Source organism: Clostridium sp. YIM B02500 (assembly GCF_022324665.1).
In the GTDB taxonomy this organism is placed as follows: Bacteria; Bacillota; Clostridia; order Clostridiales; family Clostridiaceae; genus Clostridium; species Clostridium beijerinckii.
Genome location: NZ_JAKGTE010000004.1, coordinates 1 through 57,671, shown reverse-complemented (window position 1 = coordinate 57,671; position 57,671 = coordinate 1). Strand labels below are relative to the sequence as shown.

Genomic DNA, 57,671 nt, shown 5'->3' with positions numbered 1-57,671 from the left:
ATCAATATAATTATAATACATAATTTACTAAATAAAAAGCTTTTTATTTCATTTACCATAATATTATTGGTAAAATAATTTAGGAATATTCATATTATTTTTTATGTAAATATAAAACTGACTTATATGGTTTAATTAGATCAAAAGTCAAACTTACATAACATAATTTATTTGTTTAATTTATACAATTCTTCTTAACATATTAGCCGATATAATCTTTTATATAAATTCCATTAGAGATTTACTCAAAATGATACTAATGCCATAAAATTTATAAGTGTTTTACTTAAAACTCATTACATAAATATTCATTTTGAGTTATCTTCTCCTATATCTTTATATATTTAATCATCATCTAATATCGATAAATTTTTTGCCCCACAATATCTTCTAAATTTTAATTCCCATGATGCAGCTTTCTTTGCGTCTATTTTCTTTATACATTCAAAAAATTCATCCAATACACCAACTTTGCATAATCCCTTCATTAAGTGTCTTGGATAATCAACCTTTCTACTGTACGCCTTTTTAGGATCTATTATCATAAGTTTTTCATCCTCTGAGACATAAACATCTTTACATCTGATATCTAATTTTTTAAATTTAAGTCTCTTGAATTCTAATAATAATTCATATATGTTTCTAACTAATCTTTCACTTAACCCATTCTCCTTTATATGCTTATCAAGCCTTATTCCATCCACAAGATCCCTTATCACATAGAATTTTCCTCTCTTATACATATAGGGAAAGTATTTCGACCCATTAGTTTTAGCAAGAATACTGCCCTCATCATTACATACCTTTTTCCTCAGAAATATTTTGATAGCTTTTTTATTTGGCAACTCATAAACCACACCATTGTTTCCCTCACCTAGATACTTAGCCTCTCTAAATAATTTTTCTGTATACTCATCAAAATCAGCAGAATATGCAAAATTCTTTTTCATATTATCAATCCTAAATCTTTTTTACTAATATATTAATTTTATGCTTATTTTATGCAATTCTGAGTAAATCCTTCTTTAAAATCTTATTTTTCTTCCCTTATTTAAGTAGATTTGTACTTAGTCATATATATGTTTAAATTCACAATTACTGATAAAATTCTTGAAACATTTTCAGAATTATCATAAAGAATTATTTTTGCAATATATATAATAAGTTTTAATTAATGAAGTTTATAATTTAGTGTATATAACATTGGCTTTTTTTAATTACAACTCAAATTTTAATAAAGAAACTTTAATAAATTATATTTTTTCTAAAATAAAAAACTGCCTGAAATAATTTAAAAATTATTTCAAGCAGCTTTTTTATTAATTAAAATTACTTGTTTACTATTAGATTTTCTCCAGTCATTTCTGTAGGAACTTCAAGTCCTAATTGAACTAACATTGTTGGAGCAATATCAGCAAGTTTTCCGTTGCTTAATTTCTTACCTTCAGTATCATTTGCAACCCAAACAAATGGTACTTCATGTGTAGTATGCGCTGTATATGGGTTTCCTGTTGAAAAATCTATCATAGTTTCAGCATTACCATGATCCGCAGTGATAAATAAGCATCCATTCTTTTCTAAAATTTTATCTGCAATCTTTCCTACACATTCGTCAACTGCTTCGATTGCTTTAACTGCAGCCTCAACAACTCCTGTATGACCTACCATATCTGGATTAGCAAAATTTAGAATTACCATATCATACTTATCGCTATCTAATCTATCTATTAATTCATCTGTTACTTCATATGCACTCATTTCTGGTTTTAAATCATAAGTTGCAACCTTTGGTGAAGGTATAACTTTTCTGTCTTCACCTGGATTTTCTTTCTCTACTCCACCGTTAAAGAAGAAAGTAACGTGAGCATATTTCTCAGTTTCTGCTATTCTTAATTGATTTAAGCCCTTATTACTTACATATTCTCCAAGAGTATTACTTAAAGTTTGAGGAGTATATGCAACATTTACTCTTTCTAGAGTCTTATCATATTGAGTCATTGTTACAAAAGTAAGATCTAGAGTTTCTCTCTTGAATCCTGCAAATTCTCTATCATTAATAGCTCTAGTTATTTCTCTTGCTCTATCTGGTCTAAAGTTAAAGAATATAACTGAATCTCCATTTTTAATATTTGCAGTTGGATTACCATTTTCAGTTACAACTGTTGGTAATACAAATTCATCAGTTTTATTATCATGATATGATTTTTCTATAGCTTCAGTTGCACTACTTGCAGTTTCACCTTTTCCTAAAACTAAAGCATTATATGCAAGCTCAACTCTTTCCCATCTATTATCTCTATCCATTGCATAGTATCTACCACTTACAGTTGCAATCTTACCTACCCCTACTTCGGCCATCATCTTTTCAGTTTTTTCAATGAATTCTTGTCCTGATGAAGGTGGAACATCTCTTCCATCCATAAATGCATGAACATAAACATTTTGAACTTCTTCTTTCTTAGCAAATTCTAAAAGACCTCTTAAATGTTCTATATGTGAATGAACTCCACCATCTGATAATAACCCCATTAAATGTAAAGACGATCCTGTCTTTTTAGCATTAGTCATAGCTAATTTTAATGATTCGTTCTCAAAAAAATCTCCATCTGCTATTGCTTTTGTAATTCTTGTTAATTCTTGGTATACTATTCTACCAGATCCAATATTTAAGTGACCAACTTCTGAATTACCCATTTGACCTTCTGGTAATCCAACAGCTAAACCACTAGCTTGTAATTGTGAAGTAGGGTATTTTTCGAATAGTTTATCTAAATTTGGCTTTTTCGCTAAAGTTACAGCATTTCCTTCTGATTTTGGCGCAATCCCAAAACCATCTAATATCATTAACATAACAGGTTTTTTTGACATTTCCTATCCCTCCAAATATTTTCACAAAATATACTATAAAATTCTTAGATTTCTTTATTAAATTAATATCTGTAAGTTAACTAAATAAATTTATTTGTTAGAAATATATAATATTAAATATTATCATTTATTATGTTTTACATACTATTAATATCTTAAATTATATTATTTTTTTACACTTAATGCAACTTTATAAAGATTTAAAGTAAATTTATGTTATTATAATATAAATGTTTTATGAATTACTTTAATATCAAATTATTATTTACTTAAAAAAAGCTGTCTTAGTGCGATTTTCGTCATTCTAAGACAGCTTAAAAAATTTAATACTAATAATTAACTATTGCAGCGAAATCAGCTGGAACTAAGCTAGCTCCACCAACTAATGCTCCGTCTATATCAGACATTTCCATTTGTGCTTTTATTGTATTTGGTTTAACTGATCCACCGTATTGAATTCTTGTTTTTTCAGCCGATTCTGATCCATACATTTCAGCAACCATAGCTCTTATAGCCTTGATTGTTTCATTTGCTTGTTCATCAGTAGCAGTTTTTCCTGTTCCAATTGCCCAGATTGGTTCGTAAGCAATAACAAGTTTTTCTACTTGTTCATTAGTTAATCCAGCTATATCAGCTTTTATTTGAGCTTCAATAACTTTATTAGTAGTTCCGTTTTCTCTTTGTTCTAAAGATTCTCCACAACAAAGTATTGGAGTAATATTATGTTCGAAAGCTTTCTTAACTTTTTTGTTTAATGCTTCATCAGTTTCATTGAAGTATTCTCTTCTTTCACTATGACCTAAAACAACATAATCTATTCCCATAGCTTCAAGCATTCCTGGAGCAACTTCTCCTGTGAAAGCTCCACTTTCTTCAAAATGCATGTTTTGTGCAGCAACCTTTATATTTGAACCAGCTACAGCCTTTTTAACAGCATCTAAACATACAAATGTAGGACATACAACTACATCACATGTAGCATCTTTAACTAATAGCTTTAATTCTTCTACCATTTTAACTGCTTCATCAATAGTTTTATTCATTTTCCAGTTTCCTGCGATAATTGCTTTTCTCATTCCACTCACCTCATAATTTTTTTATTAATGAAACTTATAAATTGTCTTAATTATATTATGAATCTATATAAGCTTAAGGAAAGTGATCAAATTTCCTTAAGCTTATTATATATCTACAAAAATTACAAACTAAATATTTAAGAATGGCTCCTTGGCCTTGGACCCACCAAATCCCGTCGAATTTGCTTCCTAAAAAATAGCTTATTACTTTTTTTGAATATATATTCCCTAACTATTCAAATATCTTACTTAACCATCTAGCATCTTCAAAAATCTATTACTTAAATATAAGAGATATGTTTACACTCTTGTGGATAAGTTCAACTTAAATTCATTAGGGGGCAATCACTACCTATCAAGTTTCACTATATAATCTAACTAAACTTATAAACTTCTTTTGAAAATATTATTTATTCAAAACCAATTATTTAAAATTAGTCGTTTAATGCAGCGATTCCTGGTAATACTTTACCTTCTAAGAATTCTAATGATGCTCCACCACCTGTTGAAATGTGAGTCATCTTATCTCCAAATCCTAAAATATTAACAGCAGCAGCTGAATCTCCACCACCAATTATAGTAGTAGCATCTGCATCAGCCATAGCCTTAGCTACTGCAATTGTTCCTTTATTATAGTTTTCGAATTCAAATACACCCATTGGTCCATTCCAAATTACAGTCTTAGCATCTTTAATTGCATCAGCATATAAAGTTTCTGTCTTTGGTCCAATATCTAATCCCATGTTTCCTACTGGAATATTTTGATCTTCAGTAATTGTAGCTTCTACATCTTTAAATTCTGCAGCAACTCTGTGATCTACTGGTAATAAGAATTTAACTCCTTTTTCAGCAGCCTTAGCAACCATTTCTTTAGCATATTCAAGTCTATCTTCTTCAACTAATGAAGTTCCGATTTCATATCCTTGAGCTTTTAAGAATGTATAAGCCATTCCTCCACCGATAATAATTGTGTTAACTTTATCTAAAAGATTGTTTATAACAGCGATTTTATCAGAAACTTTAGCTCCACCTAAGATAGCAACGAATGGTCTTACTGGACTTTCAACTGCATTTCCTAAGAATTTTAATTCTTTTTGGATTAAGTATCCACATACAGCTGTATCTAAGTAATCAGTTACACCAACAGTTGAACAGTGAGCTCTATGAGCTGTTCCAAATGCGTCATTAACAAATACATCAGCTAATGAAGCTAATTCTTTAGAGAATTCTGGAATGTTCTTAGTTTCTTCTTTTCTGCATCTTGTGTTTTCTAATAAAACGATGTCTCCATCTTTCATTTCTGAAACTGCTTTTTTAGCGTTTTCGCCAACAACTTCTTCATCTCTAGCAAAAATAACTTCTTTCCCTAGCATTTCGCTTAATCTTGTAGCTACTGGTGCTAATGATTTTGAAGCATCTTTTCCTAAATGTGAACAAAGAATAACCTTTGCACCTTTTTCTACTAAATATTTAATAGTTGGAAGAGCTCCTACCAATCTATTTTCATCAGTTATAACTCCATCTTTAAGTGGTACGTTAAAGTCACATCTTACTAGTACTTTTTTTCCACTCACTTCAATATCTTCAATTGTTTTCTTATTGAAATTCATTTATTTTCACCTCTGATATTTATTTTATTGATTATTCCTTCATTTTAAAATAGTCTGGCTTTATAGCCTTATACTACAAAACCAGACTTATTTACTTTAACATAAATTTGCGCTCTTTATGTTCTAAGATATAATTCAAATTACTTTAAGTTAGCGAAGTATCCTAAAGTTCTGATTAATTGGTTAGTGTATGACATTTCGTTATCGTACCAAGCAGCTACTTTAACTAATTGTTCTCCATTAACTTCCATAACTTTAGTTTGAGTACCATCGAATAATGAACCGAAGCTGCTTCCGATTATATCGCAAGAAACTATTTCATCTTCAGTGTATCCGAAAGATTCAGTTGCAGCAGCTTTCATAGCAGCGTTAACTTCATCTACAGTAACTTTCTTAGATAAAGTACAAACTAATTCAGTTAATGAACCAGTGATTGTTGGAACTCTTTGAGCACCACCATCTAATTTTCCAGCTAATTCTGGAATAACTAATCCGATTGCTTTAGCAGCACCAGTTGAGTTAGGAATGATAGAAGCTGCAGCAGCTCTAGCTCTTCTTAAATCACCTTTTCTGTGTGGAGCATCTAAAGTATTTTGATCGTTAGTGTATGAGTGAATTGTAGTCATGAAACCTTTTGTTAATCCAAAATCATCACTTAATACTTTAGCCATTGGAGCTAAACAGTTAGTAGTACATGAAGCACCTGAAATAACTGTATCTTCTGCCTTTAAGATGTCGTGGTTTACATTGTAAACTACTGTTGGTAGATCATTTCCTGCAGGAGCTGAAATAACAACTTTCTTAGCACCAGCTGCGATATGAGCTGAAGCTGATTTCTTTGATGCAAAGAATCCAGTACATTCTAAAACGATATCTACGTTTAATTCTCCCCATGGTAAGTTTTCAGGCTTAGCATCAGCAGTAACCTTAATTTCTTTTCCATTAACTACGAAAGCTCCTTCTTTAACTTCGATTTCTCCATCGAATCTTCCTTGAGCTGAATCATATTTAAATAAATGAGCTAACATTTTAGCATCTGTTAAGTCGTTGATTGCAACCACATTAAATTCAGGGTTGTTAATCATTAATCTTAAAGCTAATCTTCCTATTCTTCCAAAACCATTAATTGCTACGTTTACCATTACAATTACCTCCTAATAATGCTTTTCTTTTTTATAAAAATAAATTTTACAAACTAATTTAATAACTGAATTTAACTATTTAGTTTACTTAATATTCCTTTGGCTGCTGCCTCATCTGTAACTAAAACACCATCATTGTCGTTATATTCAGTTGCAATAATTGACTCTACTTTATTTTTCCCACCTGCTACTGCAATATGTGTTTTTATTTTTCTTGCTTCATTAATTTTAATTCCAATTGCGGTAGTTTCTGAGATTATTTTCGAATCTTTATTAAAATAACATCCAAATGCTTCTCCAACAGCTCCATTATTAATCAAATTATCAATTTCTTGCTGTGGTACACCTCTTTTTCGAGCCATTTGCACCGCGTTACCTATACCATAAATTAGTACATCTGCCTTATGTATAGTATCTATAACAACTTTTACTGCCTCTTCTTTAAGCAAGGTGCCTATTATATCTAGACTCAAATTTTCTGAGATGTGAAGCATCTTATAAGTACCATTTAATTTTTTTGCCAAAGTGGCTGCTAACGTATTGGCCTGGGTTTCAACCTTTTTCCCCATTCCACCTCTAGCTGGTACTACTTGTATCTGAGATAAATTTGTTACTCTTGGAAAAGCTTCTACAACTTCTTTTAAAGTGCTCCCGCCTGTTAATGCTATAATAGAATTATCTTTTAGCACATCTTTAACATAATTAGCACATGCTTTTCCTAAATCCTTTAAAACTAAAGGATTTTCTTCTACATCTCCTGGGACTATGATTACTTTTTTTAAGTTAAGAGAAGATTGTATTTTCTTTTCAACTTCTGAAAGACCTTTTATTTCATGAATGAAATCATTTAGTTTGTGTATAATCTCTACGCCTTCACTTGTAACTGTCATTCCAGAAGTATTTATCTCAATTAAACCTTGTTCTTTTAAAAAACCTATTTCTGTTCTAACTGTTCTTTCACCAACATTTAACATATCAGCGAGTACTCTTCGTCCTATAGGTTGATTATGAAAGATTGTTCTGAGTACGTTATACCTTTTCTCCAATGTATTTACAAGCTCAGGAACTATCTTCTTTTGTAATTCTAATATTTCCTGCAACTCAAACACTCCTTTGGTCACTACGTGTCCCATATCATTTCATTACGTCCCACATCTATTATTATAAAACACCTTTTTGAAATTTTAAAGTCTTTAGGAAAACTTTTTTTATAATATTTCAAAAAAAACAAAAAAAACCTAACAAAATAAATTATTAGCAAACTTTTTTCTAGTTTTATACAGCGTTTCATATTTAATATTATTACGCTTAATAATAGCTATGTGAAATAGTATTTTTGAATTCAAGAACCATTTTATCAACTGTCAATATTAATTACAGAAAAAGTAATCATGAACTTTATATATTACTATACTCAAAGTTAACATATTCTTAAAACGTAATTGAATATTGACAATTGAATTTTTAACATTAAAATTTTAAAGTAATTATTTTATGGAATTTTTATAATCTCTTCCTTGCAGAAGATGATTTAATACCTAATTCCTCTCTATATTTTGCGACAGTTCTTCTAGATATATTCATATTTTTTTCTACTAACATAGAACTTATTAGTTGATCTGACAAAGGCTTACTTTTATTCTCTTCTTCTATTATTTTCTTTATTTCATTTTTTATTTTTGAAGTTGCCATATCTTCATTATTATTTGAGGATAACCCACTTGCGAATAAATCTTTTATTTTAACTGTTCCATAACTTGTTAAAACATATTTATCTTTAATTGCTCTACTTACAGTAGATTCATGAAGATTGATTATTTCTGCAACTTCTTTTAATGTCAAAGGTTTTATATACTGTCTTCCAAACTTAAAGAAATCATTTTGCTTTTCAACAACACATTCTAACACCTTATATAATGTATTTTTCCTTTGCTCTATTGACTTAATTAAGAAAAGTGCTTGATTAATTTTTTCCTTAACGTAAGTGTTTGTTTCTGAATCTTGATTATTTCTTAAAACATCTCTATATGTTTTATTTATCATAAGTCTTGGCAAAACACTTTCATTCATCAAAATGAAAAATTCACCATCAACATTCTTTATTTCAGCATCAGGAATTATATAATTAACCTCTTCTCCTGTATAAAATCCTCTTGATGGTTTAGGTTCCAGCTTTTTTATTAAATCACCATATCTTTGAGCTTCTCTTGGATTTATATTAAGGTCCTTTGCCACAGTTTCATATTTATTTTCTGCAATATTTTCTAAATGATTTAAAATTATCTTTTCTATTACATCATCTAAAATATTTAATTTTAAGCTCTGGATAAGCAGACATTCCTTGATATTCCTAGCACCTATTCCATATGGTTCCAACGCCTGTACCACTTCTAATGCCTTATTAACTATCTCTTCAGGTATATTCAATTCTTCTGCAAGTTCTCCTGTTGATATTTCCAAATAGCCTCTATAATCCAATGATTCAACAATATAATTACATATATCTAACATATATTGATCTATGTCGGCTTCAATCAACTGCTCTTGTAAATATTCTTTTAGTGATACTTTTTTCTCAATGAAATTTAATGGCGAAACTTCTTCATTAGAATAATTTGTTTCTGATCTATCCTTGTAATTATCAGAATATAATTCTTCAACTAATTTTTTATGATCGTATTTGTCTTCTATATTAACGTCTCTGTTTATCTGTTCATCATCATATGAGCTTATTTCCTCATTAACCTCTAACACTGGATTTTCCGAATATTCATTGTCAATATATTCTCTCAAATCATGAAGAGACATTTGTAAAAGCTTTATGGATTGTTGCATATTTTGAGTGAGTACTAATCTCTGTTCCTGGGTCATCTTCATGTTATAATCCAAATTCATAAGTTTCCTCCTTATAATTTATATAAATTATTTTTAATTAAACGTATTCATTAAATTTATTGAAGTGATCTCTCTTTCTATTAGTATACCTCCTATTCTGTAAATATTGCAAGTCCACTATATGTAACTATGAAAATTAGGTCTGGTAAAATAAATATAAAAACATGCTTATATACTACTTATATCAACTATGTTTAAATATAAATTGTAGCTAAAAGCATGTTTTTTATTTATTAATTAAATTTATTTATTTAAAAAGACTAATCCACAGCAGCCAGGTCCAGAATGTATACATACAGTTGATCCAACTGGACATTCAATAAAGTTAACACCATTGTCCTTCATATATGTTCTAAGTGCTTCCTTTACTTCAATATTATTTACGTCAATCAATATTACAGGTACTTCATCATCTAACGTCGCGTTTTCTAAATCACTAATAATTTTCTTAATCGCCTTTTTATTTCCTCTAATTTTATCTTTAACTGACATTATACCATCTTTTATTTCAAGTATTAATTTTATTCCAAGCATTCCACCAACCATGCCAGCAGTTTTTGAAATTCTTCCGCCTCTCACGAGGTATTCTAAAGAATCAAAGTAAACTGAAAGCTTAACTTTATTTCTAATGCTATTTAATTTTTCTTCAACTTCTGAAATATTATAACCATTTTCTCTGAGCTTAACAGCTTTTAATACAAGTATTCCTAAAGCGGCTGTTACATTCTGAGAATCAACAACTATTATATCTTGGCTTTCTAGCATTTCCTTAGCAATACATGCCGATTGGTATGTTCCACTCATCACAGAAGACATATGAATTGATATAATTTTATATCCTTCCGCTAAGTACTTCTTATATATTTCAACAAATCTATTCGGAGTAACTTGAGCTGTAGTTGGAAGTATATTTTCATTTCTAATTCTTTCAAAAACTTCATCCGTATTTATCTCAACGCCATCTAGATAACTTTCTTCACCAAAGTTTATCAATAATGGCAAAACTTCTATATCGTATTTCTCATATATATCTTTTGGCAGATCAGCAGTGCTATCTGTTATAATTTTTATCTTTTCCATATATCTTCATTCCTCTTCAATTATTTCATATTAGGAAATCCTATCTGCCTTAAAGCTTCATAAGCCACTATAGCTACTGTATTAGATAAATTTAAACTTCTAGTACTTGATTTTATCATTGGAACCCTAAATCCAATATGTCTATTATGCACTTCTTCAGGAACTCCACTAGATTCTCTTCCAAACATTATAAAATCCCCTTCTTTGAAGGAAATTTCATCAAAATGCGTTTCTCCATGTGTAGTGGATAAATATATTGTTTTATTACCATATTTTTTCAAGAATTCTTCATAGCTATCATGTATTTCTAGATCCAAATCTTTCCAATAATCTAAACCTGCTCTTCTCACTTGCTTTTCATTTATTTCGAACCCAAGAGGTTTTATTAAATGCAGCTTGCTGCCTGTTAAAACGCAAGTTCTTGCAATATTTCCAGTATTCTGAGGTATCTCAGGTTCATATAATACTATATTTAAATTCAAAACGTCACCTTCTCCTATTTTGTACAAAAATTATTTCACTTTAATTTAAAATTATACTATATGGTTCATAACAAGTCAAAAATAATAATTATATAGTCATGGAAGAATCTTTCAATATTAAATGTATATTATTACATATTCTAATTAGTAAATTATTCAATATATTAAAGTTATCTTGTCCTTGAATAAAACTTAAGCATACTTTCTTTAATTCATCTTAATAATTCCTAAAGAAAATATGCTTTGAGTTTTTTGTAAATATTAAATTTTTACCTATTGTGTTGGTTGAGCTACAGGTGGTTCTGCTGTTGGCTGAGCTGCTGGCGGCTCTGCTGTTGTTTCTGGCTGTTGAGTCGCATCTACGGGTTGAGTTCCTTTTTTGACTACTATTCCTACACTTGCATAAGTATCTGTTGATACTACTTCTCTATTCACTTCAGAACCATTTTCATAAGTTATCTGATATGCTCTTGCTCTATAACCAGTCATTCCAGCTCCCTCTGTTACTTCTTGTCCCACTGGTAAACTGCTATCATCTACCACTTTTGTTTCTGGTGGTATTGTTTCAAGAATTTCACTTGCCATATCATATGTTCTTCCATTTAAAGCACTAGGATCTCCATATATACTGTAAGTCACTACTTTACCTGACGTATTCCCTTGAATATATATAGGAAAATCATATGTGTTTTTAAACTTATAATCTAAATATCCATATGAAACAGTGGCATCAAGCCCAGGTTGTGCATAACCAACAGCCATGGAATGATTTGTTCTTTCAATAGACCTTAGGTTTGCTTTCATAGCAGCTCTATAAATAGTGGTCGATACTTGACATATTCCACCACCAATTCCGGGTTCTATTTTATTTCCAACATATGTTCCAGCTTCCTTATAACCTCTTTCAGCTGTTCTAGGTCCTACAACATCATTAAAACTAAATATTTCTCCTGGCATAACTATTGTTCCGTTTATTGCTGAAGTAGCTATTTCTATGTTATTACATCTTCCTTCCGGCGATGTGGAATAATTTGATGAAAAAGTACCCATTACTCCTTTTATCTTGGATAGATCTTCTTGAGTTATTTTAGGTTTTGTTACTTCTAAATCAATTGATACTGAATTATCAGAATTAATATCTCCATTTATATTTTCTTTCAACTTCTGATCTAGTGTATCTAAATTAACTGTCTTTCCTTCTGTCTCTGGTTTAATCACAATATTATTCTTTTGTATGCTAACTGCTGCATCTTTAGCAGGTTGATTAACAGCTATCTGAAGTTTTTCCTCGTATTCCTTCAAATTTTCTTCATTATAAGAAAATTTGATTGGAACCTCCTTGCTCTTACTATTATTACTCTTTATGCTTATATATCTGCTTAAGACCCCATCTTTTTTTCCAAGTTTATAAGCCTCTTCAACAGTTGCATCTATATCATATTTAGGATTAATATCAGAGTAAATAAGTTCATATTGTTTGTCCTCTATTTTAATAGATAACTTTTTATTTTCTATAGATGTTACAAATGTTTCGGTAAGCTTATTCTTAGCTTCTTCTTTAGTCATTCCTCCAATATTTACTTCTTGTACAGTTACTCCCGGATATATTTTATCATCCCACTCCTTAACTATACCTTTTATAGCTATTGAGTATGCAATTAGTGCAGCAGCTCCTGCTATAATTAATGTAAATATTGCGAGCATAATTTTCTTCTTTTTATTATAATTGTTTTTAGAAGCGTTTGCTCTTTTGCCGGTGCGTTTTTCCACTCCCTTATTCTCCTTTCAAGGAATTAAATATCATACATCTTCTATGTTTAATATTTATTTTGAGTACATTTATCGATGATAATTTACATATTTTTCAAATTGTCATCAATGTTTTCATTATATCATATTCCAACTATCAATAGAAATATGATTATATTCCCATATAAGCTGAAATACGATACTATTTATTATAGATTTACTTTTGCACGAGTTTTTGAAGTTTCTCCATCATAATCAAAAGCTTCAATTGATACTTCTACTGGTGCATTCTTCTGAGTATTTACCTTATTACTAGTTATTAAATAACTTGTAGCATTTTCATCAACAGTTCCAACCCATTCTCTATTTACAAAAATGTTATATCCCAATAAATCTACATCAGGATTTCTATTCCAAGAAACATTTATGTTCCTATTCTGGTACGCTGCCTTTAATCCAGTAACAACACGAGGCTGCCTTAATAAATCTACATTATCCGGTCCCCAATTTGCATCAACAGGATTCCCAATTCCTTGTACAGTTTGGCTTTCACTATATTGCCATATCCTCCATCTGGTCCAGCCTCCAACATTAGGAGGGAATTCAGGATTAATAGGGATACTTGTATACATTGCAATCCATAGTGGCATATTTTTTAGTGGATAGCCACGTCCAGGAATATAAAAATTATCATAAAGCTCTATAAAATTTGTTCCTGTGTAAATCATAAGCCTTCTTCTAGTTTTTCTTTCAAATCTTTTTCTAAATCTATCAATCCAATCAATTAATGTTCTTGTACTTATTGATTTATCCAAAGGTGCCTCTACATCTATTACAGGAAACAAATCCCCATAATCATTGTTTCCGAACCCCTGCTGCAGTGTATTTATAAAGTCATCACATTGTCTATCCGCATCTGTTAGATCATAAGATGGCATAGAAAAATGATATGCTCCAACTGGGATTCCATAATTCCTACTATTCTTCGCATAATCTACAAACTTTCTATCAACCCTAAACCTTCCTGTTGCAGATCCTGACGCTCTCAAGTACAAAAAATCTACTTTTGTTGCCAATACGTTAAACTGAACACTTGTTGTATATTCATTTATGTCTACTCCAAAACGACTGTTAGGATTTTTGTTTTGCATATTTCCTCCACATAAAAATACTTCTCTAATATAAATATTAATTTACAACAGAAAAAGTACCTATAATTTAGTAATTAATTATAGGTTTAGTTGTACATAAAAACTTATATTATTTCCTACTGATTCAGCCCATATTTTGCCGTCATGCAATTCTACTATATTCTTAGAAATAGCTAACCCAAGACCTGATCCTCCTGTATTAGTATTTCTAGATTCATCTAGTCTATAAAATCTATCAAATAATTTTTCACTTTTTTCTTTTGATAAATGGTCTCCTTTATTTCTAAAAACTACAATGGCTTTACCATCCTTCTCATATAATCCTATTAATATTTCTCCTGGTTTATACGAATATTTTATTGCATTTGTTATTATATTTTCAAAAACTCTAAGCATCTTTAATGTATCTATAGAAACTGAGATTTTTTCAGATTCGAATTTTTTATATATCGTTAATTTATTTTCATCAAGTAACGGTGTCAATTCTTCTATTAATTGTGATAGAAATTCTGCTAGATTAACTTTAGTCTTTGTTAGTGTTATTCCGCTGTTATTTAGCTTAGTATACTCGAATAAATCATCAATTAGTAGCTTTAATCTTTCAGCTTTATTGAATGCTATGTTTAAGTATTCCTCCATTTCTTTTTCATCTTTATACCTGTTTTGAATAACAAGCCCTATGTATCCCATCACAGATGTTAGTGGCGTCCTTAAATCATGAGAAACATTCGTTATCAAATCTGCTTTTGTTTTTTCTGCATCTCTCTCAGCACTAATTTTCTCTCCAATTTCTTTAGCCATTTGATTTATATTATAAGCTATATTTTTAATTTCATCTGTACCCTTCTCTTCTATCCTATAATTCAAGTTACCACTTGCTATTATCTTAAGACCGACTGCAATCTCATCTAAATATTTCATCTTATTATTAGTTATTACAACAAATAAAACTATAAAAACTATAACTGTAAGAATTAGTGCTAAAGATGAATTTGACGTGCTAATTGTATTGTATGTTATCCTTGCTTCTGGAATCTTTGAATAGATTAAATACACCCTATCAGTTCCTATCTTTAGAGGCATTATATAACTTTTTTCTCTTGGTTCACCAATCTCTTCACTATTTACATTTGTCATTGCACTTTTTAGTGCACTATAAATATCTATATTTTCCTCTGCAACATTTTTAGTTTTATATAACACCTTTCCATCTAAATCTGTTATATAACTTTCCTCTCCATCAGATACATTTTCTAAAATATCATTAATCTTATCGTTATCTTCTAATTTCAAATTTTCTTGAGACTCTATTTGTTTAGCCAAATCATTTGCAGACCTCTCAATAGAATCATAATCATATTTTATCTGCGGCTCAGTATGCTCTCTCTTAAAAAGATTATTAGAAAAACTATAAAAGATAAATGCTACTAAAAAGCATATTCCTATAACCATCATAAGTTCAAATCTTATATTCTTCTCAATTCTCTTTTTTATACTTCGTATTAATTTTTCAGTATACTGTAGTAATTTTGAATTTGGAATGTCATTGCTAAAAGTTCTATGCCTTCCAACATCTTTATTTCTCAACTTTATATCCTACCCCCCAAACAGTCTTTATAAATCGAGGATTTCTTGGATTTTCTTCTATTTTCTCTCTTATTTTTCTTATATGAACCATAACGGTGTTATCAGAAGTCATGAATTCCTGATTCCAAACACTCTCATAAATATTTTCTATTGAAAATACTTTACCTCGGCTTTGAGCTAACAATGATAATATATCAAATTCTGTTGGAGTAAGTTTCACTATATTATCGCCTAACAATACTTCATGTGTTTCTAACTTTATTTTAAGATCTTCTATTTGTATTATATTTTCTTCTTCTACTTCTAACATATTTGTGTTCTTACCAAACATATGAAATCTTCTAAGTTGTGACTTGACTCTTGCAACTAACTCTAATGGATTGAATGGTTTCGTTAAATAATCATCTGCTCCCATATTAAGTCCTAATATCTTGTCAATATCTTCACTTTTCGCAGATAACATTATTATAGGCATTTCTTTAATCTCTCTAATCTTTAAACAAGTCTCTATTCCATTTAAGTTAGGCATCATAACATCTAATATAATTAAATCTATATCATTATCTCTAACTAAATTAATAGCTTCCAAACCATCACATGCATTTATAGTATTAAATCCATCACTCTTAAGATATATATCAACTAAATCTCTTATTTCCTTTTCATCATCCACAATTAGAATAGTTCCTTTTTCCAAACATTCCATCTCCAATCTAAAAATTTTATATCTGAATTCTATTATAATTTCATTCTAACCTAAATATCTTAAAAAAAATTACTAGTAGTTCTTAATATTTTATAAAATATGTTCATGCATATTTTTATGTCTGACTATCAAAATAATTAAAATATTCTCTATATGTGCATATAATACACATATAATTTCCTGATAAAAGGCATGCATTGTCATAGTTTATGAAACCTAATAAACTGTAATTAAGTTCACATTTGCACCATACACAAAACATGCCTTTATTTATAATGTTAATAGTCTTTCTCCCAGTTTTCTCTTTATAACTTGTTAGTCTATCTCACATTAAACTAACTAGAAAGCTCTTCCCATTTTTCATATAATTTTTCAATAGTTTCTTGAAGATTCTTAATTTCCTTATTTACTCTCTCACTTTCAGATGGATTAGAATAAACTTCTTCTTTACAAAGTTCCTCCTGTAACTTTTCAAGAGCTTCTTCATTTTGAGTTATATTAGTTTCTATATTCTTAATTTCATTTTGCTTAGCCTTAGCTTCTTTCTCTAGAGCCTTTTTCTTTTTCTTTTCTTCATTTAATTGAGTTTTTGTCTTTCCAGATGCTAGCCCCTCATATGTTTCAAATCTCTGTGGATTCTTCTTTTTTTCAGTATAGTAGCTATAATTCCCAAGATATTCATTGACTCCATGCTCTTCTAATTCCAATATTCTATTAATTACTTTATTTAAAAAATATCTATCATGGGAAATTACAATTAATGTACCATCATAGCTTAAAATTGCTTCTTCAAGAGCCTCTCTCGAAGGAATATCCAAATGATTTGTAGGTTCATCTAATAGAAGTAAGTTTGATTTAGATAACATTAATTTTAGGAGATTTATTCTACATCTTTCTCCTCCGCTCAACTTGTTTATTTCTTTAAATACATCATCGCCTCTAAAAAGAAATGATCCAAGAAATCCTCTAAGTTCACTTGTAGTTAACTCTGGAAAGTCATCCCATACTTCATTTAATATTGTCTTATTAGGATCAAGATTAGATTGTTCCTGATCATAGTATCCTACATTAACATTTACTCCTAAAACCTTAACTCCTGAATCACTTTTAACTTTATCCATTATTATATTAAAAAGTGTGGTTTTCCCCCGGCCATTTTCACCTATTAACGCAATCTTTTCTCCTCTTTTTAAATCAAAAGATAAATTATCGAATAATTTCTTTTCTCCATAGCTTTTAGCCAACTTTTCCACATGAAGCACATCATATCCACTTTTAACGGAAGCCTCAAATTTAATCTTAGATGCGGTTTTTTCTTTATCAGGAGCGTCTACAATTTCCATTTTATCAAGTGCCTTTTCTCTACTTTCAGCTGCTTTTATACTTTTCTCTCTATTGAATGACCTAAATTTTTCTATTATTGCTTCTTGTCTTTTTATTTCCGTCTGTTGTAAATTATAAGCTTTTAATTTAGCCTCATAATCTTTCTTCATAAGTTCTAAAGATTTTGTATATGGAGCATTATAACAATTCACATGACCATTTATAACCTGAAATGTCGCTGTCGTTACAGAATCCAAGAAAAATCTATCATGGGAAATTACAATTACAGTTCCTTTATAAGTTTTTAAATATTCTTCAAGCCATTCAATTGCTTCCAAATCCAAATGATTTGTAGGCTCATCAAGCAATAATATATCAGGATTTAAAAGTAATAGCTTACAAAGTGCGACTCTAGTTTTCTGCCCTCCACTTAAAGTTGAAATTAGTTTATCAAAGTCACCTTCAGTAAATCCCAATCCCTTAAGAACTCTAGATATTTCTCCCTTATATGTATATCCACCTCTGTTTTGATACAGATCTTGGGCAGTTCCATAGTCTTTTATAATTTTCTCATGATATGAAGCATTATTTTCATCATACGTTTCATTCATCTTAGCTTCTAACTCTGTAATCTTCCGTTCTAACCTTTGAAGATCTTCAAAAACAATGAGCATTTCATCATAAATCGTTTTGCATGAATCTAATGCTAAATGTTGAGCAAGATAACCCAAAGATTTATTTTTATCTATAAAGACTTCTCCATCATCTTGCGTAATTTCTTTTGATAATATCTTAAATAAGGTCGTTTTTCCTTCTCCATTTGATCCAATTATACCAACCTTATCTCCTTCATTTATTGAAAATGTTACATCTTTTAAAATAGTATTTATACCATAACTTTTACATATATTTTTACAACTTAATACAATCATTTTTTATCCTCCAGTATTTCATACGAAAATCCAGAATTTAAACTATAAAGGTTTAATTTAATATTAAAACGTAAATCCTATATATAATGGATTAATAGTTTAACTAAATTTTCTCTACTAAATTATACTATCTTATCGGTGTTATATCAATTTAACTATATTAAGAGTTAATTGATAATTTTTTATTATCTCTACGTAAAATTTGGATTATTATTTAATTTGCTTTATAATAAGTTAAACACGTAATTTGGAGGCAAAATATGACTTTAAAGAATAACAACAAATCTCTTACCCAGAATAAAAAACAATTAAAAGAGGAAGAGTTATTTTTAGCGGCATATGATTTATTTCTTAAAAATGGCATAGAAAAAACTTCGATCGATGATATAACTAAGAATGCAAAAGTAGCAAAAGGAACTTTTTATCTGTATTTCAGTGATAAATACGATATTTTAAATAAATTAATTCTTCAAAAAAGTAATGAAATAATACGAGAAGGATTAGCTAAAACAAATGCTTTTGGAAGCAAAGATTTTAAAGAACGTACACTATTCTTTATTGATTATATAATAAATTATTTAAAAGATAATGTTTCTCTGTTGAAGCTAATTAATAAGAATATTTCATGGGGACTTTATAGAAAGGCAATAATGAAACCAGAAGCATATAATGATGTAAAGAAAGTTCTAGATATTTTTGTAAAAAACCTAACTAAATCAGGAATGAACGAAGAAGAAGCTGAAATGACATTATTTATGATTTTTGAATTAGTTGGCAGCATATGTTTTACTACTATAATATTGAAAGAACCAACAGATATCGAAAGTATAAAACCAATACTTTTTAAAAAAATTTTAGCTATGATAAGCGTGTAACTCATATATATTGAAACCTATTTTTAAAAGCTATGTAAAGAAATATCTTAAAGATTTTACATTATAGTAGTTGTAAATCTTCAAGATATTTTTGTATGTTAAACTGGTTATTAATAGTTATTATTTTTATCGCAATATGATAATGTAAGTTTTATCAACCTTTTTATAATTACTCTAACTATCGGACGAGGAATTCTATATGAATAAAGAGTCGCGAATATTCCTGGATGTCTTCTTTCAATTCTAGCATAAATTTTATTCACATCATTATCAGAATTATTTCTTTCAAGATCTTCTTCATTTAAATTTAAATCAAGACCTCTTAGTGCATCAAAAGTAGTAGGTATTTCATTATTAGCTATGTTATTAAAATTGAGACCACTACTAATTCCCTCATTTTGATTATCGGAATAATAACATAATTCAGGCATGCCTGTTTCGGAAGGAAATAAATCTAAATTACGATTATTATCATCAATACCAAACGAAGCTTTTTCGTAGATATTTGTACTCATAAATGCTGGTGGAACAAATCTAATATCGTTATCACTCGAGCTGACTTGAGACATATACTTCTTATCAGGGTTCATTTTAAACTACCTCCTATAAATAAATAATATTTGCTTCTCTTAATTAATATGCATAACAATTATATATAGTACAAAATGGAAAGAAAAAGATATGAATTTTACAGCCCTCTTAAGCGAACAATAAATATATTATAGGAATAATATATATATTGGAGGAGATGCATATGAAGATAGAAAATAAGGAAAACATTAAAGACTTATTTGTTGGATTAGATGAAAAAGTGTGTGATTCAGATGGAAACTGTATAGATGGAATAAATTTTGATAATGCAGCTACAACTCCGCCTATTAAGTCAAGTATTGAATATATAAAACAATTGAGCAATACTTATGCTTCTATAGGACGAGGAACAGGTCAAAAAGCTGAAATAACCACCAATTTATATAAAGAATCTAAAAATTTTTTATTGGATTTTTTCAATGTAAAAGATAAAGATAAATATGTTGTAATATACGTTAGTAATACAACTGAAGGTATAAACAAACTAGCAAAAACTCTTACTAAAACTCCAGACGAAATAGTATTAACCTCTAGAATGGAGCATCATTCAAATGATTTGCCTTGGCGAAAAAGAGGTAACGTTGATTATATCGAAGTAGATCAACAAGGCAGACTTAAACTTGAAGAGTTGGAAGAGAAACTAAAGAAAAGCAATGGTAAAATAAAATATGTATCTCTTACTGGAGCTTCTAATGTAACTGGTTATATAAATCATATTCATTTTATAGCAAAACTGGTTCATAAATATGGTGCCAAATTGATTGTAGATGGTGCACAACTTGTACCGCACACAAGAGTTAATATTAGCGGGGACACAGATGATGATCAAATTGATTTCTTGGTATTTTCGTCGCACAAAATTTATTCTCCCTTTGGTATAGGAGTCATAATAGGATTAAAAGAGGATTTCATGGATGCAGATCCAGATTATTTAGGTGGTGGAACCGTTGAATTAGTAATGGATAGAGAGGTTAAGTTTCTTACACCACCAGAGAAGAATGAAGCAGGAACACCAAATTTTTTGGGTGTAATGAGCTTAGTTAATTCATTACGAGTTATTAATACCATTGGATACGACTATATAGAAAAACATGAAAGACTTCTTTTAGAGCATACTATAGAAGGACTTAAGAAAATCCCTAAAATTATGAACTATGGAGATACTGAAAACATCAGTGATAGGCTTGGAATTGCTACCTTTAATATAGAGGATATGTATCATCATGATGTAGCTGATATCTTGGCTAAAAAGAAAGGAATTTCTGTAAGGCATGGCTGGTTTTGTTCCCATCCATATTGTAGAAGGCTCATGAACGTAAGTGAAGATGAAGCTAAAGAATTCCTTGATAATCCAGATAAAAAAATGTTAGGAATGATACGAGTAAGTTTTGCATTATATAATTCAATTGAAGAAGTTGATACCTTTTTAAATGTATTAGAAGATATCTCTTTACGAAAAATAAAATAACAAATTTTCTTGATTTAGAACTAAAAATAAATAGTATAATAAAATTTATTATACTATTGAAAATTCTATTAATTTATAGGATGTATAAATGAAATTCTTCATATATACATCCTTCTATTAGTTAAATATTAAAACATCTAAGCTTATGATTTTATACTTATTATCTATTGATTAAATACCTTATATTTTGGAAGATTTCTCTCAAAAGCTAAATTAGGAGAATCTTTGATTAATGGCTCAAAATATGAGCACGCTTCAGGTGTTACAAAATTACCTTCTTTATTAATCCATTCTATAGGGAAATACTTAACATTATTTGCTACATCTTCTGCATTAACTAATGGGTAATTCACTTCATAAGGCTCATTAGATAACCTGTTAATGCTAACCATTTTCCCTGATTCTCCTTGTGAAGCATATTGTAAAGCCATCTTTCCAGCATTATACGCTTCTGTTAAATCAGTGTCTGAAGCACAATGCATTGCACAACGTTGAAGAACCCCAAGTTGCAGTGCTTTTACTCTTGTTGTAAATCCAGCATCAAGAATTATCCTTCTTAAGTATTCAGATACACCTCCTAATTGAACGTGTCCAAATTTATCTTGAGAAACACAATCAAATTCAGAAATGAATCTTCCATCTTTATCTCTTATTCCTTCTGATACAATTATATACACTTTATTTTGTTCTTCAAATCTTTGCCTAACATCATTTAAAAATTTAATTTTATCAAAAGCTGCTTCAGGAAGATATATAAAATCTGCAATTGGTTTTCCATCAAGCTTTGCAATACATGCAGAAGCTGCAAGCCATCCTGTATCCCTTCCCATTGTTTCTAAAATAAATATACCGTTGTTTATGTAAACTGATGCATCTAAATATGTCTCAAGCGCTGTTGTTCCAATGAATTTTGCTGCGCTGCCAAAGCCAGGAGTATGATCAGTGAATTTTAAATCATTATCAATAGTTTTAGGTATACCTATAAAACTTATTCCAATATCATTTTGTTTTGCATATCGTGAAAGCTTTGCTATGGTATCCATAGAATCATTCCCACCAACATAAAAGAATGACGTTATATCATATTCTCTAAGTATTTCTATTAAACTTTCATATTCTTCACTACAAGAATCTAAATCTTTTAATTTATACCTACAAGATCCAAGTCCTGAAGATGGAGTAAATCTAAAATTATCTATTTCATTTTCTGAAACTGATGACAAATCAATTATATTTCTATTTAATATACCCTCAATACCATTTAGGCCTCCATAAACTTTTTCAAAAGTTTTTAGTTCTTTATTAGCATTTAAAAGTCCTACTACACTTGAATTAATTACTGCTGTTGGCCCCCCAGATTGAGCTATTATACAATTTGACATGAAATTTCCTCCTTGTTTGCTATACTAATTTGGTTAAATATGCTATACTATTTAGCCAATAGTAATACACTATTTATTAATATACAACAAAAAAAAGATTTAATAAAGACTTTTTTTAAAATTTTTGCATATATTAAAAAAACTTTAATTATTATAGAGTAAGTCTAATTTTAAAGGAGGAAGAGAAAATGAATTTGTACGACATTATAATAATAGGAATTGCACTGGCCATGGATGCTTTTGGCGTAACATTAGGAATCGGTCTAAATCCTAGAATTAATAGAATCCATAAAATAAAGTTTTTATTATCATTTGCATTCTTTCAGTTTTTATTTACATATGTAGGTGGAAGTTTAGGATATTTATTTGATACTTATATTACATGCATCCCTTCCATTGCTGGTGGAATAATTATGGCAATCGTAGGAATTCTTATAATAATAGATGGCTTTAAGGAAAAAGAAACTGAAATCTTAATAAAAAATAGTACTTGTTTAATACTTGGAATATCCGTTAGTATAGATGCACTAGTTATAGGATTCACTGCATTTCATGAGATTTCATACAATCTACTACTTTGTGTTGATTCAATTTTGATTGGATTAATCACTTTATTTACATGTACAGTAGGTTTTTTTATGTGCAGATACATTAAAAAGATAAAATTTGTTACAACGTATGCTAATTTTTTTGGCGGGATAGCTCTTATATTTTTTGGTTTTAAGATGATATTTTTTTAAGATATTAAATATATGTGATATAATATATTTAATATTTAGCTGTTAGGGGATATGAAAATGGAACCAAAGGAAATTCTTAAAAATAAAGGAATTAAAATAACTAAAGGAAGAACAGAAATCCTAAGTATATTAAAAAATTCTGAAAACAGTTTGTCAGCTGAAAAAATATATCAGATTTATAAAAGCAACAATATAAATATAAATTTGAGCACGGTTTATAGAACTTTAGAATTATTTGAAGAAAAAGAAATTATTGAAAAAATAACTCTAAATGATGGAGTCTTTTCATATAAGCTAAAAGGAAAAACTCATAGGCATCATTTGGAATGTGATATCTGTCACAAAGAAGTTGAAATCCCTTGCCCTATGCTTCAAATTCAGGAATTAGTTCAAAATGCGACTGGCTTCACTTTAACAGATCATGACTTGGTTATGAAGGGCGTATGTAAAGATTGCAAGAAGAAACAATAACTAAGTTGTCTTAATATAAGTTATATTTTCTAAAAGGTTTTACAGGAAGATTTGCAGATTGTTTTCAACAGAAATTATGATAAAAACTACTTGTCTAAGGTATTCTTAAACAAGTAGTTTTTCAATTTTAATGTTATAAATATTCAAAAAGTTTTATAATTCATATACTATCTTCTTATTTTCAATGAATCCTGTATAATCATATCTATCAGTTCTGAAAATCCTATATTCAAAGCTGCTGCACTTTTAGGAATTAGGCTATTTTTAGTCATTCCTGGAAGAGTATTTATTTCTAAAATGTATGGTACACCTTCCTCTGTAACTATCATATCAACTCTAGAATACACTTCGCATTTAAGTGCCTTATAAGTTTCTAACGCCATCTTTTCTACTTCCTTGTGTAACTCTGCTTCTAGCTCAACCACTATTTCTTCTGCTCCTCCATCTTGATATTTAGATGTAAAGTCAAAGAATTCAGCCTTAGGCTTAATTGCAATTACTGGAAGCATTTTATTATTATATACAGGACAAGTTATTTCATCACCTTTTATAAATTTTTCTATCATAACTTCGCTATCCCATTTAAAAGCTTCTGAAACACAGTTTTCAATTTTCTTCTCTTCTTTAACTATGAATGTTGCAACACTTGATCCACCATGAGTAGGTTTTACTACAACTGGATATCCTAATTCATTTATTTTATTGAAATCTATATTATCACCTTTTCTTAAGTTAATCCAAGGAGCAGTTCTAATCCCATTTGCCTCTAAAACGGATTTTGATACATCTTTATCCATGCACATAGCACTACTTAAAGGCCCACACCCTGAATATGGTATACCTAATGTTTGAAGCACGGATTGAACTGTTCCATCCTCTCCAAATTGGCCATGTAAAGCTAAAAGTGCGAAATCTATCCCTTTAGATTTATTTATTATATCTTCTTTTTTATCTATTACAATTGGTAGCACTTCATACTTTTCCTTGTTTATATTTTCAATTATAGATTTTCCACTTTGCAATGATATCTCTCTTTCTGATGATATACCACCCATTATAACTCCAATTTTCATAGATTACCTCCAAAATACTTATTAATATTTCCTGTTAATTAAATTTATTCATTCTAACTTATCTTTATTTTATTAAATTAACGGCACAATTAAAAGAACCACTTTGACTATAAATTGTCTTAATTGTGGTTCATGAAAATTTTATAAATATTCTTTTATCTGTTAGTTTTATTATCATAACTACATAAATCCTTTATTGGACATTCCCCACACTTAGGATTTCTAGCACTACAACATCTTCTTCCATGAAATATAAGTAGATGATGCATAAGAGTCCACTCTTTCTTTGGTAGTTCTTTTTGTAATTGTTTTTCAACCTCTAAAACATTTTCCGAATCTGCAAGTTTTAATCTATTTGATACTCTAAAAACATGTGTATCTACAGCAATAGATGGTACATTAAAGGCATTTGATAAAACTACATTAGCTGTTTTTCTTCCCGCTCCAGCAAGTGAAGTTATTTCCTCCATTGTCTTTGGAACTTCTCCGTTAAATTTTTCCTTAAGTTGATTGAACATAAGTATTAAATTTTTAGATTTATTTCTATATAGACCTATCTGTTTTATCCTTTTTTCAAGTTCCTCGTTTGTTAATGTTAAAAGAGAATCTAAATCTGGATAATCCTTAAATAAATCTTTCGTTACCTCGTTTACTTTTTTATCTGTTGTTTGAGCAGACAATATTGTAGCTATAAGCAATTGTAGTGGTGTTCCATAATTCAATTCACATTTTGCATCTGGATATGTCTCTTTTAATATATCTACAATTTTTTTTGTCCTTGCTTTCATATCTTTTGTAATCTCCTTACTTATAAATTCCTCTATAACTTTCAGGTAAAAGACTAGCTATACTCCTCATTAGGATATCCATACATTTATTATCATATTCATGTTTGTCTTCATCCTTTTCTTTAGCAGGAAATACAATTTTTTCACCTATGTTTATAGTAACATCAGCATGCTGCCATTTCTCTGCCCCCATATCGCCACTTTTACTTATAGGTAATAACTTATCTGTTCCAGACATACCAATTGGAATTATTTCTGCTTTCGCCATCCTTGCAAATAACAGAATTCCCTTTTTACCTTCTATCATAGCACCTGTCCTACTCCTAGTACCTTCAGGAAATATTAAAATATCATTTCCCTCTTTAAGAGTTTTAACAACTCTTGTAATAGCTTCCTTATCAGCAGAATTGGGCTTTATTGGTATGTTCTTCACTATCTGAGTTCCTAATTTCGTTATTGGATCTTCTGACAATTTTATTCCCATTACAAAATGTGGATCACTTTTCTCTTTTAGCATTTTTGATAAAACTAATCCATCCGAATTACTCAAGTGATTACATACAAATATTCTTGGTTTTTTTACTTTATCTATATTATCTGCTCCATTAACAGTTATATTAGCATATTTTCTTATATAATTATCTACTATTTTTTTTGCTATTTTTATAATTATCCCTTCTGGCATCATTCTTATTAATTTTATTGCAACTGGTGATAACATTTTTCTCCAACCTTTCTTAATAATCACATTTTATATTATACTACTAATTACATTTTATTACAATTATTCAATTCTATACAAGTATTACATGCATAATATATTATTGATCATTATTTATATACATTATATATGCTTTCATATGTCTATGCAATTACCAAAAATATTAAGGTTATTGTAAGATTTAACACCAATTATACTAATATCTTCTTTTATTATTATAACTTATTTGCAAAAAGCATTTTAATTATGACCAAGATAAATTAATATAATTTATTTAGCTTTAGCAGAATCTCCATATAAAAAAATCGCAGGTGACTGTGGTTAAGTTCCGTATTGTGCTTCGCACTCTTTTCATATGTGTAGATTTTTTTCACGCATCTGCCTTTTCAAACGCATGTGAGAAAAATTTGGCAGGCGAATAAGATTTCTTTTTTATTCTTTTTAAAATACCAAAACTATTCAAGCAACCTTTTTTAAGTTATCCACAGATTTTACTGGAATATAAATTCCTCAAGAATAAAAAAATACATTAACTAAACTTTCTCGCTCTAAAGTTTAATTAATGCATCTCTTAACTTTTAGATTATAATACATTTCTTAATAAAATAATTAATAAAGAAATGTTGTATTTTAATATTTAGTAAAACATCTTAACTTAGTAAAATTCCTATAAATAAATGCTACTGAACTATACAATATACAAGTTTATATTAATTGTACTTCATATACTTCCATATTCTAAAGCATTAAATAACCATATCGTTAAATATTTTCTTTTTGCGTCCTTTTAAATCACTAATTTCAATTATTGCTGCACTTGCACTATTTCTAACAATGTTTTTAGCTTGAACTCCTATTGCAGTTGCCATTGCTGGCACATTCTTTACAACTACAGCATTAGCTCCTATCTTGGCACCCTTCCCCACAGTTATAGGTCCAAGTACCTTTGCACCTGTGCCTATTAAAACGTCATCTTCGATAGTTGGATGCCTTTTCCCTACATCCTTACCTGTACCACCTAGAGTTACACCATGGTAAAGCGTCACATTGTCTCCGACTTCTGCAGTCTCACCTATAACTACTCCCATTCCGTGGTCTATAAACAGGCCTTTTCCTATCTTAGCTCCCGGATGAATTTCTATACCTGTTAAAAACCTAGATAATTGGGAAATTAATCTCGCCAAGAAAAACCATTTCTTTAAATATAGAGCATGTGCAATTCTATATGATATTAATGCATGAATACATGGGTACAATAATAATACTTCTAGTTTACCTTTAGCTGCTGGATCTTCATTTAAAACTCTTTCTAGATCGTAATTCAATTTTTTAAACACAGCCTATTCTCCTTTCTATAGTTTTCAGTAGAGCTTTTCACATATACAATTATTAATAGAACTTCATTGGCATCTTAAGTTAAATCAATCGTTTCACTGTTAATTTCTGATTATTAATAAAACTTTTATAGTTAAATTAATTAATCATATAATCCCATAGATATATACTTTTCTCCCCCATCTGGAGCAATAGCCAATACCTTTTTACCTTTTCCAAGTCTTTTTGCAACCTGTATTGCTGCATATACAGCTGCACCTGAAGATATTCCAATCAATACCCCTTCATTTTCAGCAAATGCTTTTGCTGTTTTAAATGCATCTTCATCTCTTACTTGTAGTATTTCATCTACATATTCCTTATCATAAACTCCTGGAACAAATCCTGCCCCTATACCTTGAATTTTATGACCACCTGGATTTCCACCACTTAAAACTGGTGAATTTGCTGGTTCAACTGCAAATGCTTTAATATCCGAATTCTTCTTTTTTAAATTTTTAGATACTCCTATCACAGTTCCACCACTTCCAACGCCTGCAACAAAGGCATCTAAATCTGGAATGTCTTTATATATTTCTTCTGCTGTTGTTTCATAGTGCTTTTCTGGATTAGCTATATTTTCAAATTGTTGAGGGATAAAAAATCCTTCTCCACTTCCTATTTCTAGAGCCTTTTCTATAGCTCCTTTCATCCCCTTAGATCCTTCAGTCAATATCAGATTTGCACCGTATGCTTTTATGAGATCTCTTCTTTCCTTACTCATTGTTTCTGGCATTACTATTGTTACACTATAACCTTTCAATTTTCCTATAAGTGCGAGTGCTATTCCTGTATTTCCGCTTGTAGGCTCTACTATTGTTGCCCCTGGCTTTAATACTCCTTCTTTCTCAGCTCTTTCGATCATTCCTAACGCTGCTCTGTCTTTAACACTTCCACCCGGATTAAATTTTTCAAGTTTTACGTATATATCTGCACTATTTTCGTCCTTAATTAAATTATTAATTTTTAAAATAGGTGTATTTCCTATTAACTCTAATCCTCCATTATAAACCATATTATTATTCTCCTCCTCAAACTTCTACTAATTTTAGTATATCTTTTTACATTCTTTTTATATTAAATATAATAAAAAAACTTCATCCTCCATAAAAAATTATAGAGACGAAGTAAATTTCGCGGTTCCACTCTAATTGGATTAAATAACTAATCCCTCTCAATTTTGATACTTAAGATATCATATCACTATAACGGGTGATCCCGGAAAATCATACTAAAAAATATATCAAAAAATCAATGGATATACTATCGCTCCATTTTTTAATATATTTAATTTCAAATTTCAACTCCAAAGAGCACTTCACATAAATTCTAGATAAAAAGTTCTCAGCATCCTTTTCTCTCTGTAAACTTCCTTTATGCTACTTTTCTTTTTCATAGTTTTTAATTCTTAGTGTTTTGATAGGTTTTATATTATAATTATATTCTTTCTAAAAAAAAAGTCAATACTTTTTAAAGTTTTAATTAAAAAGTGTTGACTTTCTTAAATATATAAAAACAAGTATTCCTGATGGGTAAATACTAAAACTAAAATATTCTTTTTATTAAAAATTTAAATAATTTATGTTCTAATTTTTCTTCTTCTTCCAGAGTGGATACAAAAATTCATCTATTAAATCATGAATAATTACTATTCCAATTAATTTTTCGTATTCATCTACTACTGGCACTGAATTCAAATCATATTTTGAGGCAACTTCTATAGCTTCGCTAATTTCATCATCATGCCTTACACGTGATACAGAATAGTCCATTATTTCTCTTATCTTCAAATCACTATCACTAACTATTAAATCTCTTAAAGATACCACACCTTGAACACGTTCTTCTTCATCCGTTATATAAATATAATAAATAACTTCTTCATCTGGTTTTGTTTCTTTCAATATCTCAATAGTATCTCCAACTGTAATATCTAGATTAACAGATATAAATTCTTTACTCATTATACTACCAACAGTTTCATCCTCATATTGCAACAATTCCTTAACTTCATCTGCATCTTCTTTTTCTAAATTCACTAATATTTTTTCTCTTTCCTCTTCATCTAAATCATCTAACAAATCAGCTATCTCATCATTAGGCATATTTTCTAGCACTTCTACAGTTTTGCTGTCAGATAGCTCCTTAATTATTGTCCCCTTGTATTCTGAATCTATTTCCTCTAATGTATCGGCCGCTAAATCCTCATCCAGTGATTCCAATACTTGTTTTCTTGAGTTTGTATCTAGATTTTCTAATATATCTGCAAGGTCCGCTGGATGTAGAGTTGACAATTTTTTATATGGTATAGATAATTTCAAATTATTTTCAACCATTTCCAATGATTCAACATCATCCCATCTTAAAACTTTATCTTCTAACTTCTTTCTCATGATCCCGTATATAAATTTCATAATACCAGCTATCTTTAGTCTTCTGTATCTCGCTAATTTTCCTGTTTCAACTCCAATAACTCTGTATTCTCCTGCAATTTTTGCGATTCTCAAATCATTAACTCTTACAACTTGTTTTCCATTTATATCAACTATCTTTTTATCTAATAGATTTTCTGAAAGAAGATAACTATACCTCATCGGTAATATTTCTTTACTTCCTCTTGTTGTGATCTTAATTTTACCATCCCTATTTAAAAATTCTATATATCTAAACTCATAATGAAAGGCTACTCCGTCCTTTTTAAGCTTATATCCAATTATTCTAGGATATCCATCCTCCGTAGTCACATAAATGTCTCTTAGAGTTCCTAAAACATCACCAAACTCGTCATAAACTTTTTTATCTAGAATGTTAGTATATAGAAATATAGATAATTCCATCTTAATTATTTCCCCCCTACTTCTGCAGAAAGAAAATCCTTAAGTAAAATTAGTATTGTAACTAAATTGCATCTACTTATATCTTTTAAGGCAAGATAAAAGATTTTCCTTCTGAATATATTTAGTTTTTGCTATATTATAGTTTATATTCTGAGGTCCTTCCTCCATCTTTTACACCGCCCTGTATATCTTCACTTAGTTATATTTTACTACTATCTCTAATTATTATATTACATAGAAGTAAAAAGGCAATAATTTTTTGTTTTGATTTATCTTTTGAACACATAAAAATTTCTTTAATTAATCCTCAATTTGTAAATTATAAATATTTCTTTATGAGTTGCATTGAATTTACACTACACTTGCCTATTGATATTGTTTGTAAACTAATTATTGTTATGTTAATATACTTTAAGAATAAGCTTTAAAAGCTTATTCATTTGACTTTTTAATTATTTATTACGTTAGTATAATATCCCAATATAGCGATCTTTAATATACGTAATTTTAATATAAATATGCTTTAAGTAAAATAAATTAAGAATTGGAGTTAATATTATATGAAGCTTTGTAAAGAATTCTTACCTATTAGTAAAGAAGACTTGAAAAAAAGAAAAATTGACCAATTAGATTTTATTATTGTTTCTGGCGATGCTTATGTAGATCACCCTTCTTTTGGTACTGCTATTATAGGCAGAACTCTTGAAGCACAAGGTTTTAATGTTGGTATTATAGCTCAACCTAATTGGAATAGTTCTGAGGATTTCAAAAAATTAGGTAAGCCTAAATATGGTTTCCTAGTTAATTCAGGGAATATAGATTCTATGGTTAATCACTATACAGCCGCAAAGAAAACAAGACGTGAAGACTTATATTCTCCTGGAGGAGAGGCTGGCCACAGACCAGATAGATCAATAATTGTTTACTGCAACAGAATACGTGAAGCTTATAAAGATGCAGCTATTGCAATCGGAGGAATAGAGGCAAGTCTTAGACGTTTTGCTCACTATGACTACTGGGATAACAAAGTTAGAAGAAGTATCCTTGTAGATTCTAAAGCTGATTTATTGATGTACGGCATGGGCGAAAAAACCGTTGTTCAAATTGCAGAGTTATTAAGATATGGAGCAAATATTAAAAATATAACAAGTGTTCGTGGGACTTGTTATTTGACTAAAGATATATCTAATATTAAAAATACAGTTATAGTCCCTTCATTTGACGAAGTATCTACGGATAAAGAAGCTTATGGTGAAGCTTATAAATTAGAATACTACGAACAAGATTCTATAAACGGTAGAACTATAATTCAACAATACGGTGATAGATATTTAGTTCAGAATCCACCTCAAGAAAACTTAACTCAAGAAGAAATGGATATGACATATGATTTACCTTACACAAGAACCTATCACCCTATATATGAAGAAAAGGGCGGCATACCTGCAATACAAGAAGTTAAATTTTCTATAACAAGCCATAGAGGCTGTTTCGGCTCATGTTCATTTTGTGCGCTAACATTTCATCAAGGAAGAGTAATTCAGAATAGAGGGCAAGAGTCAATAATTGACGAAGCAAAGCTTTTAACGACTTTACCTGACTTCAAAGGATATATTCATGATATTGGAGGTCCTACTGCAAATTTTAGACATAGAGCTTGTAAGAAACAAATAGAACACGGTACTTGCAAAAATAAACAATGTATGTTCCCTAGCCCATGTAAAAACTTGATAATAGATCATACTGAGTATCTTTCTCTATTAAAGAAAGTTAGAAAACTTCCTGGAATAAAAAAGGTATTTATACGTTCTGGTCTAAGATATGATTATTTAATACATGATAAAAATGATGCATTTTTTAAAGAATTATGTGAGCATCATATTAGTGGTCAGTTAAAGGTTGCTCCAGAACATGTAGTTCCAAAAGTATTGAATCAGATGGGTAAACCAACAAGAGAAGTCTATGATAAATTTGTTAATAAGTATTTTCAAATTAATAAGCAAATAGATAAAAAGCAATTTTTAGTGCCTTATTTAATGTCATCTCATCCAGGTTCTGATCTTAATGCAGCAATAGATTTAGCATTATACATTAAAGAGATGGGATATACACCTGAACAAGTGCAAGATTTTTATCCAACACCAGGAAGCTTATCAACAACAATGTATTATACTGGATTCAACCCAATTACCGGAGAAAAAGTTTATATTCCAAAAACACCTGAAGAGAAAGAAATGCAAAGAGCTCTAATACAGTTTGCTGTTCCTAAAAATTATCAAAAAGTAAAGAAAGCTCTACTTAAAGCTCACAGAGAAGACCTAATTGGCAATAGTAAAAACAGTTTAATAGGCTTTGCTCCTGGAAAACTAGGCTATCAAGGTAAGCATAAATCAAACGATGGTCCTAGGAATAACTCAAATAAAAATTCAAATGTTAGTAGTAAAATATCTAATGAAAAAAATTCTATGAGTAATAATAAGAAGAATTCAACTAATAGCAATAAAAAACACTCAAATAAACATTCATCTGATAATTATTCAAATAGAAGAAAAAGAACCATATAAAAGAAAGGATACTTAGTTGCTTGATATTGCAACTAAGTATCCTTTCTGTCTATTAACCGTTAGCACATATTACTCTTATTCAAAAAAATCCTCTACACACTTATAACAACTTATCTTAGTATTTTACCTGCTGTTTACATACTCTAAAGCGCAAATTCGTACTCAATTCGTTTCCTAGGAACGATAATTGTTCTTTGGCAATATTTTAAAGCCCTTTAATACTAAATTTATAATTATAAGAAATAACATATCCCCAATTACCGAATAAGGGAAGATTTTAATTCCACCTAAAATAATAATATCTTCTATCATTACTATTAATATTGCTATAATTAATAACCATATTCCTTTTTTATTTGCATATGGTCTATCCAATAAAATTACATTAAGTATCAGTAATGCACCAAGTAGTATTAGCGAAAACAAAAATAAAATAGTTTCCTTATCTATCTGCAAGATAAATCCATATAAATAATTTACCTGAACTGTCAACTTTGAAGTTTGCATTATTACAGCATAAATAATACATACTGTTGCTGCAATAACATATGTTCCACCAAAATTTAACTTCTCAGATCTTAAATAAACATAGCTTACAGCTAGCACTATAAGAGGCACTGATAAATGATTCAAAAATATTATCGGTTTTAAATAATATATTATTGTACTATTCTTGAGTATGCACAATAAAAATAATGCTATATGCCTTAATAAAAATAATGTAATTACTAATGCCAAATATATTTTTATTTTCTTTGGTGAAACCTCTAAATTCTTTCTTATAAGTGAAATTGACAAAAAAATTATAAGTAACAAAAATAAATAATATGCAAAATTCACAAATTACGCTCCATTCCATATTCCTGTTACTTATATTTATTACTGTCTATCTTATTTTATACCTAAAAGTTTAATTCCACCTTTAATACATTGAACCCTCAATGGAAAATCAGGCCCTCTTTCTCCATCAATATCTGTAACAATATCTTCTGGAGATTCTATATATAAATCATCTGTTTTGAAATAAACAACTTTATCCGAATCTAAATGCTCGCCCTTCAAAAGCTTTATAAAAAGTGGTATTAGCTCTATTATTTGTATAGCCTTAAATATTATTACGTCTAGCTTTCCGTCTGTAACTTCTGCTTCTGTGGCTAAGTTAAAGTTTCCAGCAGTTTTACCATTAAAAACCAAAAGTAAATACATTTCTCCGTCATAATCACACTCTTTAGATGATAACTTTATCTTTAACTTTCTAAAGTTAGGTAATTCTTCAAGACCTTTTAGATAATAGGCTAACTTTCCTATTGTATTCTTTAAATTTACATCAGTTTTTTGAGATACATCAGTGAAAAGTCCTGAGCTTGCTACATTTATAAAATACTTCTCATTTATTTTTCCAACGTCAACAGCTACTGGCTTTGAGCTTAATATTTGCTTACATGCTTCTTCTATATCATTTGGCATATTAATAAACTTTCCAAAGTCATTTGCAGTTCCAACTGGTAATATACCTATAGGTATATTTATGTTTTTATTTTTCATAGCATTTACTAAAGAATCCACTGTTCCATCTCCACCAGCTATTAAAATATAGCTATAAGTTTCATCTATTATATCTAATGCCTCTGCTAAATCTTTACCTTTTTGAATTCTATATGGCACTACTATTAATCCTACTTCTTGGTGTAGTTTTATAATATTGTCTAATTCGCTTATTATACTATTTTCTCCTGAGTATGGGTTGTATATGAATCTAACCTTTTTCATAAATTAACCTACCTCCAATAAATTTTCTTAAATTATTATTTATATACATAAAAAATAGCCTTAAAATAATTCTTATATACAAGATTATAATTAGCTCTAAATACATATATTAAATTCCTATAAATATTTACATATAATACCTTTGTCATAGAGTTTATTATATCATTTTACTTACTTAATGTCGATACTAGATAATCTTAATAAAAACTTAAAGTTAATTTTGCACCTTATATTATTTTCATTTATGTGCTATAATAACTCTTTGTAAGTATTTTTTATAATTTTAGGAGTGATTTTATGAGGAAAAGTTGTATTCCTAATGTATTTACCTTTATTAATTTATCTTGTGGAATTATATCTATATTATCAGTAATGAATGAAAAGTATGCAATATCAGGTGCATTTATTTTATTAGCAGGATTGGTAGATAGATATGATGGAAGAATAGCTCGTTTTTTAAACGTTTCTAGTGAATTAGGTAAAGAATTAGATTCTTTAGCAGATTTGGTTTCATTTGGAGTAGCACCATCTATATTAGTATATATATTATTTAATCTTGAATCTTTTGGCCCTAAAGGATTATTTGGATTTATAGTTTTATTACTATTTCCAATTTGTGGTGCCTATAGATTAGCTAGATTTAATACTACTGATTTTGACGGTGCTTTTACTGGTATACCAATAACAATAGCAGGTTGCTTTATGGCATTCTTTTCATTAATTATATTTAATTTTAATATTACACCATCGATTTATCTTGTTGTTCTTTTGATGATCCTTGGTTCATACTTAATGGTAAGTAAAATTAAATTAAAGAAATTTTAATTATAATTCATAATAAAAAACTCTATCCTAAAATTTCAAGATAGAGTTTTTTTGTTTAGTTTTCATCATTATTCTTCTCTTTCTGAGTTTTGAAAATTTAATTCATTATCTATTTCAGTAAATATCTTATCTTTCTCTGTACTTACTGTAATGTATTCATTTTTAATCTTGCAATACTTTAGATAAGAACCTTCACATCGTTCTAAAGTGCTTATCAACTTATCTATTAATTCACCTACATTTTCAACTCTCTCTAGTGCTTTCTTAACTTCACTTTTCTCTGCTAAATTTACACCATATAGTTCTGATGCTCCAGCAATTAATAGTCTATAAACATCCACATAATTCTTTAATAATACACTTAAATTATCGATATCTTCATATTGTTTTTTAGCTAAATCATTAAATCTCATAATTAATCCTTTATAAAAAATTAATACTATCTAAATAAAATATTTGTAGTTAATCCCTAATAAGTGACTAACTACAAATAATACATTACATTCTTAATGTTTCACCATCAGCATATTCATTATCTATATCGTTAAATATATTGTTAGAGCTATAATGTTCTTCTTCACTTTCAACTATATCATCAAACTTATATTTTTCATGGCAAGGTTTTTGAAGCAAATCTTCATCTAAATCTAAAAACATCATTCCTTTGTTTGAAATATCTTCATCATGGTACGTGCTCATCTGAAACATTTTATTTTCTTGTGGCTTTTCACTAGGAGTCATACTTTCATCAATCTGAAAATACTTAAACTCCAAACTTCTGTTAATAGGCTTCTCTTTCAAACCCTCTACATAAACCACAGGAACCACAAATTCTTCAGGATATTCATAAATCATATGTTTTCCCCCTACTTACAATCCTCATTACATAATCTTCTAAAATATGCTCTTGGATATCTACATAATGGGCATTTCATAGGTGCTTCCTTACCTTCGTATATATAACCACAATTTAGACATATCCATTCTTCTTCTCTATCTGATTTAAACATCTTACCTTCTTTGAGTTTTTTAGCTAAATCTAAAAATCTCTCCTTATGATGTTCTTCAACTTCTTGAAGTTCTTTATAAAAATCTGCAATGTCGTCAAAACCTTCTTCTCTAGCAATTTCCTCAAATTCTTTATAAATTACTTTACTTTCTTCAGATTCACTAAGTGCAGATTCTATCAAATTATTTTTTGTATTATTAATCCTATCTAAATATCTTCTAAACACTTCTCTTGCATGAGCTTTTTCATTACCTGCAGTTGCTTCAAATACCTCTGCAACATAGAGGAAACCATCATCCCTAGCTTTCTCAGCATAAAAAGTATATTTATTTCTAGCTCTAGACTCTCCTGCAAATGTTTTAAATAAATTTCTTTCAGTTTGACTACCTTTTAAGTTCATCTTTGTCTCCCAAAATATTACTTTCTCTCATATATAAACTATTCATTTTTATACTTTTGGTTACCTCATAAGTTAACTCATAATGATGAAACATGCTTATTGGCTTAAATCATAAAATATTGTTTATTACTTTTTTATAATTCCGATCTTTTAGGATACAATTATCTTCTTTTCCTGATTACAAGTTAAGATCACTTCTTGCTTATCGCTTGATTTAGTAATTAGCCTAACATCATGCCCCCATAATTCTTGAACGTACTTCAACGTTTCTTTTGCATAAGAAAGCTCAAGTGGTCTTCCGTCAAAAACATTTTCTAGGGTTAATGTATAATTCTTCTTATTCAAATCAACAACTCTAATATATGGTATATTCCCCATACCAGCAGTATAACTTAAAGTATCTCTAATAGTTTTCCAGCCAGTTTCATCTGAAATTTCTTCGATGACAACATCAAAAGTTCTTTGATTATATTGAAATAAATTTAATTCTTCGCACAATTCTTTAGTTAAATAACGTCGTAAAAATGAAGAATCTCTTTCAATTTCTCTTACTTCAAATATTTTTTCCTTTCCGTATCTCTTTTCAATATCTTCAAATACTTTGAAGCCAACATAATAAGGATTTAACCCGCCTATAGCAGGAGCTATTACATCATTATGCCTTTTCAAGAACTCTAAATGTAGTTCTTGTGGCAATTCTAATTGTTTTAGAATATTATAGTGTGTATAGCTTGCCCATCCTTCATTCATAATTTTAGTTTCAATTTGAGGAATAAAATATTCTGTTTCTCTCTTAACAATTCTTAATATTGTTTTCTGCCATTCTTGTAACTGACCATAATTTATTATAAATCCCATGAGATCATCAACAGGTTCCAATGGAATCTTATCTAAATCTGGTAAACTGATTTCTTCATAAGGATCTAAAATATCTCTATTTTCTTTTTTATTTTCATAATCTTTTAAAATATTTTCTTTAATCTCATTGTTAGTCAGTTCCTTAACTCCAACAGTTCTTTTAGATTGATACCTTATCGCATGACCTGCATCTAGTATTCTTTCAACTTCCGAGTATCCAATACTTGGATCGTCAATATAATTTCTTATTATTTTGGCATCTAAATTAAACATTTCTAAAGTATATTTAGCATTAGTTCCTTCTTTAAATAATCTGTTATTTCTGAAGAAGTCATTATGCCCATATACATGGGCCATTGTTAATATCTGTAACAATAACGTATTATCCTTCATTAAATATGCTAAACAAGGATCTGAATTAATAACCATTTCATAAGGAAGGCCAGTAAGATTTAAAGAATAAAGTGTTTTACTTTTCTCATAAGATTTACCAAAACTCCAATGTGGATATCTTGAAGGCATTCCAACATAAGCTTCATATCCAATCATCTCATTAAAGCCTATAATTTCAAATTCTTGAGGATAACATTCTAGCCCATATTCCCTAACCTTTTTCTCTATTTTCTCATTCCACTTTTCAATATCATTAAAGCTATATTCCAATTTCTTATTCCTCCTTTAACTCCTTCCTAAGCATAATCTTAAGTGCATCCCATAAGTCCTTCTTTTCTTTTATAATTACAGGAACAAATTTTTCATTAGTGATCTCTTTTTTGAACTTATGATACATTGTAGTGGTATATGTGGATGGTAAAAGTTCTGCATAGCCGAACATATTGCTAACCTCACATATATCTTTTACCGCTGCAACTGCTTTTTCATTATCTTCAGACCAGTTATCTCCATCACTTGCGTATATGCTATATATATTCCATGCTGCCGGAGGATACTTCTCTTCAATCACCTTTAATGCCTCATTAATGCCACTAGATATATAAGTACCACCAGATTCAGACTTATGGAAGAATTCGAATTCATCTACTCTCTTTGCAACTGTAGTATGATATATAAATTCAAATGCTATATTGTTATATTTTCTTTTTAGAAAAGTTGCCAACACGAAAAAATAAGATCTTGCTAAATATTTTTTAGTCACATCCATAGAACCAGAAGCATCCATGATAAATAGCATTACTGCATTGCTATCTTTTTTAGGTTTTAATTTAACCCTATAGTACCTAAGATCCTCCTCTCTAAAAGGAAATCTTTCTAACTCTTCGTCACTTTCTAATTCCTTTAAAGCTCTCTTCTTTCCCTGTTTTCTTGCTATCTTTGACATAACTGTTTTCTTTTTTGCAAGTCTTGGTCTTATTCCATGAGTTTGATATCCTCTCTTCTTGCCGCTAGTTTCAGTAACTATTTCTGAATACTTTTTTTGATCCAAATTAGGTAGATTAAGATCTTCAGATATATAGTCCATTAGCTCCTCGAGAGTGATTTCTGTTTCATATATATCATCACCCTCTTCATTTCCAGCTCCCTGGTTTCCTTTAGCTAATTTCTTATTTCCATTTCCTAATTTTTCTCCCCTTTTTTCGTTACCTACTCCACTGGCCACTCCCTTAGAGTTCTTTCCATAGACGAATTGATATTCCTTAATTCCTTTAATTGGTATCTTAAATTTTTTGTTTTTACTCTCTCCAACTATACTCTCTTCTGATAATATATCTCCCAAATTTTCTTTTATTGATTTTTCTACAAGTTGCCTATGCCTTCTTCTATCTTCTATGGATCTGTCGTGATCAATTTGATTGTTAGTGTAATCTCTAAATATTGCCATAAGCTAATCTAATCCCTCCATAAGTTATTAGCTGCATATTTTAAGATTACGTCACAACAATGAAGACAATATCCGTTTCTTTTCATTTCTTCAACCATAGAATCATATTTCTCTGCTTGTTCCTTATCCCTAACCTTTGATTTAGTTATGATTCTTGATAAATCTTTAACTGAAGCTGTTAATTTCTTTTCTATTGCTTCCTTCAAAGGCTCATAAGAAGTATAATCTAATTTTCCGCCTTTCCTAACTATATAGAACATATATGAAGTCACATCTGATCTAAAGCCTTTAGCCGATGCGGCATATACACCTATTTGCTCTTCTATGCTTCTCATAAATTCTTCATCTGGATTAAGTTCTTCACCAGTTGAAACATCTTTTATCTTAGTCTTATTTACATATGCCTCAGCATTATCTATATAATTGTTAAATAAACTCTCAGCTTGTTCTCTAAATGAGTGAATAAATGCCTTTGTAATTTCTCTTTCAAGAATTTTATTATATTCTTTTCTTATATTATCCTGAATAAAGCCTAAATACTTCTTTTTATCATCTGCTGCAATATCTAGTTCTCTAACAGATTTTATTATACTTTCCATTATACTAAGTGGATTTATGCAATCATATCCTGACTCAGCAAGTGCATTATCTATTGCTTTTATGATAAATCTTGTACTTATTCCCTTCATGCCCTCATATTGACCGGCTTCTTCTCTAAGTTCTCCAATATCGATCTTCTTTGTAGTTCCTTTTTCAACAATCTCTTCTCCATTGTAAATCTTAAGTTTTGTCACCGCGTCTACTTTAGCTGAAGGTGTTAACCTTGAAAGTATTGCAAACATCGCTGCGATTTCAATAGTATGTGGCGCTATATGCGCTTTAAAATTGCTCTTCTTTATTATTTTTTCATATATCTTAACTTCTTCATCTAGTTCTAAGCAATATGGAACTTCAACTTTTACAATTCTATCTAAAATTGCTTCATTTGTATGATCTGATTTAAATTTATTCCATTCTGCCTCATTTGAGTGAGCAACTATAACTCCATCAAAGTAAATCATTGAACCCTTACCTGGAGATGGTACTGATTTTTCTTGGGTTGCAGTAATTATTGTATGAAGATATTCAACATCATTCTTAAATACCTCTATAAATTCTACTAGTCCACGGTTACCGACATTAAATGCTCCATTTAGAGAAAAAATTCTTGGATCATCTTCAGAGTACATATCCATCTTAGAAATATCAATTGATCCTGTTAGTATTGATGTATCTTGATTATTGGGATCAACAGGTGGAACTACTCCAATTCCTTTTCTTGATCTAATAGAAAATCCTGTTCTTTCAACCGGAAAATCTTCATAAACTCCCTTAAGTTCATTAACAAGTTTATACCTGCATACTGGGCATAAATCTCCTTCAATTTGTACTCCTAGCATTTCCTCAAATTTTGGTCTTAAATGCTTTGGAATTAAATGAAGAGGTTCTTCATGCATTGGGCATCCCTTTAATGAATAAACTGGTTCACAACTTTCTAAGGCTGATTTTAAACTTTCCACTATTGAAGATTTGCCTGCTCCTACTGGACCAACAAGATATAATACTTGCCTTGATTCTTCACCTTTCATGGCTGCTGATTTAAAATAACTTGCAAGTTTCATTATAACTTTATCAATTCCGTAAAAATCATTTTTAAAAAAGCCATATTTTCTTATTAGATCATTTCCATAAATTTTTCTTACTCGAGGGTTTTCTTCACCTTTTAACTCCTCTACGCCTTTGCTCATAATCATCTCATAGATTCTTTTATGAGCAAGGTTAACAATTTCTGGATTTTCCTTAACAATATCTAAATATTCTAGGAAACTTCCTTCAAACTTTTGGGTGTTAGACTTTTCTCTATCTGTTTCTATAAATTCTTTAAAGTTCATACTCATAAACACTCCTCCTCCTTTATAACTAAAATATATTCAATTAAACAAAGACATTATGACTACTTTTTTCAAATACTTACTGTTTAATTCCTATTAAATAAAAACCTAAACAATAACCATACAAATTTATCACTTAGTGAGTGTTATTTCATAACTTTATTAAATAACATCCATATAATAATTTTGTTTTTCACTATAGCCTGTCTAATATATAGATATTTTGATATTTCTAATTAATAACTAATTATTAAATAAATTAATAATATTTCAAATTTATACCTTAAAACATTAAATTCTTTTGCACTAAAAAAGGAATATTTTAAGTTTTTTATACTCAAAATATTCCTTCTTTAACTATTAAATTGTTTGGTCTATTATACAATTCACATTTCAGAAATCACTATGAAATATAATTATATAATATTTACAATCGTGCCTATGTTTAATATCTCTGCTATTAGTCAAAAGTTCTTGGAGTAAATTCAGAATCTTTCGCTTTTGGCTCGCCAAAAACTGCTTTTACGCTTTCTGCCTGTGGATTATGATTTAAAGTCTTATGTTTGCTTGTATGTTTTCTTTTCATACTGTTGTCCATTTATATCACTCTCCTCTTCCTATTGACTCTTTAATAGTATGTGTATTTCGGACTGTTTTATGCTGGCTAATGTTGTATATATTTAGTTTTCTATAAGTTCTTTTATATCATCAACTGACGCACCTATTGTAAATATTATATTTTCATCAATTCTTAATTTACTTTCATTTTCGTTAATTTTTATTTTGTTAACAGTTAAGTTATTTGGACGCAATTCTTTGTATCTAGTACTTGATATATCTATATCAAACTTTTTATCTTTAGCACCTGTAATTTTTATTACAGATCCATGCTCATTACCATCATGCTCTACACTTATATCTATAATGTTGTCTTTTCCATTGCAGCCACAGTTTGAATCATTTGGATACTTTAAAATATTAGCATTGCCAGTTATTGTAGCCCATCCACCACTTAATGCTAATTTCACTAATATGTTCAAATCATATTTATCCTCTATTTTCTTTAAAAGTTTTCCTAATTCAAATATTGTTAAATCTAGTTTCATTTGCTAATCTCCTTTGCTTATGTAATATATCATCTATTATAATTGCTTTTATAAAAAATTAATAATTTAATTTTCCTCTATCTATATACTTGTTAATATAAAATATAAAGGATATATCAAACAGATAAAAACATTTTGATATATCCTCTTTATATTATAGGTGATCCTTTTCTTTATGTGGAGGCGCACCTATCTTTTTTCCATCAATAATGCCTAAATCCGCATTATTTTTAGGATCTATTTTTCTACGTTCCGCATTAGATTTAGGTCTATCTTTTATTCTGTTTTTATTATTATCCATATGTATCACCTCATTATTATGGTGTACATTTAAATTCATTTTATACTGCTGGCTTTAAAATTAAAATTTATTCAAATAATTATTAATAAATTTAACTATTGCCAATTAATATGGTTATCTATTATTTCTGAACTTACCTCTTTCATATTGCTCAGGCCATTTTACCTCACCATCTAATTTTGAGTCAGCTTCAAGCGGCCAGTATGGTTTTCTTAAAAGAATTCTTCCTAAGAAAATCATATCTGCTCTATCATTTTGAATTATTTCCTCTGCCATATAAGGCGATATAATAAGTCCTCCAGCTATTACAGGAAGTCCTGTATTTTCTTTTATTATCTCTGCAAATTTTATCTGATATCCTTCATATACCTTAATTGGAACAGGAGTTGGTGCAACGCCACCTGAGCTTACATTAATTATATCAATACCTTCTTCTTTAACCAAATTTATTATTTTAGCCAAATCCTCTGGATGATTTCCTTCATTTAAATAATCTTCAGCACTTATCCTAAGTATTATTGGTTTTTCCTTGGTCCACACTTCTCTAACCGCTTTTACTACTTCTTTTAGGAATCGCGCTCTATTTTCTAAATTTCCTCCATACTCATCAGTTCTTTTGTTGGTAAGAGGAGATAAAAATTGATTTATTAAGTATCCGTGAGCACCATGGATTTCTATAATATCATATCCTATTTCAATACACCTTTTAGCGGCACTTTTAAAGGCATTTATTACTTCATTTATATCTTCTTTACTCATTTCCTTTGGAACTTTATATTCACTACTAAATGCTTCAGCACTAGGTCCTATAATCTCAAGATTCTTTATTTCACACTTTCTACCTGCATGACCAAGTTGAATTCCCATAACCGCACCTAAGCTTTTACATGTATCAACTATCTTCTTTAAACCCTCTATTTGTGAATCATTCCATATTCCTAAATCTTTATCACTTATTCTTCCTCTACTTTCAACTCCAGTTGCTTCTTGGATTATAAGTCCTACTCCGCCTAAAGCTCTTGTAGCATAATGTATTTTATGCCACTCAGTGGCTATTCCATCTTCCTTAGCTGTATACATACACATAGGTGCCATAACGATTCTATTTTTAAATTCCAAATTTTTGAGTTTAAAATTTGAAAAAAGTTTTGACATATAGTTCCTCCTCCCTTTTGTTTTTATATTTATAATGTTAATTATATTCTTTCCTAACTAAACAATTGGATACTGAATTTTAAATATTAATTAACCATATAAAATCATTGTAAAAAACTACAGCTTATTAATAATACTAGCATTATATGCCGCCCCGAAGCCATTATCTATATTAACTACGCTAACACCGCTAGCACAACTATTCAGCATAGATAATAAAGCTGCAATTCCTCCGAAATTAGCACCATATCCAACACTTGTTGGCACTGCTATTACTGGCTTATCTACAAGTCCTCCTACAACGCTCGCTAATGCACCTTCCATACCTGCAATTACTATAACGACTTTTGCCCCCCTAATGACATCCAGTTTTGAAAAAAGTCTGTGTATCCCTGCAACTCCAACATCAGTTATTTTTTCAACTCTATTGCCTAATATACTCGCTGTTTCAAATGCTTCTTCTACAACAGGTAAATCTGAAGTCCCTGCTGCAACAATTGCTATATAATTCTCCGTAAGAGGTTGTTCATTTTTCCTAATAGTTATTGTTCTACCAAGTTTATTATATTTTGCTTCTTCACATATTTCTTTGACTGCATTATACATTTCCTCATTGGCTCTAGTTCCTAATATATTATTATTTTTTGTAATCATAAATTTTACAATATCTCTAACCTGCTCTACAGTCTTACCTTCGCAGTATATTACTTCCGGATAGCCAACCCTAATTTCTCTATGATTATCTATTTTAGCAAAACCTAAATCTTTAAAAGGTAGATCTTCCAATTTTTCAAGTGCCTCATCTACATTCAACTTGTTATTTTTAACACTTTCTAATAATTCTTTAATTTCTTCTTTGTTCATTAGCTTTATCCTCCTGAGATCTTATACACTACCTTATTACACCATTTTAATTTATCTCTAAAATATTACTATTTATTTTGATTATCTTCTTTTTTTACTATAGTTTCATTAAAACTTCCTACTCTATAACCTTGCAAATCTAATGTTACATATTTAAATCCACATTCTTTTATTTTTTCAGCAATAGTATCTAAAAGTTCTTCATTAAATAGTTTACTTCTATCATTCCTGCTTACTTCAACTCTCGCTAAATCACCATGACATCGTACTCTAACAGCTCTAAAACCTATACTCATCATATACTTTTCTGCATTTTCAATCTTTTCAAAATCTTCTACCTTAAGCTCATTGCCATAAGGTATCCTTGTCAAAAGGCAAGCATAAGGTGGCTTATCCCAAGTGTTAAGTCCCAATTCTTTAGAGAATGCTCTTATTTCTGCTTTAGTTAATTTACAATCTAATAGCGGACTTCTTACTTCTAGTTCTTTTAACGCTTTAAGACCTGGCCTATAATCACTTATGTCATCAAAATTTGTCCCATCAATTACACAATTATAACCTTGTTCTTTTGCTACATTTAATATCATAGTGAATACAGCTGTTTTACAAAGATAACATCTATCCTCTGGATTAAATTTAATTGAATCAATAATTGGAGCCTCAATAATTTCATGTTGAACTCCCAATTCCCTTACCAATTCTCTAGCCTCTGCTATTTCCCACTTAGGAATGTAAGGTGATAAAATCGTTACTGCCTTTACATTTTCTCCAAGAGCTTCTTTAGCTACTCTAAGTAAGAATGTGCTATCTACTCCCCCTGAGAATGCTAAAACTACTTTTCCTAATCCTTTAAGGTATTTCACTAGTTCACTATATTTATCATTATTAATCATCTATCTCTTCCGCCTCTCACCAATGCATTTTTATTTTCTTAATTTGATTGTAGAATTATTCATTATAGATATTAGAAGTTTGCTTATAAACTTCCCTATACACCTTTTCCATAGTTATGTTATTCTCTTTTGCAATCTTCTTACATTCCTCATATTCCGGCTTATATTTAACTAAGTTACCTTTATAATATGATTTCTTGATTGTTACTTCTCCATACTGAGTTTCTACCTTTGAAAACTCTCTATTTAACATTATTTTTTCAACTTTATATTTTCTTACGCCTATAGAGGTCGTCTCTTCAAAAACTATGTCCAAAATATCTTTTTCTATTTTTTCACTAATTAATACACTTAACTTTATTCCTGGTCTTCCTTTTTTCATGAATATAGAAGTTTTAAAAACATCTAATGCTCCTGCATCAAAAAGCTTTTCTTCAATATACCCATAAAATTCCGGGTTCATATCATCTATATTAGTTTCTAATATATACTGTTCTTCTATCTTCTCTAAACTATTGTCTTCTCCTAAGTAAACTCTCAAAACATTAGGTATATCTAGATCTCTGTGTCCAATTCCATATCCAATTTTCTTTATAGAGAAATCTATTTTTGAAGTAAATTCTTGAACATTTTCAGCTAGTATCGCAGCTCCTGTAGGCGTAGTTGTTTCAAATTGAACCACCCCAACATTTATTGGAATGCCTTTTAATATTTCTACGGTCGCAGGTGCTGGAACTGGCATGAGACCATGAGCACATTTTACGAATCCGCCACCAACTTGAACATGAGATGCCATAATCTTATCAACTTTTAAATAATCTAAACAAATAGCAGCTCCTACTATATCAACAATTGAATCAATGGCGCCTACTTCATGAAAGTGTACTTCATATAATGTTTTGCCATGTACCTTTGCTTCTGCTTCTGCTACTCTCATAAACATATTTAAACTTAAATTCTTAACTTTTTCACTTAAGTCACTAGAATTTATTATATTCTCTATATCTTTTAAGTTTCTATGATGATGCTCGTGATTTCCTGAATGGCTATGAACATGAGCTTGTTCGTGATTATGTGAACAATCATGTTCATGGCTATGTGGATGATTGTGTTCATGATTATGTGAAGCATCTTCACCATGAGAATGATTATGATGATCGTGCTCTTGATCATGTACGTGAGAGTGACTGTGATCTTCTATAATATCAGTACTGCAATTCTTAAAATCTTTATATCCTATGTTATCTGAATCATTTACTTCATCTTTTAATATAACATCTACTCTTGTTCCTGTTATTCCAAGTTTCTCAGAACTGTTAATTTGTATATCATATTCAGAATTTAAATTAAGCTTTGAAATTTCTTTAAATAAATATTCTTTAGGAACTCCTAAGTTCAACATCGCTGCCAGATTCATATCTCCACTTATACCGCAAAAACAATCGTAATATAATATTCTCATTTAGCTCACTCCTTAACTCATTTGTATGATTTTAATAAATTTATTTTTGTCTATATAATGTTATATCTTCTTAATTATCGAAAAAATACTCTTTTGGATATATACATTTTTTCTTCTTTTGGAATGTAATCATCTTTTTCAACTGTCTAGAAACTATTTTGTGAATTGTAATATTTTACTTTATGCAAATATTGTTTTAACATTTTTTAATTCTTGACGAATCTTAATTGCTTGAGGACAATGGCTTTCACACTTACCGCATTCAACACATTTATCTGCTCTTTCTGATGGTGCTACTCCATTATATCTTTCCTTAAGTTCTTTTTCTGTTGCTGGAGTAGCGAATATATTATACTCATTATATAATGTAAAATTCTTAGGAATATTTACGCCTGCTGGACATGGCATGCAATACTCGCAAGCTGTACAATTAACTTTTATTCTTTCTTTAAATGCTTTTTTGACATTATCCATTATTTCTAGCTCTTTTTCTGTTAGTGAATTTGGTAAAGCTTCACCTGCCACTCTAATATTTTCAGTAACATTATCCATTACATTCATACCGCTTAGTACTACAGATACCTCTGGATGATTCCATACCCATCTTAGTGCCCATTCAGCTGGAGATCTCTTAATTTCCGCTTTATCAAATGTATCAGTAACTACATCCGGAAGATTTCTAACTATTTTTCCACCTCTAAGCGGCTCCATGATAACAACTCCAAGACCTCTATCTGCTGCATATTTTAAGCCTTCAGTTCCGGCTTGGAAGTCTTCATCTAAATAGTTATATTGAATTTGACAGAATGACCAATCATAATAATCCACTATCTCTTTAAAAACTTCTAACTTATCATGAAATGAAAATCCTGCATATCTTATTCTTCCATCTTTAATTGCTGAGTTTAAAAATTCATCTATTCCTAACTTCTTTAAATTTTCCCAGGAACCTTTATTTAAAGCATGAACTAAATAGAAATCTATTCTATCTGTTTGCAATCGCTCTAATTGTTCATTTAAATATTTATCCATATCCTCTCTAGTCTTAATTGCCCAACTAGGAAGTTTTGTAGCTAAATTCACCTTTTCTCTATATCCGTCTTTTAAGGCTCTACCTACAAATGGTTCACTTTCCCCTCCATTTCCCATTCCTGTTCCATGATAAGGGTATGCAGTATCAATATAATTAACTCCTTCATCAATTGCGTAACGAATCATTTTTGTAGCTTTTTCTTCGTCAATTTTAGTAGTATCTCCATCAATAATAGGTAACCTCATACAACCAAATCCTAGAACTGAAACCTTTTCATTTGTCTTTCCAAACCCTCTATATAACAAAGTAATTCCTCCTCAAAATAGATAATTTATATGATAAATTGTTCTATATATATTTTACATCTTATAGTTAACTCTAAGTCAACATATTTTGGAAAAATAAACTGTAAAATGAACATGTAAGTTTGTTATTTCAGCACTAAAGTCATTGTTCTAAACTTAAAAAGTAATTTTTTATTTATAATACCATATTCATCATTTATAACTTTTATATTAAATAATTTTTTGATGCAATTTTACAAATGCTTACTCTTAGAGTATACTCTAAGTTATAAAATAAATCATGCAGTTTAAAGGAGGGTAATACTATGGGATACAGTATTGCTGAAGTTGCTGAAAAAACACATTTAAGTCCACACACTCTTAGATATTATGAAAAAGAAGGTTTACTTCCATTTGTGGATCGCAGTGAGTCAGGCAACAGGGATTTTAAAGAAAAAGATTTAGAATGGCTTGAACTTATTTGTTGTTTAAAAAATACAGGTATGCCTATAAAGCAAATCAAAGAATATATTCAGTTATGCCTTAAAGGTGATAATACTATTGATGTTCGTAGAGAAATATTTATAAAACACCGTGAAGAAGTTATTAGCCAAATAGCTGAATTACAAAGAAATCTTGATAAAATTAATTACAAAATTAATTTTTATAATTGCGCCTGCAAAAAGACTGTATAACTGAGATAATACAGAACTTTATATAATAATTACTCCAAATAAAGGATACTCATTGTTAATCTTGGTAAGATTAACAATGAGTATCCTTTATTTAGACTTTTTCATAAATTACAAATGAATAAATTAATATTCTGTTCAATAAATTTATCTAATTCTTTAATTTAAAAACTCAATTTTAATTGATATTCTTCTAAAATTTATATACTTCTAAAGCTAGTGCTAGTACTATAGTCCTAAAATAATCTTTATTTCCTTAACATGAGATCTGCTCACCGGTATTTCATTATTTTCATCATCATCAATAATTAACTTATAAGTACCGTTAAACCAAGGGTAAACTTCTTTAACTTTTTCAAGATTTACTACGTAACTCCTGTGGCATCTAAAGAAATTTGTTTTCTCCGTTAGCTCTTGTAAAGTTTTTGTTGTACAATAAATATCTTTATTAGTCTTAACATAATTCCTCTCTCCCTCTGAATAAAAGAAGGAAATTTTGTTAACATCGATAAGAATTATTTTTCCATTGTTCTCACACGGGATTTTCTTCAATGCTTGTTTATTTTCAAGCTTACTTAATATATTGATTATTTCATTTTCATTTCTATTACTAATTGTATTTAACGCACAATTTAATGATTCCGCTATTCTCTTTTCATCATATGGCTTTAGTATATAATCATAGATTTTAAGTTCAAAAGCCTTTATTGCATAAGTATCATATGCCGTTAAAAAAATTAGAATTATATCCGGAAATATCTCTTTTACCTCTTCTGCCAATTTTATTCCGTTTTTTCCCGGAATATTAATATCAATAAAAGCAATATCTGGCTCCTCGCTTTCAATTAAAGTTAATGCACTTATTCCATCATATGCTTGCCCTACAACTTTAAATCTGCCGTCCTTAGATATTATATATTTTAATTCATCGCTGGATATTGCTTCATCCTCAACTATTGCTACTTTTATCTCATCTAGTAATTTCAATTTAATTCCCCCCATTAATTATAATAATTATTTTGGAATGTTAAAATTAACACTACTTCCATTATTTGAACTTACTATATTTAAAGAGTAACTTTCTCCATATAATAATCTAAGTCTATTGTTGATATTTTTAAGGCCAAGTCCGGTTGATAAAGATTCATCTGCATTTTCAAAACCTACCCCATTATCACTAATTTCAATACTAACGTCATTTTCATCATTTCTAATAGAAATTGTTACTATACCACCATTAATTTTTTTCAGTATTCCGTGCTTAATTGAATTTTCCACAATTGGCTGAAGTACAAGTATTGGGAATTTTATATCTAGTAAATTATCATCTATTAAAAATTTCACTTCTAGTCTATTTGAGAATCTAGCTTGTTCAATTGCTACATAAGCCTTTATCAAAGCCAATTCTTTTTTTAATGTAGAAAAATCTCCTTCTATTTCTAGCGTAGCTCTAAAATAATTTGAAAGATTTAATATAAGTTCCCTTGCCTTTTCTCCATCAGTTCTACAATATGCACTTATCACATTAAGGGAATTAAATAAAAAATGAGGCTCTATTTGTGCTTTTAAAGCCTTTAATTCTGCTACTTTATTTTCTTCTTTTAATTTTATAAGTTTTACTTCACCATCAACCAATTTTTTTGAGCTTTCAATTACCATAACTATTAAAAATACACCAATAGAATTTATAAGTATCATAGATAATGCTATTGTTTTCTCAAGATCTATTGCTGAATTTATATCTTTAGAAAACATTAATATAATTATCATTTGAGTAATTTCTGCTACTACTGCAGCTACCCCTGCAACAGCTGGGTTTAGCCCCTTTTTCTTAAATAATATTCTAAATCCTCCACCTATTGCACCTTCTACAATTGTTGATAATCCGCAAGCTAGCGCCGTAAATCCTCCAAACGAATACCTATGCAATCCACTTATAAATCCAACTATAATTCCAATAACAGGTCCCCCTAAATATCCTGCAACTATTGCTCCAACTGGTCTGCTATTTGCTAATGATTGATCTTTTATATATATTCCAAAATAAGTTCCTAAAATAGCAAGGAGTGAAAATATCAGAATCATCATTATGTTATCTTTTCTATCAAACTTGTCCTTAACGAAACACTTCATAATATTAGTCTGTAATATTACATATATAAATATTGTTATAAGTGCCATTCTCTCTAGCATATTCACCATCAACATACTATCACCTCCCTTTCACCTCTATATACATAAATTATACTACTATGTAATAAAATCTCAATTTTTACTTCCTTTATATGAAAACTTACTGCAAACCGCCTCAATATTTTGTTAATTCATCCACTAAATATAGCATTTCACATACAAAATATGGTCACTATTTATTTATAATGTTAGATTATATATGTAAGAAAACATTTACACAAAGGGGATGTAGATATGAATTCTATTGTTTTAGTTATCATTGGTGCTTTAATTCTAATACTATCATACAGATTCTACGGTGCTTTCATTGCTGCAAAGGTATTGGTTTTAGATGAATCTAAAAAAGTTCCTTCCGAGATATACAATGATGGCAAGGATTATGTTCCAACAAATAAGTGGGTTCTGCTAGGTCACCACTTTGCAGCTATTGCAGGAGCTGGTCCTCTTATTGGACCAGTTCTAGCAGCTCAATTTGGTTATCTTCCTGGTGCTCTCTGGATATTGATTGGTTCCGTTGCTGCGGGTGCAGTTCATGACATGATAATGCTTTTCTCATCAGTTAGGTTTAATGGTGAGTCCATAGCAGAAATTGCAAAGCATACATTAGGAAAAAGAATTGGCTTTATTACTTCCATTTCAGTTATCTTCATATTAATAATTACAATGGCGGGTCTTGGCTTGCCAGTCGTTAACTCACTTTATAATAGCCCTTGGGGTACATTTACAGTTGGAGCTACTATTCCAATCGCAATTTTTATAGGAATTTATTTAAAATACATTAGACCTGGTAAAATAGGTGAGGCTACTATAATAGGTATGGCTTTAATAATGCTTGCGGTCATCTTTGGGCCACAAATTGAAGGTACAACTCTTGGTAATTTTTTGACTCTTGATACTAAACAACTATCTGTAATATTAGTAATCTATGGATTCTGTGCTGCGGCTTTACCTGTATGGCTATTATTATTACCTCGTGATTATCTAAGTACTTATATGAAACTTGGAGTTATTGGTGCTTTAGTTATCGGTATAATAATAGTCAGACCAAATTTAGAAATGCCTGCACTAACTCAATACGTTCATGGTGGTGGTCCAGTTGTTAGCGGTAAAGTATTTCCGTTTTTATTCATAACAATAGCCTGTGGTGCGCTATCTGGGTTCCATTCACTTATTAGCACTGGAACTACTCCAAAACTAATAAAGAGCGAAAAAGATATTCTTCCAATAGGTTATGGTTCTATGTTACTTGAGGCTTTTGTCTCCCTAATGGCATTGATTGCAGCTACCTCATTACCTACAGCTGACTATTTTGCCATAAACTCTTTGCCAGAAGTTTTTGATAAATTAAATTTGGTCCCAAGAGATTTAGGAATGCTCGAATCACTTGTTGGTGAGAAACTTGCTGGAAGGCCTGGTGGATCTGTGTCTCTAGCCGTTGGTATGACATATGTATTCCAAAAGCTACCTGGTGCATCAACCTTAATGTCTTATTGGTATCATTTCTGTATAATGTTTGAAGCATTATTTATTTTAACAACTATAGATTCAGGAACAAGAATAGGAAGATATTTATTACAAGATCTTTTTGGCAAAATGTACAAACCACTTGCTAGAAAAGATTCTAAATTTAATCTAGTATTTTTCAGTGCATTAATGTCACTTAGCTGGGGAGCCTTACTTTATAGTGGTAACATTTCAACTATTTGGCCTCTATTTGGAGTCGCCAATCAAACTCTTGCCGCAATTGCTTTTGCAATCGGAACTTCTGTACTTATAGAGATGGGCAAGAAGAAATATACCCCTATAACAATATTACCTATGATATTTATCGCTATAACGACTTCAACAGCTTCTATTGAAAATATCTTTAATAACTATATTCCAAATGGTAAGACTACATTAACCGTGTTATCAGTTATAATACTTGCTATGTTAATTATAATCCTATATGAATGTATTAAATCTTGGAAAAATAATTGGAATAAGCATCCCAATGATAAAATAAACTCCATTACTCAAGCTATCCAATAAATGCCTGATAAAATTTTAGTGGAGACTTATATGATTGATATTAGTCATATAAGTCTCCACTAAATCATTTATTCTTAGATTCTAAGCTACATTTTAAATTTACTTTTTATTCGGTTCTTTGTATTCAACACCTTTTGTATCAACAGTTATTGATGTAATTACAACATCCTTTTTAGGTGCATCAGCAGAATTAGTTTCTACATTTTGAATTTTATCTACTATATCTAACCCTGATATTACTTTTCCAAAAGCAGCATATTCTCCATCAAGATTTGGTGCATCTCCTGACATTATAAAAAATTGGCTTCCTGCACTGTTAGGGTCTTGTGCTCTTGCCATAGATAATACTCCTTTTGTATGCTTTAAACTGTTTGCAAAACCATTAGAAGTAAATTCCCCTTCAATTGAATAATCTGGCCCACCGGTTCCATTTCCTTTAGGATCTCCTCCTTGGATCATAAACCCTTTAATTACTCTATGGAATTTTAAATTGTTATAAAAGCCTTTATTGGCTAAATATATAAAATTATTAACAGTATTTGGAGCAATCTCTGGATATAATTCAGCTTGAATTTCTCCGAATCCTTCTACTTTTATAGTAGCTATTGGCAGGTCCTTACTATTTCCTGATGGAGTTGCCTCATTGCTTTCACTTGTTTTAGAGGAATTATCTGCTTCCCCTTTTCCATTGCTAGCATTTTTATTTCCGCAACCTACCAATAAAAATATTCCCATTATAATTGTTATAAAAACAAAACTTTTCTTCTTCGTAATCCTCATAACTTTTTCCACCTTTTATGTATATTTTGACAGCTTAAGTATATCATAATTCTCTATATTACTTAATATTTATTATAGAAGTAATATTGCTATATTATTATTTTTTATTCATGATGCAATTTGATTAGTAAAATTACGCCATACGCAGTCTATAATTTTATCACTAAATATTTTTAATTTTGGTATATACTCTTTAATAATTTTATTTCCCTTGCATATCCGTCAAGCTCATTTGGTGTCTCAAGGAAAAATGGTAAATTGCGTAACATTGGATGATTAATAATATTCTTAATTCCCTCTAATCCAATAGAACCTTCTCCTATTTTTTGATGCCTGTCTTTATGACTTCCAAATGGATTCATACTATCATTTAAATGTATTGCACATAATTTATCTAACCCAATTATCTTATCAAATTGTTCCACTACTTTATCTAAATTATTAACAATATCATACCCTGCATCATGGACATGACATGTATCAAGACAAACACCTACCTTGTGTGATAATTCTACATTATTTAAAATCTCTTTCAATTCATCAAATGTACGTCCAATTTCGGTTCCCTTTCCTGCCATTGTTTCAAGCAATACAGTAGTTGTTTGTTCCGGTTTAAGCACTGCGTTTAGCATATCTGAAATATATTTAATTCCAATCTCTACGCCTTGCTTAACATGACTTCCTGGATGAAAATTATAAAGATTATTAGGAATATACTCCATCCTCTCTAAATCATCCTTCATTACCTGTACCGCAAACTTTCTTGTGTTCTCATCTGCAGAGCAAGCATTTAATGTATATGGTGCATGACCTAATATTTTAGAGAAATTATTTTCTTCTGCTAACTTTAAAAATTCTTTTATATCTGTTTCATCTATAGTCTTTGCTTTACTCCCTCTTGGATTTCTAGTAAAAAATTGAAATGTATTTCCGCCTATGCTAATAGCCTCTTCTCCCATATTCTTGAATCCTTTTGAAGCCGATAAATGGCAACCTATCTTTAACATTGTATTTCCTCCCCGTATCTTATGTAATGCAATATATCTTCATAATATTATTTTAATTACTACATGTACTTTTGCCTATATAATATTTTTATATTCCTTCAAATTTAGATATTATAATCTCTCTTTAATATAAATTTTTCTCTTTACACCCCGTAAATATATATTACACTCAATTTTCTAAATTACAATCTTATTTTAACGCTTAGCTTACTATAGGCCTAATTGTAAATTTATTATAGCAACATATATAAATATCTTTATGAAAAAAAGACTGCTACAAAAATTTCTCTGTAGCAGTTTTAATAAAAATTTAAAATTGTGAAAGCATGATTATACTATTTAATATTCTTGTATGTGATTATTGGTTTATACTTAAATACTGGCGAAAATTATTATTTAATTTCTTTTATTTCATTTATCTTAGATTTATAATCCTCTATTTTATTGTTAAATAATGCAGATGTACCTAAAACATAAACATCTATTTGTTTATGTTTTAATTCCTTAACTGTCTCTTTATTTATGCATCCATCAACTTCTATTAATGGTCTATTACTAAGTGTTGATAAATATTTATTTAATTCATCTAACTTATCAAGAACTTTATAATTAAACTTTTGTCCTGAAAAACCAGGATTAACAGTCATAACAAGAATCATATCTATATCCTGTAAATATGGTTTTACGCTTTCTAATGACGTTTCTGGACTTATAGCAATTGATGCTTTTATTCCTTTTGATTTAATCTTCTTTATATCTATTTCTACATCTTTACTTGCTTCAATATGAAATGATATATATTCTGGATTTAGATAGCTATACATATCTATATATTTCAGTGTGTCTACAGTTGCCAAGTGTATGTCTAGAGGAATATTGGTAACACTTTTTATTTGTTCCAATACATAAGGTCCCATAGCTAAATTGTTAACAAAAACTCCATCCATTACATCGCAATGTAATAAATCAACCTTTGCATCTTCTAATTTTTTTAGTTCACTATGAAGTTCTAATTGATTCGCGCACATTATTGAGGCTGCTATCTTCAATACAATCACTCCAATCAAAAATCATTTAAGGCATATAAAAGAAAATAACAAGTCCAAAATGCCCTTATTATTTTTTTAATTGTACTTCAAATATATTGCTAAAGTTATCTAAGTTCAAATCTTCATATTTTCTTAAAAATGGCATTAATCTTTCTAATATTATGTTAATAGAGTTTTCCGAATCCGATTCTATATTTAGTGGCAGTACAGGCTCGTGCAGCGATAATCTTAACAATAGCCAGCCATCTCCATTTTCTTTATCGCAATTTATCTTTATCCCTTCATAATTTTTAGGTTCAATGGTCCATCCATTCACATGATCTGCATATTTCTTCAAGCCTTCTATTATCATTTCTCCATATGATTTAAAATCTTCCCTCTTTATGTTTATTCTCATATCCATACTTTCCTTAGGATATTTCAAATTTTCTATAAGGCTTGATATTTCTTTTCCTTCATCTTTTAACTTGGCCATCTTAATTAGTATTTTGGCTATTAAATATGCCCCATCATCTAAAAAGTAATTTTCTTTTAAAGCTGCGTGTCCTGATGTTTCTATTGCTAAGCAGCTTAACTTTCCTTCTTTATTTAACCTTTTAGATTCATTTATTACATTCTTATATCCTCTTTTAAATCTATGATGGATACCACCTAAACTAGTTATAAAATCTGAAAGTCCAGTAGAGGTTACTGAATCTGTAAC

At 29.6% G+C, this 57,671-nt stretch carries 51 protein-coding genes, 1 pseudogene and 1 other annotated feature; of the genes and pseudogenes, 8 read left to right on the top strand and 44 right to left on the bottom strand.

Annotated features, from left to right (window positions below; all coding sequences use genetic code 11):
* Positions 1-344: 344 nt before the first annotated feature.
* The 14 genes from L1S46_RS04295 to L1S46_RS04230 form a co-directional block, all read right to left on the bottom strand.
* A complete protein-coding gene (locus L1S46_RS04295; protein WP_011967949.1) occupies positions 345-950 on the bottom strand; it encodes a hypothetical protein in 606 nt (201 codons plus the stop codon).
* Between the two features lie 379 nt (positions 951-1,329).
* On the bottom strand, positions 1,330-2,868 hold the full coding sequence (gene gpmI, locus L1S46_RS04290) for a 2,3-bisphosphoglycerate-independent phosphoglycerate mutase (protein WP_238899293.1): 1,539 nt from the start codon (positions 2,866-2,868) through the stop codon (positions 1,330-1,332).
* A 329-nt stretch (positions 2,869-3,197) separates the two neighbouring features.
* On the bottom strand, positions 3,198-3,944 hold the full coding sequence (tpiA, locus tag L1S46_RS04285) for a triose-phosphate isomerase (RefSeq protein WP_238899292.1): 747 nt from the start codon (positions 3,942-3,944) through the stop codon (positions 3,198-3,200).
* Between the two features lie 434 nt (positions 3,945-4,378).
* Positions 4,379-5,554, bottom strand: a complete 1,176-nt coding sequence (locus L1S46_RS04280; protein ID WP_238899291.1) for a phosphoglycerate kinase — start codon at positions 5,552-5,554, stop codon at positions 4,379-4,381.
* Positions 5,555-5,694: 140 nt separating this feature from the next.
* Positions 5,695-6,696 (bottom strand): type I glyceraldehyde-3-phosphate dehydrogenase, encoded by a 1,002-nt coding sequence (gene gap, locus L1S46_RS04275; protein WP_011967945.1) that lies wholly within the window; start codon positions 6,694-6,696, stop codon positions 5,695-5,697.
* 71 nt (positions 6,697-6,767) lie between these two features.
* The gene (locus L1S46_RS04270; RefSeq protein WP_031275614.1) at positions 6,768-7,829 is read right to left on the bottom strand and encodes a sugar-binding domain-containing protein; all 1,062 of its coding nucleotides are present in this window, start codon (positions 7,827-7,829) and stop codon (positions 6,768-6,770) included.
* A 370-nt stretch (positions 7,830-8,199) separates the two neighbouring features.
* A complete protein-coding gene (gene rpoN, locus L1S46_RS04265; protein ID WP_041894052.1) occupies positions 8,200-9,591 on the bottom strand; it encodes an RNA polymerase factor sigma-54 in 1,392 nt (463 codons plus the stop codon).
* Positions 9,592-9,834: 243 nt separating this feature from the next.
* The gene (locus tag L1S46_RS04260; RefSeq protein WP_065418318.1) at positions 9,835-10,671 is read right to left on the bottom strand and encodes a DegV family protein; all 837 of its coding nucleotides are present in this window, start codon (positions 10,669-10,671) and stop codon (positions 9,835-9,837) included.
* A 20-nt stretch (positions 10,672-10,691) separates the two neighbouring features.
* Positions 10,692-11,153 carry a tRNA (cytidine(34)-2'-O)-methyltransferase gene (locus L1S46_RS04255; RefSeq protein WP_238899290.1) on the bottom strand — a complete coding sequence of 154 codons (462 nt, stop codon included), beginning with the start codon at positions 11,151-11,153 and terminating at the stop codon, positions 10,692-10,694.
* A 273-nt stretch (positions 11,154-11,426) separates the two neighbouring features.
* Positions 11,427-12,923: a VanW family protein gene (locus L1S46_RS04250; protein WP_238899289.1), complete on the bottom strand. Its 1,497-nt coding sequence runs from the start codon at positions 12,921-12,923 to the stop codon at positions 11,427-11,429.
* Between the two features lie 188 nt (positions 12,924-13,111).
* Positions 13,112-14,053: a glycoside hydrolase family 25 protein gene (locus L1S46_RS04245; RefSeq protein WP_011967939.1), complete on the bottom strand. Its 942-nt coding sequence runs from the start codon at positions 14,051-14,053 to the stop codon at positions 13,112-13,114.
* A 78-nt stretch (positions 14,054-14,131) separates the two neighbouring features.
* Positions 14,132-15,640, bottom strand: a complete 1,509-nt coding sequence (locus L1S46_RS04240) for an ATP-binding protein (protein ID WP_238899288.1) — start codon at positions 15,638-15,640, stop codon at positions 14,132-14,134.
* A complete protein-coding gene (locus L1S46_RS04235) occupies positions 15,630-16,346 on the bottom strand; it encodes a response regulator transcription factor (RefSeq protein WP_069187757.1) in 717 nt (238 codons plus the stop codon). The genes L1S46_RS04240 and L1S46_RS04235 overlap by 11 nt, the downstream gene beginning before the upstream one ends.
* 335 nt (positions 16,347-16,681) lie before the next feature.
* The gene (locus L1S46_RS04230) at positions 16,682-18,601 is read right to left on the bottom strand and encodes an ABC-F family ATP-binding cassette domain-containing protein (RefSeq protein ID WP_238899287.1); all 1,920 of its coding nucleotides are present in this window, start codon (positions 18,599-18,601) and stop codon (positions 16,682-16,684) included.
* Positions 18,602-18,861: 260 nt separating this feature from the next.
* Between L1S46_RS04230 and L1S46_RS04225 the strand changes: the two genes are divergently transcribed.
* On the top strand, positions 18,862-19,476 hold the full coding sequence (locus tag L1S46_RS04225) for a TetR/AcrR family transcriptional regulator (protein ID WP_017212506.1): 615 nt from the start codon (positions 18,862-18,864) through the stop codon (positions 19,474-19,476).
* Between the two features lie 110 nt (positions 19,477-19,586).
* Here L1S46_RS04225 and L1S46_RS04220 read toward each other — a convergent pair whose 3' ends face one another.
* The gene (locus L1S46_RS04220) at positions 19,587-20,066 is read right to left on the bottom strand and encodes a hypothetical protein (RefSeq protein ID WP_238899286.1); all 480 of its coding nucleotides are present in this window, start codon (positions 20,064-20,066) and stop codon (positions 19,587-19,589) included.
* A 164-nt stretch (positions 20,067-20,230) separates the two neighbouring features.
* Between L1S46_RS04220 and L1S46_RS04215 the strand changes: the two genes are divergently transcribed.
* Positions 20,231-21,535 carry an aminotransferase class V-fold PLP-dependent enzyme gene (locus tag L1S46_RS04215; protein ID WP_077304222.1) on the top strand — a complete coding sequence of 435 codons (1,305 nt, stop codon included), beginning with the start codon at positions 20,231-20,233 and terminating at the stop codon, positions 21,533-21,535.
* Between the two features lie 164 nt (positions 21,536-21,699).
* Here L1S46_RS04215 and L1S46_RS04210 read toward each other — a convergent pair whose 3' ends face one another.
* Complete coding sequence (locus tag L1S46_RS04210) at positions 21,700-22,917, bottom strand: 6-phosphofructokinase (RefSeq protein ID WP_011967932.1); 1,218 nt, start codon at positions 22,915-22,917, stop codon at positions 21,700-21,702.
* A gap of 188 nt (positions 22,918-23,105) precedes the next feature.
* Between L1S46_RS04210 and L1S46_RS04205 the strand changes: the two genes are divergently transcribed.
* Both L1S46_RS04205 and L1S46_RS04200 read left to right on the top strand, forming a co-directional pair.
* Positions 23,106-23,657 (top strand): manganese efflux pump, encoded by a 552-nt coding sequence (locus L1S46_RS04205; RefSeq protein WP_077837106.1) that lies wholly within the window; start codon positions 23,106-23,108, stop codon positions 23,655-23,657.
* Between the two features lie 57 nt (positions 23,658-23,714).
* A complete protein-coding gene (locus L1S46_RS04200) occupies positions 23,715-24,128 on the top strand; it encodes a Fur family transcriptional regulator (RefSeq protein WP_011967930.1) in 414 nt (137 codons plus the stop codon).
* 167 nt (positions 24,129-24,295) lie between these two features.
* On the opposite strand, the gene L1S46_RS04195 is transcribed toward L1S46_RS04200, so the two are convergent.
* The 6 genes from L1S46_RS04195 to L1S46_RS04170 all read right to left on the bottom strand — a co-directional run bounded on the left by L1S46_RS04195 (position 24,296) and on the right by L1S46_RS04170 (position 30,921).
* On the bottom strand, positions 24,296-25,201 hold the full coding sequence (locus L1S46_RS04195) for a D-alanine--D-alanine ligase (protein WP_238899285.1): 906 nt from the start codon (positions 25,199-25,201) through the stop codon (positions 24,296-24,298).
* 155 nt (positions 25,202-25,356) lie between these two features.
* The gene (nth, locus tag L1S46_RS04190; RefSeq protein WP_011967928.1) at positions 25,357-25,989 is read right to left on the bottom strand and encodes an endonuclease III; all 633 of its coding nucleotides are present in this window, start codon (positions 25,987-25,989) and stop codon (positions 25,357-25,359) included.
* Positions 25,990-26,005: 16 nt separating this feature from the next.
* Entirely contained in the window at positions 26,006-26,710 is a 705-nt protein-coding gene (locus tag L1S46_RS04185) for a lysophospholipid acyltransferase family protein (protein ID WP_023973670.1), read from the bottom strand.
* A 746-nt stretch (positions 26,711-27,456) separates the two neighbouring features.
* The gene (epsC, locus tag L1S46_RS04180) at positions 27,457-28,047 is read right to left on the bottom strand and encodes a serine O-acetyltransferase EpsC (RefSeq protein WP_238899284.1); all 591 of its coding nucleotides are present in this window, start codon (positions 28,045-28,047) and stop codon (positions 27,457-27,459) included.
* A gap of 140 nt (positions 28,048-28,187) precedes the next feature.
* Positions 28,188-29,099 carry a cysteine synthase A gene (gene cysK, locus L1S46_RS04175; RefSeq protein WP_011967925.1) on the bottom strand — a complete coding sequence of 304 codons (912 nt, stop codon included), beginning with the start codon at positions 29,097-29,099 and terminating at the stop codon, positions 28,188-28,190.
* A 100-nt stretch (positions 29,100-29,199) separates the two neighbouring features.
* Positions 29,200-29,489, bottom strand: a binding site (T-box leader).
* A gap of 181 nt (positions 29,490-29,670) precedes the next feature.
* Positions 29,671-30,921, bottom strand: coding sequence for a CBS domain-containing protein (locus L1S46_RS04170; RefSeq protein ID WP_238899283.1), 1,251 nt, complete (start codon positions 30,919-30,921; stop codon positions 29,671-29,673).
* A 560-nt stretch (positions 30,922-31,481) separates the two neighbouring features.
* On the opposite strand from L1S46_RS04170, the gene L1S46_RS04165 reads away from it, so the two are divergent.
* The gene (locus L1S46_RS04165; protein WP_238899282.1) at positions 31,482-33,485 is read left to right on the top strand and encodes a YgiQ family radical SAM protein; all 2,004 of its coding nucleotides are present in this window, start codon (positions 31,482-31,484) and stop codon (positions 33,483-33,485) included.
* 174 nt (positions 33,486-33,659) lie between these two features.
* Here the strand turns inward: L1S46_RS04165 and L1S46_RS04160 are convergent, their stop codons facing one another.
* The gene (locus L1S46_RS04160; protein WP_011967922.1) at positions 33,660-34,325 is read right to left on the bottom strand and encodes a hypothetical protein; all 666 of its coding nucleotides are present in this window, start codon (positions 34,323-34,325) and stop codon (positions 33,660-33,662) included.
* A 51-nt stretch (positions 34,326-34,376) separates the two neighbouring features.
* Positions 34,377-35,255: a YegS/Rv2252/BmrU family lipid kinase gene (locus L1S46_RS04155; protein ID WP_011967921.1), complete on the bottom strand. Its 879-nt coding sequence runs from the start codon at positions 35,253-35,255 to the stop codon at positions 34,377-34,379.
* 297 nt (positions 35,256-35,552) lie between these two features.
* Here L1S46_RS04155 and pssA point away from each other — a divergent pair, with 297 nt between their 5' ends.
* Positions 35,553-36,080, top strand: a complete 528-nt coding sequence (gene pssA / locus L1S46_RS04150) for a CDP-diacylglycerol--serine O-phosphatidyltransferase (RefSeq protein WP_011967920.1) — start codon at positions 35,553-35,555, stop codon at positions 36,078-36,080.
* A 68-nt stretch (positions 36,081-36,148) separates the two neighbouring features.
* On the opposite strand, the gene L1S46_RS04145 is transcribed toward pssA, so the two are convergent.
* The 14 genes from L1S46_RS04145 to L1S46_RS04080 all read right to left on the bottom strand — a co-directional run bounded on the left by L1S46_RS04145 (position 36,149) and on the right by L1S46_RS04080 (position 49,237).
* Positions 36,149-36,493 (bottom strand): hypothetical protein, encoded by a 345-nt coding sequence (locus tag L1S46_RS04145; RefSeq protein WP_011967919.1) that lies wholly within the window; start codon positions 36,491-36,493, stop codon positions 36,149-36,151.
* An 85-nt stretch (positions 36,494-36,578) separates the two neighbouring features.
* On the bottom strand, positions 36,579-36,935 hold the full coding sequence (locus L1S46_RS04140; RefSeq protein WP_023973678.1) for a hypothetical protein: 357 nt from the start codon (positions 36,933-36,935) through the stop codon (positions 36,579-36,581).
* An 11-nt stretch (positions 36,936-36,946) separates the two neighbouring features.
* Complete coding sequence (locus L1S46_RS04135; RefSeq protein ID WP_011967917.1) at positions 36,947-37,489, bottom strand: rubrerythrin family protein; 543 nt, start codon at positions 37,487-37,489, stop codon at positions 36,947-36,949.
* A 150-nt stretch (positions 37,490-37,639) separates the two neighbouring features.
* Entirely contained in the window at positions 37,640-39,010 is a 1,371-nt protein-coding gene (locus L1S46_RS04130; RefSeq protein WP_011967916.1) for a SpoVR family protein, read from the bottom strand.
* 4 nt (positions 39,011-39,014) lie between these two features.
* On the bottom strand, positions 39,015-40,187 hold the full coding sequence (yhbH, locus tag L1S46_RS04125) for a sporulation protein YhbH (RefSeq protein ID WP_011967915.1): 1,173 nt from the start codon (positions 40,185-40,187) through the stop codon (positions 39,015-39,017).
* An 8-nt stretch (positions 40,188-40,195) separates the two neighbouring features.
* A complete protein-coding gene (locus L1S46_RS04120) occupies positions 40,196-42,118 on the bottom strand; it encodes a PrkA family serine protein kinase (RefSeq protein WP_238899417.1) in 1,923 nt (640 codons plus the stop codon).
* Positions 42,119-42,578: 460 nt separating this feature from the next.
* The gene (locus L1S46_RS04115; protein ID WP_011967913.1) at positions 42,579-42,716 is read right to left on the bottom strand and encodes a CPC_1213 family protein; all 138 of its coding nucleotides are present in this window, start codon (positions 42,714-42,716) and stop codon (positions 42,579-42,581) included.
* Positions 42,717-42,798: 82 nt separating this feature from the next.
* Positions 42,799-43,224: a UDP-N-acetylglucosamine pyrophosphorylase gene (locus tag L1S46_RS04110; RefSeq protein ID WP_238899281.1), complete on the bottom strand. Its 426-nt coding sequence runs from the start codon at positions 43,222-43,224 to the stop codon at positions 42,799-42,801.
* Between the two features lie 154 nt (positions 43,225-43,378).
* The gene (locus tag L1S46_RS04105) at positions 43,379-43,525 is read right to left on the bottom strand and encodes a hypothetical protein (protein ID WP_011967911.1); all 147 of its coding nucleotides are present in this window, start codon (positions 43,523-43,525) and stop codon (positions 43,379-43,381) included.
* Positions 43,526-43,639: 114 nt separating this feature from the next.
* Positions 43,640-44,680: an NADPH dehydrogenase NamA gene (namA, locus tag L1S46_RS04100; protein WP_238899280.1), complete on the bottom strand. Its 1,041-nt coding sequence runs from the start codon at positions 44,678-44,680 to the stop codon at positions 43,640-43,642.
* Between the two features lie 117 nt (positions 44,681-44,797).
* Positions 44,798-45,544, bottom strand: coding sequence for a nickel pincer cofactor biosynthesis protein LarB (larB, locus tag L1S46_RS04095; protein WP_011967909.1), 747 nt, complete (start codon positions 45,542-45,544; stop codon positions 44,798-44,800).
* A 68-nt stretch (positions 45,545-45,612) separates the two neighbouring features.
* Positions 45,613-46,437 carry an ATP-dependent sacrificial sulfur transferase LarE gene (gene larE, locus L1S46_RS04090; RefSeq protein WP_238899279.1) on the bottom strand — a complete coding sequence of 275 codons (825 nt, stop codon included), beginning with the start codon at positions 46,435-46,437 and terminating at the stop codon, positions 45,613-45,615.
* A gap of 55 nt (positions 46,438-46,492) precedes the next feature.
* Positions 46,493-47,899: a nickel pincer cofactor biosynthesis protein LarC gene (gene larC / locus L1S46_RS04085; RefSeq protein ID WP_238899278.1), complete on the bottom strand. Its 1,407-nt coding sequence runs from the start codon at positions 47,897-47,899 to the stop codon at positions 46,493-46,495.
* A 180-nt stretch (positions 47,900-48,079) separates the two neighbouring features.
* Positions 48,080-49,237: an aldo/keto reductase gene (locus L1S46_RS04080; protein ID WP_238899277.1), complete on the bottom strand. Its 1,158-nt coding sequence runs from the start codon at positions 49,235-49,237 to the stop codon at positions 48,080-48,082.
* Positions 49,238-49,542: 305 nt separating this feature from the next.
* Here L1S46_RS04080 and L1S46_RS04075 point away from each other — a divergent pair, with 305 nt between their 5' ends.
* The gene (locus L1S46_RS04075; protein WP_065416017.1) at positions 49,543-49,911 is read left to right on the top strand and encodes a MerR family transcriptional regulator; all 369 of its coding nucleotides are present in this window, start codon (positions 49,543-49,545) and stop codon (positions 49,909-49,911) included.
* Between the two features lie 225 nt (positions 49,912-50,136).
* Here the strand turns inward: L1S46_RS04075 and L1S46_RS04070 are convergent, their stop codons facing one another.
* Positions 50,137-50,895, bottom strand: coding sequence for a LytTR family DNA-binding domain-containing protein (locus L1S46_RS04070; protein ID WP_238899276.1), 759 nt, complete (start codon positions 50,893-50,895; stop codon positions 50,137-50,139).
* A 27-nt stretch (positions 50,896-50,922) separates the two neighbouring features.
* Positions 50,923-52,116 (bottom strand): LytS/YhcK type 5TM receptor domain-containing protein, encoded by a 1,194-nt coding sequence (locus tag L1S46_RS04065; RefSeq protein ID WP_238899275.1) that lies wholly within the window; start codon positions 52,114-52,116, stop codon positions 50,923-50,925.
* Positions 52,117-52,335: 219 nt separating this feature from the next.
* On the opposite strand from L1S46_RS04065, the gene L1S46_RS04060 reads away from it, so the two are divergent.
* Positions 52,336-54,132, top strand: a complete 1,797-nt coding sequence (locus L1S46_RS04060; protein ID WP_238899274.1) for a carbon starvation protein A — start codon at positions 52,336-52,338, stop codon at positions 54,130-54,132.
* 99 nt (positions 54,133-54,231) lie between these two features.
* On the opposite strand, the gene L1S46_RS04055 is transcribed toward L1S46_RS04060, so the two are convergent.
* From L1S46_RS04055 to L1S46_RS04040, 4 genes and pseudogenes are all read right to left on the bottom strand, one after another.
* Complete coding sequence (locus tag L1S46_RS04055) at positions 54,232-54,912, bottom strand: peptidylprolyl isomerase (protein WP_238899273.1); 681 nt, start codon at positions 54,910-54,912, stop codon at positions 54,232-54,234.
* Between the two features lie 173 nt (positions 54,913-55,085).
* On the bottom strand, positions 55,086-55,919 hold the full coding sequence (locus L1S46_RS04050) for a deoxyribonuclease IV (protein ID WP_238899272.1): 834 nt from the start codon (positions 55,917-55,919) through the stop codon (positions 55,086-55,088).
* A gap of 392 nt (positions 55,920-56,311) precedes the next feature.
* The gene (locus tag L1S46_RS04045; RefSeq protein ID WP_236888026.1) at positions 56,312-56,977 is read right to left on the bottom strand and encodes a ribulose-phosphate 3-epimerase; all 666 of its coding nucleotides are present in this window, start codon (positions 56,975-56,977) and stop codon (positions 56,312-56,314) included.
* Between the two features lie 58 nt (positions 56,978-57,035).
* Positions 57,036-57,671, bottom strand: a pseudogene (locus L1S46_RS04040) (phosphomannomutase/phosphoglucomutase); the annotation flags it as partial.

What these genes read in the sequence shown, in the direction of transcription:
- L1S46_RS04295 (WP_011967949.1), bottom strand. Translation starts at nt 950, where the DNA reads ATGAAAAAGAATTTTGCATATTCTGCTGATTTTGATGAGTATACAGAA.
- gpmI (WP_238899293.1), bottom strand. Translation starts at nt 2,868, where the DNA reads ATGTCAAAAAAACCTGTTATGTTAATGATATTAGATGGTTTTGGGATT.
- tpiA (WP_238899292.1), bottom strand. Translation starts at nt 3,944, where the DNA reads ATGAGAAAAGCAATTATCGCAGGAAACTGGAAAATGAATAAAACTATT.
- L1S46_RS04280 (WP_238899291.1), bottom strand. Translation starts at nt 5,554, where the DNA reads ATGAATTTCAATAAGAAAACAATTGAAGATATTGAAGTGAGTGGAAAA.
- gap (WP_011967945.1), bottom strand. Translation starts at nt 6,696, where the DNA reads ATGGTAAACGTAGCAATTAATGGTTTTGGAAGAATAGGAAGATTAGCT.
- L1S46_RS04270 (WP_031275614.1), bottom strand. Translation starts at nt 7,829, where the DNA reads ATGGGACACGTAGTGACCAAAGGAGTGTTTGAGTTGCAGGAAATATTA.
- rpoN (WP_041894052.1), bottom strand. Translation starts at nt 9,591, where the DNA reads ATGAATTTGGATTATAACATGAAGATGACCCAGGAACAGAGATTAGTA.
- L1S46_RS04260 (WP_065418318.1), bottom strand. Translation starts at nt 10,671, where the DNA reads ATGGAAAAGATAAAAATTATAACAGATAGCACTGCTGATCTGCCAAAA.
- L1S46_RS04245 (WP_011967939.1), bottom strand. Translation starts at nt 14,053, where the DNA reads ATGCAAAACAAAAATCCTAACAGTCGTTTTGGAGTAGACATAAATGAA.
- L1S46_RS04235 (WP_069187757.1), bottom strand. Translation starts at nt 16,346, where the DNA reads ATGGAATGTTTGGAAAAAGGAACTATTCTAATTGTGGATGATGAAAAG.
- L1S46_RS04230 (WP_238899287.1), bottom strand. Translation starts at nt 18,601, where the DNA reads ATGATTGTATTAAGTTGTAAAAATATATGTAAAAGTTATGGTATAAAT.
- L1S46_RS04225 (WP_017212506.1), top strand. Translation starts at nt 18,862, where the DNA reads ATGACTTTAAAGAATAACAACAAATCTCTTACCCAGAATAAAAAACAA.
- L1S46_RS04220 (WP_238899286.1), bottom strand. Translation starts at nt 20,066, where the DNA reads ATGAACCCTGATAAGAAGTATATGTCTCAAGTCAGCTCGAGTGATAAC.
- L1S46_RS04215 (WP_077304222.1), top strand. Translation starts at nt 20,231, where the DNA reads ATGAAGATAGAAAATAAGGAAAACATTAAAGACTTATTTGTTGGATTA.
- L1S46_RS04210 (WP_011967932.1), bottom strand. Translation starts at nt 22,917, where the DNA reads ATGTCAAATTGTATAATAGCTCAATCTGGGGGGCCAACAGCAGTAATT.
- L1S46_RS04205 (WP_077837106.1), top strand. Translation starts at nt 23,106, where the DNA reads ATGAATTTGTACGACATTATAATAATAGGAATTGCACTGGCCATGGAT.
- L1S46_RS04200 (WP_011967930.1), top strand. Translation starts at nt 23,715, where the DNA reads ATGGAACCAAAGGAAATTCTTAAAAATAAAGGAATTAAAATAACTAAA.
- L1S46_RS04195 (WP_238899285.1), bottom strand. Translation starts at nt 25,201, where the DNA reads ATGAAAATTGGAGTTATAATGGGTGGTATATCATCAGAAAGAGAGATA.
- nth (WP_011967928.1), bottom strand. Translation starts at nt 25,989, where the DNA reads ATGAAAGCAAGGACAAAAAAAATTGTAGATATATTAAAAGAGACATAT.
- L1S46_RS04185 (WP_023973670.1), bottom strand. Translation starts at nt 26,710, where the DNA reads ATGTTATCACCAGTTGCAATAAAATTAATAAGAATGATGCCAGAAGGG.
- cysK (WP_011967925.1), bottom strand. Translation starts at nt 29,099, where the DNA reads ATGGTTTATAATGGAGGATTAGAGTTAATAGGAAATACACCTATTTTA.
- L1S46_RS04170 (WP_238899283.1), bottom strand. Translation starts at nt 30,921, where the DNA reads ATGGAATTATCTATATTTCTATATACTAACATTCTAGATAAAAAAGTT.
- L1S46_RS04165 (WP_238899282.1), top strand. Translation starts at nt 31,482, where the DNA reads ATGAAGCTTTGTAAAGAATTCTTACCTATTAGTAAAGAAGACTTGAAA.
- L1S46_RS04155 (WP_011967921.1), bottom strand. Translation starts at nt 35,255, where the DNA reads ATGAAAAAGGTTAGATTCATATACAACCCATACTCAGGAGAAAATAGT.
- pssA (WP_011967920.1), top strand. Translation starts at nt 35,553, where the DNA reads ATGAGGAAAAGTTGTATTCCTAATGTATTTACCTTTATTAATTTATCT.
- L1S46_RS04145 (WP_011967919.1), bottom strand. Translation starts at nt 36,493, where the DNA reads ATGAGATTTAATGATTTAGCTAAAAAACAATATGAAGATATCGATAAT.
- L1S46_RS04140 (WP_023973678.1), bottom strand. Translation starts at nt 36,935, where the DNA reads ATGATTTATGAATATCCTGAAGAATTTGTGGTTCCTGTGGTTTATGTA.
- L1S46_RS04135 (WP_011967917.1), bottom strand. Translation starts at nt 37,489, where the DNA reads ATGAACTTAAAAGGTAGTCAAACTGAAAGAAATTTATTTAAAACATTT.
- yhbH (WP_011967915.1), bottom strand. Translation starts at nt 40,187, where the DNA reads ATGGCAATATTTAGAGATTACACTAACAATCAAATTGATCACGACAGA.
- L1S46_RS04120 (WP_238899417.1), bottom strand. Translation starts at nt 42,118, where the DNA reads ATGAACTTTAAAGAATTTATAGAAACAGATAGAGAAAAGTCTAACACC.
- L1S46_RS04115 (WP_011967913.1), bottom strand. Translation starts at nt 42,716, where the DNA reads ATGGACAACAGTATGAAAAGAAAACATACAAGCAAACATAAGACTTTA.
- L1S46_RS04110 (WP_238899281.1), bottom strand. Translation starts at nt 43,224, where the DNA reads ATGAAACTAGATTTAACAATATTTGAATTAGGAAAACTTTTAAAGAAA.
- L1S46_RS04105 (WP_011967911.1), bottom strand. Translation starts at nt 43,525, where the DNA reads ATGGATAATAATAAAAACAGAATAAAAGATAGACCTAAATCTAATGCG.
- namA (WP_238899280.1), bottom strand. Translation starts at nt 44,680, where the DNA reads ATGTCAAAACTTTTTTCAAATTTTAAACTCAAAAATTTGGAATTTAAA.
- larB (WP_011967909.1), bottom strand. Translation starts at nt 45,544, where the DNA reads ATGAACAAAGAAGAAATTAAAGAATTATTAGAAAGTGTTAAAAATAAC.
- larE (WP_238899279.1), bottom strand. Translation starts at nt 46,437, where the DNA reads ATGATTAATAATGATAAATATAGTGAACTAGTGAAATACCTTAAAGGA.
- larC (WP_238899278.1), bottom strand. Translation starts at nt 47,899, where the DNA reads ATGAGAATATTATATTACGATTGTTTTTGCGGTATAAGTGGAGATATG.
- L1S46_RS04075 (WP_065416017.1), top strand. Translation starts at nt 49,543, where the DNA reads ATGGGATACAGTATTGCTGAAGTTGCTGAAAAAACACATTTAAGTCCA.
- L1S46_RS04065 (WP_238899275.1), bottom strand. Translation starts at nt 52,116, where the DNA reads ATGTTGATGGTGAATATGCTAGAGAGAATGGCACTTATAACAATATTT.
- L1S46_RS04060 (WP_238899274.1), top strand. Translation starts at nt 52,336, where the DNA reads ATGAATTCTATTGTTTTAGTTATCATTGGTGCTTTAATTCTAATACTA.
- L1S46_RS04055 (WP_238899273.1), bottom strand. Translation starts at nt 54,912, where the DNA reads ATGAGGATTACGAAGAAGAAAAGTTTTGTTTTTATAACAATTATAATG.
- L1S46_RS04050 (WP_238899272.1), bottom strand. Translation starts at nt 55,919, where the DNA reads ATGTTAAAGATAGGTTGCCATTTATCGGCTTCAAAAGGATTCAAGAAT.